Raw genomic sequence first — 57,671 nt, forward strand, 5'->3', positions numbered from 1 at the left:
CTGAGGGGGTCGGCCACGACCCCCTCATACCCCCTGGCAGTGTGCCTCATGAAACACCCTGCATTTCGTAGAGTTATTTCTGGGACGGGACACTAGTCTATCACTTCGTAGTCGGCCTCTACCTCTCCTTTCCCATCTTTCTTCTCACTCTTCTCCTCTTCCTGCCCCGCTTCGGGCTCCGGCTTCCCGCCGCTTGTGGCTTTCGAATACATCTTGGCAGCAGCATCGTGCCACACCTGAGTAAGCGCCTCGGATGCAGACTTAATCTCGTTCTCATCGTCTCCCTTGAGCGCTTCTTTCAGCCGTCCGACCGCCGCTTCGACCCTGGCCTTTGTGTCAGCGTCCATCTTGTCGCCCATCTCTTTCAGATTCTTCTCTGTTTCATAGGCAAGCTGATCTGCCCTGTTGCGCGCGTCGATCTTCTCTCTTCTCTTCTTGTCCTCGGCCGCATGGCTCTGTGCTTCCTTCACCATCTTCTGGATCTCGGCGTCGGAAAGCCCGGATGAGGCCTGGATCTTAATGCTCTGCTCCTTTCCAGTAGCCTTGTCCTTTGCGGAGACCTGGAGTATTCCGTTGGCATCAATGTCAAAGGTGACTTCGATCTGGGGAATGCCGCGCGGAGCGGGAGGAATTCCTGTAAGTTGGAAGCGGCCGATTGACTTATTGTCCATCGCCATTTCCCTCTCACCTTGAAGCACATGAATATCGACTGTCGTCTGACTGTCCGATGCAGTTGAGAAAACTTCAGATTTCCTGGTGGGTATTGTCGTGTTTCTTTCGATCAACCTTGTGCACACGGCCCCAAGTGTCTCTATGCCAAGAGAAAGAGGCGTCACATCAAGAAGAACCACGTCGCCAACCTCGCCGCCGAGCACGGCTCCCTGGATTGCAGCTCCGACTGCCACAACCTCATCAGGATTCACTCCCTTATGGGGTTCCTTGCCAAAGAGGTCTTTCACAAGCTCCTGAACCTTTGGCATTCTGGTCTGCCCGCCCACCAGAATGACTTCATCAATATCGCTTGCAGAAAATCCGGAATCCTTGAGTGCCTGTTTGCAGGGACCGACTGTGCGCTGAATGAGATCATCAACAAGCTGCTCAAGCTTCGCCCTGGAAAGAGTGATATTCATGTGCTTGGGGCCGCTTGCATCGGCAGTGATGAACGGGAGGTTGATCTCGGCCTCGACTGCAGTCGAAAGCTCGCATTTCGCCTTCTCGGCCGCTTCCCTCAGCCGCTGGAGGGCCATCGGATCTTTTCTGAGGTCAATCCCTTGCTGCTTCTGGAACTCATCAGCAAGCCAGTCGATGATCTTCTTGTCAAAATCATCGCCGCCCAGATGCGTATCGCCGTTTGTGGACTTGACCTCGAAGACGCCATCGCCTAACTCAAGGATGGAGATATCGAACGTTCCTCCGCCGAGGTCGAAGACTGCTATTTTTTCATCTTTCTTCTTCTCAAGGCCGTAGGCAAGGGAAGCGGCAGTTGGCTCGTTTATTATCCTTTTCACGTCGAGCCCTGCTATTCTTCCGGCGTCCTTTGTTGCCTGGCGCTGACTGTCGTTGAAGTAGGCAGGGACAGTGATCACTGCTTCTGTTACTTTCTCACCCAGGTAATCTTCAGCAGTCTGCTTCATCTTCTGAAGTATCATTGAGGATATTTCCGGCGGAGTGTAGGTCTTGTCTCCGGCCCTGACCACGACGCTCCCGTTTGAATCGCCTTCAACCGGAAACGGAACCTGCTTCGTCTCCTCGCCGACTTCGTTATATTTCCTCCCCATGAATCTCTTTATCGAGTAAATCGTAGCCTTCGGATTCGTCACGGCCTGCCTTCTCGCGACGACACCCACGAGCCTTTCTCCGCCTTTGGTGAAAGCCACAACGGACGGCGTTGTCCTTCCACCTTCAGAGTTCTGAATGACCACGGGCTTTCCACCCTCCATAACGGCCACACAGGAGTTGGTTGTTCCGAGATCAATTCCTATTATTTTTCCCATATCAGTCTACCTCTCTTTCTCAAGCGAGAACTTCTTCAACTTCACACACGGAATCAGCTCTATTCAAACTCCTCATGGCCCGTAGGCCTCTACGTCTTCGCCACTCGTACAGCGCAATCCCCGTGCCACCTGGTCTCATCCTGCATACAGCGTCTCTATCGTCTTGCAAATAGAGAAGTTACATCAACGAAGGAAGGACTATTCTGTCCTTCTTGGCATGTCGATAGGCAGGACATGCGTCATAATGGAACACTCTATCTGTTTCGTTTTGAAACAGATGTTCTCCCGCCTCGTTCCGTTCCCCTCAGTTTTCTCCACAGTGTCGAACGTGAAATTCCAAGGGCCTTCGCTGCCCTGGACATATTCCACTTGTGCTTCTCGAGAACCCTCATTATGTGAAGCCGCTCAACCTCCTCAAGCGAGAACCCGTCACTGTAGTAGCCGCTCTTCTCCTCTGCCGAAGTCAGCATCCTCCTTTGCCTGATCTCCGGCGGAAGGTCGCGCGGGTTTATGACGCCGGACTCGGCAAGGAGAACCGCACGTTGGACAATGTTCTCAAGCTCCCTGATATTCCCGGGATAATCGTAGGCCAGGAGAAACGAGGCAGCAGAGGGAGAGATTCTCGGAGTCTTCCCCTTCCTGCCGAGAGAGTGCTTTTCGACGAAGTATTGCGCAAGGATGAGAATATCATCTCTCCTTTCCCTCAGCGGCGGCACGTGAATGTGGAAGACGTTGAGCCTGTAATAAAGGTCTTCCCTCAATTCGCCCGTCCTCAATGCCTCTTTTATGTCCCTGTTTGTTGCGGCAATGACTCTGACATCAATGTGCGTATCCTCGTTTCCGCCGACTCTCCTGATCTCGTGAGATTGAAGAGCTCTCAGAAGCTTGACCTGTGCGCTCGACGGCATCTCGGCTACCTCGTCCAGGAAAAGCGTTCCGCCGTCTGCTTCCTCAAAAAGCCCTTTCTTCGACTGCACCGCCCCGGTGAAAGCTCCTTTGACGTGTCCAAAGAGCTCACTCTCGAACAGTCCCTCTGGAATGGCGGCACAGTTCACCGGAACGAACGCCTTCGTGTTTCGCTTGCTGAGATAGTGAATCTGCCTGGCAACCAGCTCCTTCCCGGTTCCGCTCTCCCCTGTTATGAGCACACCGCTTTCTGTGGGCGCAATCTTTGAAACCAGCTTGAGGATTCGCTGGACGGCCGTACTGGTCCCGACTATGTCATATTCGTAACTGGGCTGTCTTGATGCCCGGCCTCTGACTTCCAATTCAGCTCACCCTCCACAAGTGGGACAGCCTTTTCTCTTCCTGGCACTTAGCGTCTTGAAACTCATGTCCCTTGCATCAAGGATAAGAATCTTGCCGAGAAGAAGTTCGCCGGTTCCGAGAAGAAACTTGATTGCCTCCCCGGCCTGAATGCTCCCGACAACCCCGGCCACGGCGTTCAGAACTCCGCCTAGCTCGCAGCCTGGAACCAGTCTTGTGGGCGGAGTCTTTGGGAAAACGCATCTAAGGCACGGCCCCTTTCCCGGCACTATGCTCATCACCTGGCCTCCGAACCTGAAAATCCCGCCGTGAAAAAGAGCCTTCCCGAGTCTTATGCAAGATTCATTTACCACATAGCGGGTGGGGAAGTTGTCGCTTCCATCAACAACAGCATCAAAGTCTTTGAGTATCGAATCGACGTTCCGTGGCGACAATCTCTTGAAGTATGTCACAACATTCACCGACGGATTGAGAAGCTTGAGCTTCTTCTTTGCGGAATCTGTTTTGGGCTTTCCAATATCCTTGGTCGTATGAATGAACTGCCTCTGCAGGTTTGAGAGAGAGACGTCCTCACTGTCAACAATTCCGATCGTCCCGACACCTGCCGATGCAAGATAGAAAAGTGCCGGAGAACCCAGGCCTCCGGCTCCGACTACAAGGACTTTTCCCTGCCGGAGTTTTCTCTGGCCCGCTCTTCCTATCTCCGGGAGAATAATCTGCCTTGAGTATCTCTCAAGCTCCTCCTCACTCAAAATAGTGACAGTCACCTATTTCCCTCACTCAAAATAGTGACAGTCACCTATTTCACCTATTTCCCCTCGAAAATAGTGACAGTCACCTATTTCGTCACCTATTTCCGCCCATTTCCTACGACAGGTAGCGAAGAATACGTTCTGCCTCCGGAGAGTTGAAACCTTGCAGTTTTAGCTCTTCTATCGATCTTATTCCGAGGCCGAGCTCAATAGTCCGCTTTATCTGGGGCTGCTCCCATACTGATTTGTCTTGAATTCTCTTCTCGGTGCCAAGAAGCTTGAGAAGTCCCAGGCCGACAACATCGTTCGCGACTCTGTCTCGGGACGCAATAATGAGATCAACTTTCTTCTCATCGCCGGTGGCAGGTCCGCCGGATACGAAGACTTTTGTCGCATCCATCACGTAGAACTTGGGGGTGACGGCAAGCCCAAGTTCAGCAATCAAGGTTCCGAATCCCGGCTCTCCGTGGCTCTTGTGGAGGCGGGACGTCCTGTCATCCGGGTGAAGGAAACCGACAAAGTTCTTGATAGCCATTGTGAATGTTGCGAACTTGTGGGTCTTGCAGACCGGAATTGAAATGATCGAATCTACTCGAAGAGGAAGCTCTGGAAACCTGAAACCGTCTTTCCATGAGGTTGCACTTGCGGGCTTAACCTCTGTCCAGGGACCATCATCAAATGGTATGACCTCCGCCTTCCCCTGAATTGCAGCTTCGTACAACCCTGTTTTCTTCATGAACTCAATTGTCTTTCCCCAGAAGCCCGATCTGTCGGACACGATGACTCTCTTGGGATTCTTTCCCCAAACTGACTCAAGGACATGAAGAAGGACCTCGGGATTCGTCGTACCTGGGTGAGAGTCATCTGAATTCACGTTTGGCTTCACCAGGACAGTGCTTCCAGGCTTGATGAAGCCCAGACCACCTCCCAGCTCGACCGCCTTCTGGACGGATTCCCGGACAGATTTCCCTCTGGCAATTCCCACAGGAACTCGACTCACTTTTTTCTCCGGTTTATCCCCGGATGAGTTCTTTCCTTGGCGGGGCTCGTCATCGTTCTCAGTCAAACCATCAGAAGAATGCGCGGATGTCCTCAACTCCAAAGCGATCGGCACGCTCAAGAACCCGCCTGTTGCAAAACTGAACACTTTTCTCATGAATTCCCTTCTATTGTCCACGGAGATATGGTGCCACGGTTTGCCCACCCAGTCAATCCCGAGTTCGCTCTGCTAGTGGCACGGAGCACTTAGCTGCCGGCGTTCGCAGCGAATCGATTCATCAGACTTCCCTCTCACCTTGGCCCTCTCCCTTCTGGGGAGAGGTTGGTGAGGGGTTATCACGGTCGAGCAGATGCGGTCTCCGCATTGTAGGCTCCTGTGTCCGCAGAGCCATACCGCTTGACCAAGGGGATTTCCTGGTTTAGCCTGAAGAAGCTCTTCCTGGAGAAGGTTGCAGATATGCAGAAACATGCGTTTTCTTGAAGGAGTGCCGGATTCGACCGGCCGACTCAAGAAGACTCTGAGACTGGTGAGGAAATGAGTCAGAAACAGAACAAGACCAGACCTGGCAGCTCTGTCCGCATGGTGGACGTGTCCGCGAAGGAAAAAACCCTGCGGACCGCTGTGGCAACCGGAAAGATCTTCCTCAGCCCGAAGACGCTTGAGACAATCGAGAAAGGGCTGCTTCCAAAGGGAGATGTGCTCACAGTATCCAGAGTAGCTGGTATCATGGCTGCAAAGCGAACCAGTGAGTTGATCCCTATGTGCCATCCAATTGCACTATCGAATGTCAGTGTCGAGCTTCATTCTTCCAAGGAAAACTCGTGTATCGAGGCGAGAGCAATCGCCAAAGCAGTTGACAGAACAGGTGCAGAAATGGAGTCGCTGGTTGCAGTCACCGTGTCTCTTCTGACAATTTGCGATATGTGCAAGCAGGTTGATAAGGACATGGTTATCGGGGAGATAGCGCTTATCGAGAAGGCAGGCGGAAGAAGTGGCCACTACAAGAGGAAAAGCAAAACCATCGGGCAGTGAGGCTGCGAAGAGAAGAGCGCCGGATGGGAAGGTCGAGGCAGTCTCCATAAGTAGTGAAAAGGGTATGAAGAAAACGCCAGTCCCTTTTGCGGATTTCGAGTGTGAGCAGGGGATCAAGGGCGATGCCCATTTCGGAAAAGACATCCGCCAGGTCAGTCTTCTCGGGCTTGAAAGCATAGAGAAGATGAGACAAAAAGGTCTCAATGCCGTGCCTGGAGATTTTGGTGAAAACGTCACGCTGGCCGGGATAGAGATTCACACACTTCCCCTGGGAACGAAGATTAGACTCGGCTCAACCGTGCTTCTCGAACTTACTCAGATTGGAAAAGAGTGTGTGGAAAGGTGCGCAATATATGACCAGATCGGGGACTGTGTCATGCCAAGAGAAGGTGTTTTCGCAAGAGTCCTGACGGGCGGGAGAGTCCGGGCCGGCGATGATGCCTTTGTCATTCCCGGAGGATAGGCAGTTTTCCTCTGCAGGATGAAGTCCAAGGTTCCGTGGATAGCCCCGCCGTGAGATACAAATGGAGAAAACTTTGATGACAGTGGCAATCCTTACAATAAGTGATAAAGGTGCAAGGGGAGAAAGAAAGGACGAGAGCGGCAAGGTTGCGCTCGAGTTGATTACCAAGCTCGACGCAAAGCTTGCCAGATACGACATCATCCCGGACGAGGCAGAGCTCATCAGAGAGAAACTAGTCGACTATTCCGACAAGCTTCGTGTTGACCTCGTTCTCACGACGGGCGGCACGGGGTTTTCTCCCAGGGATAAAACCCCGGAGGCGACTCTGGCCGTGCTGGAAAGACAGGCACCTGGCATTTCAGAGCTGATGAGATTTCAATCTTACAAGAAGACCCCGAAGGCCGCGCTCTCGCGGGGAGTCTCAGGAATCAGGAAGAGCACAATGATTGTGAACCTGCCGGGCAGCCCGAAAGCCGTTAGAGAATGCCTCGAAGCCATCCTTCCAATCCTTCCCCACGCAATCTCCGTCCTGAAGGGCGAAGCCGGCGAATGCGGAGAATCCCGCGATGCGGAGTGACAGATGTATTCACAGCCGAGATGCAAGGCAAGCCTTTGAGAGATGCCCTTGAACCGGCTTTTTGAAGGTGTATCCTCTCCCTCACCTTGATCCTCTCCCCGGGGGGAGAGGGAAGGTCGCCGGCCCTACTCGTACCGCAGGGCCTCTGTTGGATTAAGAAGAGAAGCTTTTCTCGCGGGATAAAGTCCGAAGAAGATGCCGACTGCTGCGGCAAAAAGAAATGAGACGATAATCGAGCTCAGAGAAATGCTCGTGTTCCATCGCGCCATCGCGGAAAGAAGATATGAAGCAAGAACCCCCAGAAGAATCCCGACAGTGCCGCCAACCAGACTGAGCGTAACAGCTTCAACAAGAAACTGAAAGAGAATATCCCTTCTTCGTGCACCTATTGCCTTCCTTGTGCCTATCTCTCTTGTCCTCTCGCGGACAGAGACAAGCATTATGTTCATAATTCCTATTCCTCCCACAATAAGCGAAACTCCTGCAACTCCGGCAAGGAGAAATCCAAGCGTTTTTGATGTTTCTTCCATTGTGGTGAGGACATCTGTTTGGACCCGGATTGTGAAATCGTTGTCACCACCGGTCTTGATCCGGTGACTCTTCCGTAACGCTTTCTCAATCTCCAGAACCGTCTGATCGACGGATTTCGCATCCCTTGCCTGGACACTGATTCCGCTCAAGTAGTCTATGCCAAAAAGCCTCTTCTGCGCAGTGTTGAGAGGCACAACTACCTGATCATCCTGGTTAGAAAACCCCGTCTGCCCCTTTTCGGGAAGAAGTCCTATCACGGTAAAATTCACTCTGCCAATCCTAATCGTTTCCCCGACCGGATCTTCCATTTGGCCGAAGAGATTTTCTCTCACCGTTTCCCCGAGCAGACACACTCTTGCCATCCCGAGATCTTCCTGCCAGGTAAAAAACCTTCCCAACGTGGGCTTGAAATTCCTTACCGGTCCAAAATCCGGAGTCGTGCCGATAACCCTTGTGTTCCAGTTCTTGTTTCCGTATTTCACCTGTTCAGACCTCTGCAGCTCGGGGACTACAACGAGAGCTGCCGGGCAGTCTTTCTTGATTGCCTTGGCATCTTTGTCCGTGAGGTCAATCCTTGCCCCTTCTTGTGCAGCAACGTGACCCATGCGAAAAGAACCTGGTCTCACAAACACGAGATTGGAGCCGAGAGCCAGGATTCTTTCCTGCACAGCCCGTCTTGCTCCCTGGCCCAGGGAAACCATAGTGATCACGGCTCCCACGCCAATGACGACACCGAGCGTTGTGAGAAAAGATCTCATCTTGTGGACCCAGAGCGAGCTGAGTGCTATGAGAATATTTTCAAGTACTTGCATTGTCCTCCAAGTATCCAGGATACGAGAGATACAGGGGCGTCGGAGTGAGCAGCAAGTTCTCGGACGCCAGCCCCGAAACTCTTATCTCCTCAAGCCGCCCATCTCTCCCTGACTCATCCGTGCCTTGAACCTCTCCCTCTGTTCCATTGTCTGACTCATCGAGCCCGAAGGTCCGCCTGTCAGAATTTGGATCTCGTCTCCCTCCTTCAGGCCTTGTAGAATTTCCGTATTCTCGAAATTATTTATGCCTGCAAGTACGATTTCGGGGACGAACTTCCCTCCCCTTCCTACCATGACCTGTTTCGCCTTCGGACGGGGAGCAGCCGCGTCAAATTTCTCCCTGCCCCAGGAAGCCCCGGGGCCGCCGCCTTCTTCCTTCGCACCGCCCGAACCCGGAGACCGCTCTGTGAGAACGCCATACCCTCCGCGCGCCCCAACTGGTCTTCCACCCGTCACTCCGCCTTCCTTGGCTTCACCCGCTCCCTGTCTCTCCTGCCCGGCCATTCCTCCAGGAATCTCGCCTGCCACCCCGCCTCCTGCTCGCCGAGACCGATCGTCACCGCGAGCCGAAGCCCTGGGATCTGTGGACGCTGGAGCATTTTTCTCGCCCGTCTTCCCGGGACCAGGGGACACGGACACGCTACCCTTCTCACCGTTTCCCTCTCCTCTATTCAATCCGCGACCCGGCTCCCTCAGCGCCTCATTCGGCACCATGAGCACACCGAATCTCTCCCCTGCAGCTATGTCAACTGTCGCATTCATCCCGGCCTTCAGCTTTCCCTGGGGATTTGCCACTTTCGAGGTCACCTCAAAGGTAGTGACATTCTGCTCTACCTTTGCAAGAGGGGCAATCCTCACTATTTCTCCTTCGAATATATCATCGGGATAGGCGTCTGCGACCACCTTGGCCTTCTGGCCGGGTTCAATGACGGCGATGTCGGTTTCGTCCACATCAGCCTTCACATATACCTCTCGCATGTCTGCAACGACTGCAATCAGAGTTCCGCCGCTGACGGAAGAGATTCCCGAGGAGATTATTTGACCTTCTTCCACGTTCTTCTGGAGAATGATTCCAGAGAGAGGGGCTCTGACGACTGCTTCCTTGAGCCTTTCGTCTTTATTCGCCACATCCACCCTGGCGCGCACAAGCTGTGCTTTTGCCCGCACAACTTCTGTTTTCAATTTCTCCACTTCATCTTCGGAGGCAAGATTTCTTCCAAGAAGCTCTTGGCTCTTCTTTAGCTCCCGTTCCGCCTGAGCAAGCGTGGCTTTTGCAACGTCAAGGTCGGCCTTCGATTGTTCAACGTCATTAAGCAGGTCTGTCTCATCGAGGGTCGCAATGATCTGCCCCTTCTCTACATGGTCTCCTTCTTCCACGGGAAGCCGGTTAACCACGCCGCTCGCTTTGGACTTGACCTCAACCGTCACCACCGGTTCAATTGTGCCGGTCGATGAGACCGTAACAATCAAGTCTCCCCTCTGGACTTTTGCGGTAGTCATGGAAGACTCTCCGGGGCCCCGGGAGGGTTTCCTTCCAAGAACAAAATACGAGGCGGCGACCAACAGAACGAAGACGACCGGGAGTACAAATTTTTTCAACAGGATTCTCCTTTTTGGTCTGCGGACTTCGGGTTTCTTATTCGCCTTCCGGCATAAGAGCCGAAACTACGGTTGCCTCAACCTTTCTGTACACCTCCGCAGGCGTTTTTTCTTCTCCCTTGAATGTCAGAAGGTTTTTCTCAATCGAAATTCCAAACAGCGATTCGTTTCTTCTCAGGTAAGGAAGTATAACCTCCCAGTCCCTTGCTGTAAACTCCGCGAACCTGCCGCCGTTCAACTGGTCTTCGTCAACCACTCTTCCGGGATCTCTTATGTATATTGCACCTCCGGAGGCAAGAGAGAAAAGGTTACACCCCGGATAGGGCGTCTCAAGGTCAACAACGTTTCCGTCTGATGTGAACGTGATACCGTTTATGACTACAAACCCTCCGCCGTTCAAAGGGTCGCCGGCCATGAAAGCTTCGGCAAGATAGTCAAGGCATGTCCCGTTTATGACAACCCTTGGCCTTCCGACGGCATTTATGAGAGGCCTCCCCGCTGCATTACCGAGGACATACGCCTCGCCGCCCTTTGCGCCGTACATAAAGGTCTGACCGACATCGCCATACACGACCAGGGTTCCCCTTTTCAGAATCTGCCCCAGCTGATCCTGTCCGGACCCGTGCACATATACGTCGGCGCCATCAAGGCCGGAGCCCAGATAGTCACCTGAACTTCCCAGCACATCCACTCTGAACCCGTGAGAGGAGTGGCCGAGGCCGCACGCAACAAACCTTTGACCCCTCATCCCGAAAATCGTTAACTGTCTGAATCCCAGACTATGACAGTGAGCCACCGTCCCTGCCAGACTATCTTCTCCGTCAGCAGGGAATGAACGGGAATCAATGAAGAGCACAACATCGTCCCTTTGCGGCGGGACCAACTTTCCCCGCAGTTCCCAATTGAGAAGGCGATGTCTTGAGGGATGATCAGAGCCAACCAGCGGAACTGATCTCAGGAGTTTGTCAATCTCAGTGTCCACAAGGGATACGAACTTGCTTCTCTTCATCTGCTGCGGAAAGTAGAGGTCTCTGAGCCTTACGAGAGAAGAGAGCGCCTCCTCCCTGAGCTCATCCCCTGCGGTAGAACGGGCGATTTCCGGCTCTGCCAGCTCCGCAAGCCGCGATGGCCAGGATGGTCCTGATATCGAAAACGGGCTGCCTTCGCCGGTTCCATTTCGTGAAAGAAATGAGACTACGCCTTCGTCAATGCATTGAGCCAGCGTGCTGAAGTTCCTCCTCAGTTCTCCGCCGTCCCTCTGCCCGGAGCCGGAATGATTCGTTGTCGTTATAAGTTCACCAAACTTGTTGCGGCACTCCAGAATCTTCTTCCCGCTGTCACTCTCCCGGAGACTGAAAATAAATGCCCCGCCGTCAGTGTGGCTTCCTCCCCGAGCGTTCCAGTACTTGTCTGCCACGTCGCAGAATCTCTCGTCGGACTGTCTGAGGCTCGACAAAGCGCTGTCGATGGCCTGTTTCTCGGAAGCTATTAGTCCGACTTGCACCTCACCCTCGCTGAGCGCGAAGACCTGCGGCCTGAGCATTGCAGTGTCGGTTATGCCGAGAAGTTCGATGACTCTTCTCTTGGTCAGCGACCGCCCGACGATGAAAAACCAGGGGCCGTCGGGCGAGCCGTGAATATGAGAAGCCTGAATCGCTCTGTAGATCCGCTTCTTCTCTTCCGGAAGGACATGAAAATCACGTTCGGTTGTCGGGGCCAAGGCCTCAATCACGTACTCAAGCGGGTAGCCGTAAACCCTTGTCCAGAGGTCAAAGAGAAGCACCGAGACCTCCGTATCTGTCAGGAAGAGCGGAAAGATGTTGCGCTGCCTTAGGTATTCGCATACTGAGAAATAATTCGCGAAGTCTCCGTTATGAACAAGAATCTCATTGAGCCCGGTGAATGGATGAGCGCCGCCGGGATGCCACACCTTTCCTTTTGTCGGATACCGCTGATGTCCTACCCAGAGATTGGCTTTCAGATCATCCAGCAAATAGTAAGACAGCGCTTCCTCTGCATATCCCACGATCTTAAACACCAGGATGTCCTTTCCGTGGCAGAGGACAAATGCCCTTTGGGCGCCGTGAGACGCATAGTACTCCGAGTTGATCCTGAAGCTGTTCTGGAAGACAATCTCATCTTCAGCTATTCCCGGGCTGATATCAGGAAGGCCGTTTCCCTTCCGGAATTCTTCGAGAACAGAATGTTTCACCCTGGCAAGATATCTGAACACAGTCGGTGGCCTTAGCGTCAGCGTATCCAGTTCTCTGAAATCCGGGAGAGTGGGGACCCGCTTTCTCTCTCTGACGTCAAAAACCGGAAAAACATACCTCTCCTCAAGCTCCTTCTGGATCGTTTCATCGAGAAATGCAATTTGAATGAGGTAATTCTCGTTGAGCTCTGATTGAGACAGTCCCATCGAATTCGGCGACAGGCCTATCGCGGCAACCCCGCCGCCTTTCCCATTTCCTCTATTGTGCATCTGTTCGCAAGGCCTTCTTATGTGCTTCCCGTCAACCCGCTCTGAGGAAATGAGCCCCACTACTCCGCACCCACCTTCTTCCTCGCCCTTCCTCGGGGCAGGCGGCCCAGCGCCAGGAAGTCCGCACCTGGACAAAAGAATTCTTTCTGAAATCTCCCGTGCATTCATCGCTTTGCTGCCTCGCCGTCCTTGCCCAGCAAGTCTGTTCGTCCCCTGAGTTCCGAAATGCTTCGCAGCCCAAGTCCTGACAGGATCTCTCTAAGCTCTGTCATGTAAGCATGAAAGAGGTTTATTAACCTCTGTGCTCCCCATTCCGGGTCAACCAGGGTTTTTAGTTCCCTGTCGGTCGTCGCAATTCCCCTCGGACATCCCCTCCCGCTCTCACAGTTCCCGCACCTCACACATCCCAGGGCAACGAGCTCGGAGGTCCCGAGAACCACGCCGTCTGCTCCCAAAGCTATTGCTTTTGCAATATCAGACGCAGTCCGGATTCCACCGCTTGCTATGAGTACGACTTCGTCCCTGATCCCCTCTTTTTCGAGAAACCGATGGACTCGCGGAATTGCATATTCTATGGGCATCGCTATGTTTTTCTTTGCTATCTCCGGAGCCGCTCCGGTTCCTCCGTATCCTCCGTCGAGGTGGACGATGTTTGCACCGGCATAGTAGCTGCCGACAGCAACCATGTCGATGTCGGTTGGCGTTGAGACTTTCACTGAGATTAACACCTGTGGGTTGATGGCCTTCACCCAGTCAACGTGTTTCTTGTGGTCCTCAACCGAATAGACGCTGTGAAAAGGAAAAGGAGAAAAGAGACTGGTACCTGAGATCGCCTCTCTCATCCTTGCCACGTCTTCTGTGTTCTTGTCTGCAAGCAAGTGTCCGCCGAGGCCCGGCTTTGCTCCCTGGGCATACTTGAATTCGACCATTCGGGATATCTGTATCGTGCCCTCGCTCACACCAAAGAGACCGGTAGCTATCTGGGTAATCACGTGGTCCTTATACTCTCTCAGCTCCTCAGGGTAGCCCCCTTCTCCGGTTGAGACGAATGTCCCGAAGGCCATAGCCGCCCTGGCTCTGGCGAGCATCGTCTCAATGCTTATGGAGCCGTAGGACATGCCGCCACCGTAGAACGGAACCGGAATCGTGATTCTTTGGCCGCTTTTCCTCCTGTTCAATTCAATGGACAAGTCCACTTCTTCCGGCGACACTCCAGAGTCAACGTTTGGGAATTTGAAAAACAGGCTGTCGAACCCGCCGCCGGAATTCCCGGTTCTGAACTCAAGACCATTGCGCGGCGGCCGTCCATTTTCCGCCTCCTCCCAGTTCGAAAGAATGAGCTCATGCGTCCACCGCAGATCTCCGAGGGTCTCATCAAGCGTGCCCTTCTCAAGCGAGAGCGAATTCGTTGGGCACTTATCGATGCAGTAGAAATCATTGCCCTTGCAGTTAAAGCCGATGCATCTTGAGCTGAAGGGAGGCAGTGTCTGCTTGAAACCTCTGGGTCGTTTGTGGACGCCAAACGGGCAGAGGGATACGCAGTTGCCGCAGCTTATGCATGAAGAACTTCTCAAGACTTTGTGGACCGGCACGTCATTTCGATAATACGCGGGGAATGGAGAACGCATAACTTCGGGCAGGGGGAAATTTCTTGGGCCGAAGAACACTCGTCCGTCCGTGACGGGCCTAGAGCTTTCCCCAATAACGCCGAACGCCTCTTCCTCAAGCTCGCTGAAGAAGATCGCTCTCCCGACATCGCCCCTCAGGCGCCTGATCTCCCTCAACCCCATGGCTCCGAGGACTTCGAGCAATTGGTTTCGCCAGGCAGCGATAAGATTTACGATTCTCGAAGATCCCCAGTCACTCTCGACACTCTCAAGATTTGCCGGGCAGCTCCTTCCCTCCCGGCACTCACGGCATACGGAACATCCAAGACCTACAAGAAGGGCAATATCAATTCCAACAACGTCAGCGCCGCAGATGATGCTCTTCGCCGCGTGTTCCGGTGCAGCCATCCCTCCGCTCACTATGAGGGTAACCTGATCCCTGATTGCCTTCTCAACAAGGCCGAGGTGAACCTTCCGGAGCGGAACCGTGAGGTATTCGTTTTCATTGCCGTCGATCCTGGCATTGCAGTTGGCGTGCAGGTGAAATACTCGCGCCCCGGCCGAGAAGAAGTCGAGAACCGTGTTCAGAGTGTCCTTCGAGAAACGGACCTTGACCACTATGCGGCTGCCATTGAACTCCTTCAGCAGTTTCCGAAACTCGTCTGCTCCGACCTTGGAGTCAACCTCAATGAGCTTCGGCATGAACGGCCCTGACACGCATTTCTTTGCGGTCTCCCGCCAGCTCTCAAGTTCGTTGCCTCCGGTTCCGAAGTCCGGAACAAGGCATGGAAGGAAGCCGGCCATCTCATCTTCGATATGCCCGGTGTCTGTGAAGAAGACAGTCTCCAGTTTGGAGGCAGCCTCGACAAACGAGCAGAGAGTTCCTTTTCCCAGGACTCCGAACGGAGGCCTCAGAAAAACAAAAGGCACGGGGATCTCAAGCGGGACTTCGAGATCGCCAACCGCTGAATTCCCTGAGAACTCAAGGAAAGGGCTTGCGCCTCCGATATCCACAGACGTGCTGATATATTCTCTTCCATGAATTCCATCCCTGGTCGGCCGCACGATTTCAGACATGTCGGTCCACATGGAATCGAATCCTGGCCCGCTGAAGCTTCCTCTAAAGCCGGCGCCAAGAACCGGGATCCTGCCGGTTTCCGCCTGGTACCAATTGGATGCGATTATCTCAGGGGTCCAATGCTCGTCACCGAGCAAGGAGTATGCCGGATTGAGTCTGGTGACAAGGACTTCCTTGGGGCATTCTTGAATACAGCGGAAGCAATTCTTGCAAAGATGGTTGGTAGGATCGCTCATTCTTCTCGGGTCTTCTTCCCTTCTTGAATGAGCCCCGTATATGCAGGCTGAGGCACAAATCCCGCACGCCGTACAGCCATCAAGTCTTTCAATGAGAAACTTTGCGAGAGGGGTAGTCCTCCCTGGAGCAGCCGTGGTTTCGATTGAATACTTGCTGCTCTGCCCTTTCATCCCGTTGTTGTCACTTTTCACCTGTCACCACACACCTTTCACCTGACACCCAGCGCCTGACACTTTCCACATCTTACCTCGCGCCGTCGCCTTTCATTCATCCGAGGTTCGGCCTTTCCATTATCTTTGCCTCTTCAATTCTCTTTACAAAATCCTCAATTTCAGCGAAAGGCCTCCCCCGTTCCTTTTCAATGGAAAGCTCAAGTTCATTCCATGCGTCCTCGAGCCGAAGTGCGCTCTGGCAAACATCCGTACAGGCTTTGCAGTGCATGCACTGAAAGAGCTCTTCCTCCATTGAGAAAGAAGAGACCATGAGTTTTCCCTTTGCGGAGACCATTTCGTCACCTGTGAGAAGATATGCAGGACAAACCGGAACACAGGAACCACATCTCGAACACAGGAGAGTTGAATATTTCAGGTCACTCCGTTCCGAGCGGGGGAATCTTCTGGCCAACTCCAGAGTTTCGCCGGGGCTTGAGGCAATACCCTTTGCATGAATGAAACCGCGGCCGATCATCGAGAACAGTCCGGCCGATGTCGTGGAGAAAAGCATTCTCCAGAAGGGTTCAAGCTTCTCAACAGTAAGAAACTTCCCAGGATTCATGATTGCGTGAGGATCAAACGAAAGCTTCAGTTTCCTGAGCCTCTCCAATTCTGCATTCCCGATGGAGCTGGTGAGAAAAGGAGCATTCCAGAGTCCAATTCCATACGGCCTTGCCCCGAGTCTCAGCCCCAGGCCGGTGAGGTAGTAGGGAATTACTGACGAAAGAAGAAAACCTGGAGATGAAGGTTGGCCTACCGGCAGGAATCCCATCACGTGAGCTTCATCGTTCGGGCCGAAATACGCGTCGAACCCCATTCTCACTCCTTCTAGCTTGTCTCTGAAAAGGGCGAGAAGCTCACACAGATTTCTTCTTTCGACAACCAGACTCACCGCGACTATTCCGGGGCCAAGCCGTTTAGCTTTCAACGGAGAGAACATCTCATGCCAGAGGAACTGAGCCTTGTAGCCTTCAAGCTCACTGATATTCGAAGACCCGCCGATGATTCGTCTTGTCTCATCAAGGCCCTCACCGGTTCCCTGGACAAAGAGCACTGATGAATCTCCAAAAAGTCTATCGCCTGAGTAGAGATCAAGCTGCGCGAGCCTTATTCCATCAATTAGTCTTGCATCTGTGACCGTACTGACATTCTTAAGAAGCTCATCAATGAGTCCCATGGCATCGGGAGGTTCCGCGAACGACGCTGCGACCATCCAGGGCTTCTCTCTTTTCATTGCTGAAACCGAAATCGTCTTTACGATTCCAAGCTGACCTTCAGAGCCAAAGAGCAGAGGGAAACTCTCGTCTCCTCTTTCCACTTTCAATGTCTCTCCATTTGCAGTCAGAAATTCAACGAACCTCACCTGATTTGAGAAGTGCCCGTATTTGAGGCTTCCAACTCCCACACCGCCCGTGGAAAGCCAACCGCCTATTGTAGAAAACCAGCTTGTAGGGTGAGCCTTGAGCCCAAGTCCGAAATGAGCCAAAGCTGCGTCGGCTTCGAACCACTTTGCCCCTGCCTGCGCCGTGAAATACTGCTCTGCCTCGTTGACCTCTATGATGCCGGAAAGAAAAGACAGATCCACGACTGCGCCTCCGATTGGCGCGAGGCAGCCGCCAAGCCCCCAGGAGCCGGAACCTCGAGGCACCACTGGAATGCCTTCCTTTGATGCAAGTATCATGAATGTCTTGAGGGCGTTGGAAGTATGCGGTTGAAAGACGAAATCAGGCCGGGTTCTGAGGAAGAATCTCACCAAGCCGGGGAGATCACTCTGGTCAAAGGAATAGATGTGGAGAAGAGAGTTCTTCGTGAAGATTTTGGCTTCGCTCCCGGCCTCTCTCCTGAGCATGTGAAGAAATTTGTTACTCACCTGACCTCTTTCTCTCGTTTGCCTTCATCTTTGATCAGGCGCAGCCTAAAGAGAATTGAATTCCCGCCCAGAAATCGGACAGGCCGCCCTCTTGCGGCCTGATCGCCATCGAGCCATCCTAAGCTTCTCCTTCGCGTCCCGCCTCCTTTGGCCTGTCTATGTCCTTCTTTCCAGCCACTCCAGAGCGGGCACCCTCCCGGCCTGCGGTTCATTCACTCTGGATTCTCTCCCTGAATCTATTGGTTATGGGAAGCCTTCTATCCTTACCGAACGCACGGGGACTTATCTTGATTCCAAGGGGGCCCTGCCTTCTCTTATACTCGCTTCGGTCAACCATGTCTATGACGGCCTTGACTGTCGCCTCGTCGTACCCCATTGAAGTTATTTCGGCAAGACTCATGTCCTTCTCTATGTAAAACTCAAGAATCGGGTCAAGAACTGGATACGGAGGCAGCGTGTCTTCGTCCTTCTGGTTTGGCTTAAGTTCGGCTGAAGGCACCTTGGTAAGCACTCGTTCCGGGATGGGTGAACCGTTCTTGTTGCGCATGCCGGCAAGAGAGTATACAAGCTCCTTGGGCACATCTTTTATCACTGCGAATCCGCCGACCATGTCTCCATAGAGTGTGCAATAACCCGTTGACAGCTCGCTCTTATTGCCGGTTGAAAACACCAGGTGACCGAATTTGTTTGATATTGCCATGAGGAGTGTCCCTCTTATCCGGGCCTGAAGGTTCTCCTCGGTGATATTCTCCTCATGGCCTCTGAAAACCGGATCCAGGCTCTGCTTGCACTTTTCAAGGATGTCCGTTATGGGTATTGTGATGAGCTCGATGCCTAACCTGCTGCAAAGCTCGTGTGTATCTTCAGCACTTTCGCTCGAAGTGAACTGGGAAGGAAGGAAAACTCCGAGAACATTTGCTTTGCCGAGCGCATCCACCGAGATCACTGCAGTGAGCGAGGAATCAATTCCGCCGCTCAACCCCAGCACGACTTTCCTGAAACCGTTCTTACGGACATAGTCCCTTGTTCCAAGCACAAGCCCTTTGTAGATCTCCTCGACGAGCGGCAGACTTTCGTGGATTTGCGGCGGGGTTGCAGGTTTTGGGAACTGAATCTCCTGGTCGAGCTTCACAAATGCAAGCTTCTCCTCACCGGAAGAGACTCCTGGTTTCTTTTCCCTTACTCTGGGATCATGAAGCCTGGCCCTGAAGATGTCGTCCACATCGATATCGGAAATGAGAAGCTCTTCTTCGAAGGTGAGAGCCCTGGCCTTGATATTTCCTTTTTGATCGATGATCAAACTTCTCCCGTCAAAAAGGAGCTCATCCTGTCCGCCGACAAGATTTACATATCCAACGCATGCCGCATTGTCCATGGCTCTTGTGACAAGCATTCTCTCTCGCATCTCACCCTTACCTGCATGATACGGGGAGGATGAAATGTTGATCACGATTTCGGCACCTCCGGAAACGACCTCTGTCTTTGCGGGGCCATCTGGGTGCCAGATGTCTTCACAAATGTTCACTCCGACGTTTATTCCGTCTATCGAGAAAACCAGACACTCTGTGCCGGGTTCGAAATACCGCTTCTCATCAAAAACGCCGTAGTTTGGGAGATACATCTTTCTGTAGATCGCCTTCACGTCTCCATCATGAATGACTGCAAGCGCATTGTGTATGCCAACCTGCTTATCCACAAACCCGACTATTGAGACGATGCCTTTCGTCTTCGATGCGACTACATCAAGATACTTGAGATTCTCCTTCACAAAAGCAGGCTTGAGGAGAAGGTCTTCGGGAGGATAACCGGTAATTACGAGCTCCGGGAAGGCGACAACATCTGCCCCGGCTTTCCTTGCCATCTGCGTCCACTCGACAATCTTCTCAGAGTTTCCGGCCAGATCGCCAACCGTAACATTTATCTGGGCAAGAGCTAGTCTTAACCGTCTCACACCGATACCAGTCCTTTCAGCGGCCCCAACACATCACCCATCACCGACGAAAAATGCGCGTTTCCGCTCCTGTCGATTCCCTGTCACATCCTCCTTGTCTCTTCAACGTAGGGGATGGGGTCCCGGGCTCCCGCTTCCTTGAACGCCCTCAACCTGAGCGCGCAGCTTTCGCAGTTTCCACATGCCACATCGTTTCTCGAATAGCAGGACCAGGAGAGCTCAAATGGTGCGTCCAACTCCATGCCTTTTCTCACAATTTCACTCTTCTTCATTCCTATGAGCGGAGCGACAACCGTCATACTCGTCCCCGGCTTCGTGCCACACTCTATCACTTTGTTGAATGAATCAACAAACTCTTTTCTGCAGTCCGGGTACCCTGAACTATCCGCCTCAACAGCTCCAAAGAATATTTTCTCCGCTTCTATCACTTCACCCCAGGAAACTGCAATTGAAAGAATGTTCGCGTTCCTGAAGGGAACGTATGAAGAGGGAATTCCAGTTCTGCTGAGGTCTGCACCGGGAATGGGAATTCTCTCGTCCGTCAGGCTCGAGCCTCCAATTTTCTTCAGATATTCAACATTCACGACGAGCTCATGCCTTGCTCTGTAGAATTTCGCCTGCTCTCTGAATGCTTTGAGCTCCCTCACTTCAGTCCTCTGCCCATAGTTGAGATGGAGAAATGCGAGCTCATGGGTCTGAGAAGCAATTGCCGCGCAGACCAGACTGTCCATACCTCCGCTTGCGAGGACTATTGCAATTTCGCTTTTCAAGAGAACTGTCTCCTCTCGACCTTCATTTTCGAGTTCCGCGGCCCCAAATATACTTATGCAGCTGGAGATTGAGCCTTACATCGAGGCCGTCCTCTAAGATCCAGTCTGCCAGCTTGCAAGGGTGGAGACGTCCAAACGCACATGAAAACAGAACGTTACTCTTTTCTGTAAGCTTGTGTCTTCTTGTAACCTTCTTTGCCCACTCATAGTCAGCCCTGTCTTGGACTACGAACTTAACCTCATCCTTATTTCCAATAAGCTTGAGATTTCTCCAGTTGACCCGCGCCGACTCTCCACTCCCGGGGCATTTTATGTCCACTATCTTCACTGCCTTCTTGCTGAGTTTGGAAATGTCAACGGTCCCATTTGTCTCGACCAGAACTGTGAATTTCTTTTTCGTCAGAGCGCGGACGAGGTTCGGCGTTTCCTCTTGAAGAAGAGGCTCACCGCCCGTGATTTCAACAAGCTTAACGCCGCTTCTTCCGGCCTCGCGAAGGACTTCGTTGATAGTCATTTCCTGTCCACCCTCATAGGCATATCTCGAATCGCAGTAGGTGCACCGGAGATTGCATCCTGAAAGTCTTACGAATACGCATGGAAGCCCTTGAAAACTTGACTCGCCCTGAATGCTCGTGAAGATTTCTTTGACCAGCAGGCTCACTTCTCTTCCTTAGACAAGGTAGCTCCCCTCTCCCCTCAAGAGAAAGCGAGGGACGAACACCAGGCAAGGTAGTCTCCCTCTCCCCCTCAAAGAAAGTGACGGACGAACACCAGACAAGGTAGCTCCCCTCTCCCCTCAAGAGAGAGCGAGGGATGAATACCAGACAAAGTAGTCTCCCTCTCTCCCCTAAAAGAAAGCGAGGGGCGAACACCAGACAAGGTAGCCTCCCTCTCCCCCTAAAAGAAAGCGAGGGGCGAATACCAGACAAGGTAGTCTCCCTCTCCCCTTCGGGGAGAGGGTAGGGTGAGGGGGTCGGCCACGACCCCCTCATACCCCCTGGCAGTGTGCCTTATGAAACATCCTGCATTTCGTAAAGCTATTTCTGGGACGGCACACTAGGGGGAATATGTGACCGATTGCCCCTCGGATTCCCACACTGTGACTGACGTGAGTTTTGCCTTTCCAGAGAGCTTCTGTCGGTATTTCCGGAAAATGTGCGAGGCAATATGTTCGGAAGTCGGGTTTGTCTTGGAGAATTCTTCAAGCTCATTCAGGTATTTGTGGTCGAGCTGGTCTGTTACCTCTTTGAGAAGAGACTTCAGAGTCTCAAAATCAATGCTCATCCCGATTTGATTCAGCTCGTCCACCCGCACTGCAGCGGAAACTTTCCAGTTGTGTCCATGAAGCGCAGAACATTTTCCCTGGTATCCGACGAGGCGGTGTGCGCCCGAGAATCTTGAGTCAACTGAAATTGTGAACACAGAACCTCCCTCATGAGAGTTCTTTTCCGGTTAGATTATCAGGAGCTACTGGCGGTGTCAAACGAGCCTGATCGTGATTCATACTGGGTATCTCTTACAAACATCTCAATTCATCTTGACGGACGCTTTTTGCGTCTGCTAGCCTCCATCCGGCCTTTTTTGCCAAGAAAGGGGGTGAGTATATGAATAGGTCAAGAATTGGTCTCGTATGCTCGGGGCTTCTCCTTGCAGTCATTCTCCTGGCGATGCTTGTCTCCACCTCTTTTGCCGGAGATATACCGGAAAAACCTGCAGCCAAGAGTTTCCCTGTCAAGACAAAGACTGCAGAGCCCAAGATTGTGGCTTGCCTCGCCTACAAGGGTTCCTATGATGCCCACGAGCGGGTAATTGGCAAGCTGACAGACTGGGTCAAGCAGAATGGGCTGCTCGTCGCCGGTCCTGTCTGTGGCGTTTACTACAACAACCCCATGGACAGTAAGCCAGAGGAGCTGAAGTGGGAGATACAGATTCCTGTTGTCGAGGGGGTCACTGCTTCTGCGAAGGAAGGCGAGCCAACCACCAAGGAACGCGGCGCGGCTCTGGTAGCTTACACTTTTTACAAGGGACCTTACGAGCAGGTAGGCATGGCTTACGGGGCGCTTTTCGAGTGGGTTGGAAAGAACGGATATGTTCCTGCCGGACCATGCACAGAAATATTCTGGTCGGATCCCAGTACGCCCAAGGAGTCATGTGTAACGGAAATCCAGGTTCCGATCAATCCCGTCAAGAAGTAACGCTTCTGGCTATCAGGCTCCCCGCCTCCGGGTGTCGTCATTCTGGGAATGAGTTTCTTGGGAGAAGGCATCAGGATCCGGGGAGTCCCTCCCGCTATTCTGGAAGAGGCTCAGGGTCAGAGGCATTGTGCCGACAAGTTAAGAGGAATCTCTCATCAAGCGGTTCAACGAAGTGGAGACACAACTAGCACACCCCGCAGAGCTTGCATGTTGTGACGTCGCACTCCGGCGATGATTGACCTTCTTTGGCCCTGGCATATTCTTTCAAGAGAAAGCTCCTCTCGATTCCTGAATCAATGATTTCCCAGGGGAACTCGCTGTTTACAGGCCTCGGTTCATGGACATGATTCTCAATGTCAATTCCTACCCTTCTTAGCGCGAAGCGGAATTGAATTCCTTCTTTCTCCCTGTGAAAGAGGCCCATGCCCAACCTGTCATCCCCCCTGGCAATGGCGGCCTGAATGATTGCCTGACGGATGCTCTTCAGAATCAACTTCACGCCCCTCTTTCGTGAAAGGGACCGCTTGAATATATTCATCTTCTCTTCGAGCTCATCTTCTCTTTCCATTCCTGCCCACTGGAATGGTGTCCACGGCTTCGGCACAAACGGATTTACGCTTACCGTGAGCCGCCGCTGACGGCGTGAACCCCAGTCGCCTGCAAACGCATTCTGAGCACTTGAAACCAGGTCTCCGATGGCATCAATGTCTTCCCTTTGCTCAAGCGGAAGCCCAATCAGAAAGTAAAGCTTCACCTCTCCTATTCCGGCCTCTCCGGCCGCCTGGACCGTGTCAAGGAATGCTCTCACATTCAGCCTCTTGTTTACTACGTTTCCCATTCTCTCGGTCCCGATTTCCGGAGCAAGAGCGATTGATTTTGTGCCGCTTGAGGAAATTGTGCTGAGAAGCGATTTCATCGCCGAAGCTGTCTTCGTCACCGAATCTGCGCGCATTGACGAAATGCTCACTCTTTTTCCCAGGGCGTGAATCCTTTCGGAGACCGTGTCTATTGATGGATAATCGGAAACCGAAGCACTTACTAGTCCAACTGCGCGAACGTCGCCCGTGTTCCTTTTCACGGTCCCAAGAACAGAATCCAGTTTTCTGTTCCTCGGGGGCCTGTAGATGCAGCCCGCCGCGCAAAACCTGCATCCTCTGCCGCATCCCCGTCCAAGTTCGACAAGTAACATGGAGCCAAGGGGAGACTTTGCGCCTCCAACAACTGCAAATGTTTCAAACTCATCAAGACTCCTGATCCAGTTTCTGCGCGGCCTCGCGGATTGCCCCGCTGTCCAGTATTTCGGAATGAAGAAAAATTGTGAATCGCCCAGTTCTTCAAGAAGTGCCTCTTTTCCGGGAATCGCATTTCGTACCAGAGCTTCACCCAGCTTCGCAATCTCAGACTCCCCCTCGCCAAGAAAGAAGGCATCAACGAATGGAACAAGCGGAAGCGGATTGAGTGTCGGAGCCACTCCGCCACAAACTATTAGCGGATCTCCTTCGCCCCTTTCTTCACGAAGGGGGTTTATGCCTGAAAGAAAAAGTATTTTGAGCAGGTTGAGATAGTCATTTTCAAATGAAATGGAGAATGCCACTGTCCCGAATTTGGAGATGGGCAGGTTGCTTTCAATCGTCCTGGGCGTGGTTCTTTCCGGCTGAAGGAAAGCTCTCTCACAATTCAGGCCGGGGACGGACGAGAGCTCCCGGAAGACCGAGACGAATCCCATGTTTGACAGGCCAATGTGGGAGAGATTTGGATAGACGAGGACGACCGACGCTTTTGCTTTTGGCACTGGACGGGACTACGTGTCGCTCATTTGCGTCTTCGCTACGATGTTTCCGGGGTCAAGCGAGAGGGCTTCGAGGAACTGCGCTTCTGCTTCTCTGTTCTTTCTCATTTTTCTCAGGACGAGTCCAAGGGTTACTCTTGCTCTTACGAAATTCCTGTTTATATCCACAGCTCTTTCAAGATGTCTTTTCGCCTCATCGTCTCTGCCGAGTTTGAAGAGCAGCGAACCAAGCGCTTCGTGTATGTCGGCATAACCGCCATTTTCATCGCACGCTTTCTTGAGAGACGCAAGCGCCTGTTCAAGCTTTCCGGCTCTTTCCTGACAGATTCCGAGATAGAATCTGGAAAGTGAGTACCCGGGGTTTATCTCCAGAGACCTCAGGAAATTCTCCTCGGCTTTCTGCCATCTCCCCTTCCCGAGATGGGCAGTTCCAAGCTGGAAGTAGAGATCAGCATAGTTTGGATGAATCTCCAGTGCTTTCTCAAGCTCAGAGATCGCTGCTTCAAACTCGCCCTTTTCAATATGCAGAAATGAGAGCTCGGATGCAATCTCGGCAAGTTCTCCCCCAGTGCCCATGGAGGCCTTGAGCTCGCTGATTGCAGAAGTATCATCACCAAGAGCGTAGTAGCAGACCCCCATGAGTCTTCTCGCGACCCCGTAAGAGGGACTTATCCTCAGCGCACTCATGCACTCTTCAAGCGCGTCTCTCAGGTTTCCGCTCCTGAAATTCGAGACAGCCAGAAGCAGCCGTAAATCAGGGAAATTCGGTCTTAGAGAAACTGCCTTCGCCAGGTAACTTGATGCAGACTGGGGATCCCCGGCCTTGAGCAATGTCGCCCCGAGCGCTACGAGCGCCTCAAGATAATTCGGGTTGATCTCGAGGGCCTTGTTGAACTCAGAGAGTGCCTCGTTATTCCTCCCGATTTCCGATAAGAGAGTCCCGAGTCTGAATCTGTAATCGGCAAAGGCCGGCTCTGCGGAGACCGCCTTCTTCCACTCTTCGGCGGCATCCTCTTTCATTCCCCTCTGGTACAATTCCACCGCAGTCTCGACGTGAAGGAGCGCCTTTGATTTTCTGTCAATCTGGTCTTTCAGGCTTTCGAGCGAAACCATCGCCGCTCCGTTCTTGAGGGCGAGACTGGACGGGAGCGGGAATCCCAGCTCCTTCACCTTTTGAAGCTCGTCCCTCGCGTCCTTTGTGTTTCCCTTCTCGAAGTAACATATTGCAAGGTATGAGCGGGCCTCTGCGTACTCTGGGTTTATGGCAATGGCGTCTTTCAAATGAGCAATGGCCTCATCAAGCCTTCCTGATCGCTCGCATGTCACTCCCAATTGGAAATGAAGATCTGGATAGTTCGGGTTTTCTGCAAGCGCTTTCTTGAAAGACTCCTCTGCCTTCTCAGGTTCGCCCTTCTTGAGGTAGGAAAGTCCGAGGTTTGCCCTGGCTTCAGCGGAATAGAATCTTCCCAGGCTGTAGTAGGGATCGCTTCTGTCCTCAATTTCAACAAGGGCCTTTTCGAACTCTTCGATCGCCTGATCGTAGAGGCCGTTGTTGAAACACACGATCCCCTTCTGGTAGTGACTGTCCTTCTTGGAACCGAACAGCTTAGTTAAAAAGGACATAGTCTGGCCCGCCTTCCCGGTTAAAGCACTTATCTATCCTGAGCTGCTGCTAGTGCACCGTAACATAAATAAGTTGACGTTGACATTGCCCCAGAACGGTGCACTGCTCGGGCTTTTAGGGGGTCGAGCCCGACCCCCTAAGGGGTTACAGTTGCGAAAGTTGCCGGTGGCAAGTTTCGAAATGTCATAGGGGCGATAGCCCCTGTGAAAGTGCTGGGGCACCGCATAATAAGTTCGCGAATTTATGTGACACAGCACTAGTCGCGCCTCCTCATGAAAGTCGGGATCTCAAGCTCATCCTTTCCTGCAACCTTATTCCATTTCTTCTCCCTGAGTCCAAGGGAATTGAGGAGTTCTTCCTTCCTCCTGGAATCAGGCCTTCTCAGGCTCTCCTGACCCAAAGGTAGCTCAAGATGCTCCTTGGTTTCAACTAATTCTATCTTGGGTTCTCCATTCTTGCCGAACCCTGTGGCAATGACCGTGATCTTGAGCATATCCTTCATCGAGTCGTCAATGACGGCACCAAAGAGCACGTTTGCATCAGTACCCGCCGCCTCCGTTATCACGTTCGCGGCATCATTGACTTCGTGCAGCGTCAGGTCGGCGCCGCCCGTGATATTCACAAGCACTGCTTCAGCACCGGCCACGGAAACCTCTTCAAGAAGCGGACTTGAAATTGCCGCCTTTGCCGCATCAATTGCCCTGGTGGGACCCTTGCCTACTCCGGTCCCCATAAGAGCATTTCCCTTCTCCAGCATGACGGAGCGCACATCGGCAAAGTCCAGGTTCACCAGTCCGGGCGTCGTGATCAGCTCTGAGATTCCCCTTGCCGCCTGATGAAGTACTTCATCGGCCATCCTGAAGGCCTGCGTGAGCGTCGTCTCGCGCTCCACGACCGAAATGAGCCGTTGGTTCGGAATCACAATAAGAGTATCAACCTCTTTCCCAAGTTCGAGAAGTCCCTCATCGGCTTGTCTCATCCTGGTCTTCCCTTCGAATTCGAAAGGCTTAGTAACTATCGCAACAGTCAGTGCCCCCATTGACCTGGCCACTGCGGCGACTACGGGAGCGCCGCCGGTGCCTGTCCCCCCGCCCATACCGGCTGTCACAAAGACCATGTCTGCGCCCTGGACTGCCTCAACGATGAGATCCTCATCTTCCTCGGTTGCCCTTTTCCCAATCTCAGGATCGCCCCCGGAGCCAAGTCCCTTCGTGAGCTTCGTCCCTAACTGAATCTTTTTGCAGGCACTTGACCGTGCCAGGGCCTGGCAATCTGTGTTTGCGACCATGAAGTCAACGTTTGAGAGCCCTGCTTCAACCATTCTGTCTACAGCATTGCCTCCTGCCCCGCCGATTCCGATCACCCTGATTGTTGCGTTCTGTATGTTCTCCTCATCAAACTCGAAAATCATTTCATCCTCCTTTCAGATCAGATTGCCCCCTCACCCTACCCTCTCCCCATGGGGGAGAGGGAAACGGGGTCGACACTCTCTCCCCATGGGGGAGAGGGAAGCGGGGCCGGCCGACAAGCTTGGTTTTGAGATCTACGAAACAAGACTCTTCACCCATCTTCCTAATCCTCCGCCCAGTTTTCCGAGGACACCTTTCCCGTCTGCGCCCGAAGGAGCGCCGCTCTCGACAGCATGAATCACAAGTCCAACTGCTGTTGAGAATCTTGGGTCGCTGACGGCATCAATCAGTCCTCCAACTCCCTTCGGAATTCCTCTCCTAGCCGGCATCTCAAAGATACGTTCGGAGAGCTCGGGGACACCTTCCATCGAAGATGCTCCCCCGGTAACAACAACTCCTGCCCCAAGAAGGTCTGCGAAGTGCTGCTTCTTTACCTCCCTCAGGGCAAGGTTGAATATCTCCTCCATCCTTGGTTCTATCATCGAGCTCAAGACATGCCTTGATATTTCTCTGGGCGGCCTGCCCCCGACACTTGGCACGGTCACTGCCTCTCCGGCTCCGACTGCTGAACTCAGGGCGCAGCCGTGCTGAATCTTCAACTGCTCCGCCTTGTCAATCGGCGTTCTCAGGCCTATTGCGATATCGTTCGTTACATTCGAGCCTCCAAGGCCTATTACGACAGTGTGCCTTATGCTTCCATCATGGAAGATCGCAACGTCAGTCGTACCGCCGCCTATGTCAACGAGCACAACGCCGAGGTTTATCTCATCATCTTCGAGGACGGCTTTGCTTGACGCGATTGGCTGGAGGATCAGGTCCTCGACTTTCAGTCCCGCCCTCTGAATGCTTCTCACGACATTCTTTGCGGACGTCACCGCACCCGTGACAATGTGGACCTCAGCTTCAAGTCTCACACCCGACATGCCGACAGGGTCTTTGATCCCGTCCTGATCGTCCACAATGAACTCCTGAGGAATCACATGAATTATCTCTCTGTCCATGGGAATGGCTACGGCCTTGGCTGCTTCGATCACCCTCCTGACATCATTCTCGCCTATCTCATTGTCTTTTCTCGAGACGGCAATCACCCCTCTTGAGTTTATGCTTCTTATGTGATCGCCCGCGATGCCCGCATAGATCGATTTGATCTCGACGCCTGCCATTCGCTCAGCCTCTTCCACGGCACGCTCAATCGAATGAACAGTCTTCTCGAGGTTGACCACAACGCCCCTTCTCAGGCCGTCAGACGGTCCAGTCCCCACGCCCACGATGTTTATCTCGTTGTTGTCGTCAACCTCGGCAATGATCACGCCTATCTTTGTCGTGCCGATGTCAAGAGCTGAAATGGTCTTTGTCGTGCCCACAGTCTTTTCACCTGCCCTTTCTGATCAAGTCGGCGTTCCAAGGAATGGAGCCGGCTCAATCCGGTACTGTGTTGTCAAAATGGGGACTGGCTTCCCCCCTTTTTGTAACAACAAACTGATTGCTAAACCGAAGGTCTATGGATTCAGCGTCAATGCCTTTCTTCCTCAGGTCGCTCATCACAAGCCTCAGGCCTACGAGTTTCCCTCTCTCGACATCATCCTTTGAAAGCACGGCCTTCGCGCATCCTCCCGTCATGTACAGATATACTGCGCCCGATGATGAAAACCTCACTTCGGAAATAGTCTTTGACAAGCCGACTTCGGGGGTCATGAGCTCCGAGATAAGATGGATGGCAAACCTCAGTTGGTCGCTCTGGACCCTCTGGCCCGGCCGCATCTTCCCGACTTGTATCCCGGAGACGATGGGAAGGTCGGCTACCACCCCGGAGACAGCGGATGAGAGCACTACTCCGTCAGCATCGACTTCATTGAGTTTCCCACATTGTATTAGCGCAACCGGCCTTCGCTCTCTGACGGCGATTCTTATGGTGCCGGGCGGCACCCTTCTTACGTTCGCGTATCTTATTCTGGGATGAGAGAGGAGTCTGTTCTCTATGAGCTTCGGGTCTATTCTCAGCAAGTTTCTATCGCGCGGAATCCGGGCGGTCTCCAAAACGTCTTCCTTGAGAAGGTACTCATTTCCTTCAATCTGGATTGTCCTGATTCTGAAGAGAGATAGTCTCGGGATGAAGTCCGTCTCACGAACGAAGTACCAGACCTTCCCAAGCTTCCTCACGGGGACGGCATCAGGAGAAAAGGCGAAGTATGCGAGAGAGAAAAGAATGAGGATAAGCGGAGCGGCAAGATGCCGCCTTCTTCGCGTTTTTCCCGCAGTTGCTCCTCCCAGATAGGAAGTCTTCATTCAGACAATCTCCGGGACCATTTCGATCTCAAGTTCAAGTTCGATTCCAAACCTCTTCAGGACTTCATTCCTGGCAATATCCACGAGCCGCCGAACATCCGATGCCTTTGCGCTTCCGATGTTCACAATGAAGTTACCGTGAAGCTCCGAGATCTGAGCCCCTCCTTCGATCCTGCCCTTCAATCCACACTGCTCTATGAGTTTTCCTGCCGAGTTCCCTTGCGGATTCCTGAAAACAGAGCCTGCCGACGGAAGCTTGATCGGCTGAGTCTGCTTTCTTTTCGCTTCGAAACTCTCCATCTTGGCTTTTATTTCCGACCGGTCCCCTTCGTGGAGCTCCAGCGTTACACTCGTCAGAACAACCGGATATGGCAAAACTGCTTTTCTGTATCCAAAGTCAATCGATGCTCCGTCAAGAAGACAGACCCTTCCTGTCTTTGTGTAGCCTTTTACCCAGCGAATCAGCTTTCCGACTTCCCCGCCGTAAGCTCCAGCATTGGTGAAAACGGCGCCACCGATAGACCCGGGAATTCCCGTTACGAATTCGAGACCCTGGAGGGATTCATCCCTGGCAAACTTTGACACGGAAAGGAGCTTTGCCGAGGCCTGGGCTTCAATTATCCTGCCTGTTGATTGAATTCGCTCGAACCCTTTGGACAGCTTTATCACTATCCCCCTCATTCCCTCATCGCTGAAAAGCACGTTCGTGCCCAACCCGATAGTCTTCCAGGGCAGTTCCCTTGAACTTATTGCCTTGAGAAGCTCCTCGATGGCCTCCTCACTGCCGGGAATGCAGAGTACATCCGCCGGTCCGCCAATCCTGAAGTATGAGTGCCTGGAAAGAGGCTCCATCTTAAGGACCTTGACGCCCGGGATCTTCCACAGGACGCTGTATTTTTCCAGACTGTCTTCCATCTCTAGGCCAACCCTTTCAAGACTTCATCTCCTGTCTTCCAGATGTCTCCGGCGCCAAGCGTGACGAGGACATCTCCATCCTCAAGGAATTTCAAGAGACTCTTGGTCAACTCTTCCAAGCTTGCGACAAGCTCTATGCCCTTCTGCCCGGTCTTCTTTACCGAATTGACTATCAGCTCTGAAGAAACGCCCGGAATAGGTTCTTCACCGGCCGCGTATATCGGAGTCACGAAGACGAAATCAGCCTGCGAGAAGCACACTCCGAAAGACTCACGGAGAGCTTTCGTTCGTGTGTAGCGGTGAGGCTGAAACGCAACAACTATCCTCTTGTTCATCGTCCGGCGGATAGTGTCGAGCACGGCAGCGATCTCGGTGGGGTGATGACCATAGTCGTCAATGACAAGGATCCCCTTCTGCCTGCCTCTGACTTCAAGCCTCCTCGATACGCCCTGAAATTCGCCCAGCGCCTCCTTCACCCTCTCAAAGTCAACGCCGAGCTCCAGGCCTACTGAAACCGCTGCAAGCGAGTTCAGGATATTGTGCAGTCCCGGAAGCTTCAGGTCGACTTCGCCAAGCAGTTTGTCCGCCATCCACACCTGGAATCCGCACCTTTCTCCGTTCAGCCGGAGCTCTTTGGCGAGGAGGTCGGCCCCGGTCCTGATGCCGTAGGTCAGAACTCTTTTTTCTATCCTGGGAAGAATCGACTGAACATTGGCATCATCCAGGCAGGCAACTACGGCCCCATAGAACGGCACTCTGTTTACGAATTGAACAAACGTATCTTTTATCTCATCAATCCCGGAGTAGTGATCAAGATGCTCGGCATCTATGTTGGTCACGACTGCAATTGTCGGCGAGAGCTTAAGGAACGAGCCGTCGCTCTCGTCTGCTTCCGCCACAAGAAACTCACCGGTTCCGAGCCTTGCATTTGTGCCGATGGCCCGCAATCTCCCGCCCACGACTATTGTCGGGTCCAGCCCGCCCTTTGCGAGGACTTCGGCGACAAGAGAAGTTGTGGTTGTCTTGCCGTGCGCACCGGCAACTGCGACCCCATATTTCATCCGCATCAGCTCGGCGAGCATCTCGGCCCTTGGAATGGAAGGTATCTTGAGTTCCCTTGCGCCGAGAAGCTCCGGGTTGTCGCTTCCTATTGCGGAGGAAACGACGACCACGTGCGCCCCGGCTACGTTTTGCTTCGTGTGTCCAAGAAAGATATTTGCTCCGAGCAAGGAAAGCCTGTTCGTGACTTCGCTATCCCGCAGGTCTGAGCCGGAAACCGAGTAGCCCATGTTGATGAGAACCTCTGCAATGCCGCACATCCCTGTCCCACCGATGCCTATGAAATGGATTCGTTTTATTCTGGCGTACATACCAAATCAGTTCCCTGCGTCCGGCGGATGATGCCCTCCGGCAAGCCTCTCAATGCATCTCGCAATCTTCTCGGCGGCATCGTATCTTGCCATTCCTCTTGCGCACTTTGACATCTTCCTGAGCGTGACGGAGTCATCCAGAATTGAGACAATGACGCCCGCGAGTCTTTCGCCTGTCAGTTCGCTTTCCCTTATTACCCTTGCTGCCCCGGCCTCTTTGAACGCGGCCGCATTGACCTCCTGATGGCCGTGAGTCGCATAAGGATACGGAATCAGTATCGAAGGGAGCCCGGAGGCGGCAATCTCAGCGAGGGCTGTTGCCCCCGCCCTCGCAACCACGATGTCGGCTACCTTGTACGCAGCCTCAATCCGGTCGAGATAAGCTCTTATCCAGACTCTGTCTTTGAATTCCTTGAGAGATTCGCTTACCAGGGAAAAATCACGCTCTCCTGTTTGTATGATGTACTGGATGTCCTCTCTGTTCTTCAGGACGGTAACGGTCCGCACAATTGCCTCGTTTATTCTCTTGGCCCCTCTGCTTCCTCCAAAGACAAAAACTGTCTTTTTCCCCTTTGAGAATCCGAACTCCTCAAGCCCCTGTCCTGACTCTCCTTCAACCACCGATCTTCTGACCGGGTTTCCGCTCAGCCTGAGTCTCGTTTTGCGCCTGAAGAACTTCCTGGACTCCGCAAAGCTGATGTGAATCTCGTCAGCAAACAGCGAGAGAAGTCTGTTTGAGAGTCCCGGAACGGTGTTCTGCTCTTGAATGAGAGTTGACTTTCTCAGGAGCTTCGCAACCATGAGCGTGGGACAGCTGACATATCCTCCCGTTCCAACCACGCAGTCCGGCTTCCAGGAAATGATCATCTTCGCCGCTTGGAGCAGCCCCAAGAAGAAATCAATGAACGCCAACAGGAGCACGGGCGTGACCTTCCTCGGGAATCCCCTCGCATGCACGATTTTCAACTCGTAGCCCAGCTCCGGAATGATTTTCTTCTCAACACCCCTCTTGGTTCCGACGAAAAGCAATTCAACATCCGGGTTCGCACGTCTCAACTCTTCAGCTACTGCAACCCCGGGGTACACATGCCCTCCTGTACCGCCGCCAGCTATCATTATGCGCATCCCACCTCCCAGCCTCAGATGTTGCAAGACTCAGGCCGCCAACTGTCACCCTCCCGGGAGTTGATCTCAAATAGACTCGGCACACCGTTCCTGCCGGCTATCCGAACGATTTTCCCCGCACTCTCCCGGAGGAAACTCGCGAAACGCTCAAAATCATTCCTGTCGCCGCCAGGTTCATCGTGAGAGCCGATCCCCCATAGCTTATGAACGGGAGGGGAAGTCCTGTTGTGGGAGCAAGTCCGGTGGCAACAGCGATATTCAGTACAACATAAGCCATAACGCCAAAAGTCAGCGATGAGGCGAGCAAGAATCCGAATCTGTCGGGCGCCTTTGAAGCGATGGCGAATCCTCTTACCACCCACACGAGAAAGAGCAGGAGAACGATACTGGTGCCGACAAGGCCGACCTCTTCGCCAATGATTGAGAAGATGAAATCTGTGTGGAGTTCAGGCAAGAAGTGAAACTTCTGAATTCCTTGACCCAATCCTCGTCCAATGAGCCCGCCTGACCCAAGCGAGATTAGGGACTGTTTGAGCTGCCATCCTTTTTCAAGCAGATCACTTCCACCTTGGATGAAGCTGGTCAGCCGCGCCAGCTGATAGGGTTTGATGGTCAGGGCCGCGCCCCCGACCGAAGCCACTGCGACCAGGCCCAGGTGCCACGGCTTCGATCCGGCCACAAAGAGCACGGCACCCGCGGCCAGGGCAATCGCAGCCGCGCTTCCGAGGTCCGGCTGGCGAATGATAAGGCCGACGACCACTCCAACAAGAAGGATGCAGGGAAGAAATCCTTTTTTGAACGACTCTATCCTGGTTTCGCTCTTGCACAGGATCGTGGAAAGGACCATGAGAAGGGCAACTCTTGAAATCTCCGCAGGCTGCAGCTGGAAAAAGCCGAAATGCCTCCATCCTCTTGTTCCGTGTATCTTTTCTACTCCCGCACCCGGGATCAACAGCGATGCAAGAAGAATGATTGAGATCGCAAAAGCCGGCTTACTGAAAATCCGGAGCACCCTGTAGTCAATTGAAGCGAAAAAGGCCATGGCCATTATTCCAATCAATGCCCTCATGAGCTGTTTTTTCATGAAGAAGCTGGAGCTTCCGAATTTTTCATCCGCAATCACTGCGCTGGACGAGTAAACCATTATGAGTCCCACGCCGAGGAGAATCAGCGTAACGGCGAAAAGAGTAAGGTCGGGCCTTCCGAGGCCTTCCGTGTGTCTCAACGTTCCCTGGAGAAATCTCCTCATTCTTTTTTCTCCGCCATTATCTTCTCTTTCAGAGAAAGAAAGGCTTGCGCGAACTTCGCTCCCCTGTCTTCAAAATTCTTGAACATGTCGTAGCTGGCACAGCCGGGTGAAAGGATCACGACATCGCCCTTTTGTGCCAGTTCGAAGGCGACTTCGACGGCCTCGTTCATCGAGTTCGCCTGCGTCGACCGGACTCCGGGCCATGAGCTCCTGATTTTCTGTGAGGCCTCGCCCATGAGGACAACATGTCTCACATTCTTCTCAACGAGCCCGGATACCTCGGCAAAGTTCCCGTCCTTGTCTCTTCCTCCTGCGATCAGCACCAATGGAGTTTTGAATGAAAGAAGAGCTTGCTTCATTGCATCTATGTTCGTGGCCTTTGAGTCGTTGACAAAGCTGACGCCTTCCAGTGAACCGACGTTCTGAAGCCTGTGCGGGAGCCCCTCAAATCCCGCGAGCGCAGATTCTATCGAATCCAGACTCACTCCCATTGCAGCTGCAGCGCAAACTGCGGCCATTGCATTGGAAAGATTGTGCGGTCCTCTTATCGCAATCTTATCGACCGGAATCACAGTCTTGGTCTCTCCGTCAAAGTTCACCTTGAGATTTCCGGCTTCAACAAATGCTCCCTCTTCTCCGGCTTTATTCATTCCAAAATATAGGACCCTGGATCTCAGCGAGCGCGAGGGGGTCCGTTGGGTTTCATCGTCCCTGTTTATTACAGCAAAATCCTCCTGCGTCTGGTTCTCAAAAAGTCTCATCTTCAATCTTAGGTATTCTTCAAAGCTCTTGTGTCGGTCAAGGTGGTCGGGCGTGACATTAAGAAGCACTCCAACACGGGGCTTCATGAATTTCATTGTCTCGAGCTGAAAGCTGGACACCTCGATGACCGCGATGCCGTCCGGCTCCAGTGAATCTGCGATGCCGGAAAAAGCCAGACCGACATTTCCTGCGACAACCGTCTTTCTCTTCGCACGCGAAAATATCTCACCGACCAGACTCACGCATGTGCTTTTGCCGTTCGTGCCGGTGACGCATACTGCCGGACATCTCAGAACTGAGAACGCTATCTCCAGTTCGCCCAGAATCTCCTTGCCCGCCTTCTCTGCCTCCATGAGAATCGGTGAATATAGCGGCACCCCGGGGCTGGCCACGATAAACTCGATGTCTCGCGGAATGTGGAAGTCCGGCCGGCCGCATATGATCGCGGCGCCTGATCTCTCAAGCGAGGAAAGCTCCGGATCAAGCTCATCTCTCTTCTTGAGGTCGGTTCCGATTACTGAGCATCCGTACCTAAGAAGCAGTTTGGACACGCCAATCCCGCTTCTTTGGAGCCCGACGACCAAGACGTTTTTCCCGGCAAAGAAAGGTTTGTTCATTGGAGTTTCAGGGTACTCAGCGTGACCAGGGCCAGAAGCGCTGCGACTATCCAGAATCTCACTACCACGCGTGATTCCGGCCATCCCATGAGCTCGAAATGGTGATGAAGGGGCGCCATCTTGAAAACCCGTTTCCCCCTTGTCTTGAACGCAATCACCTGGATTATCACCGAAAGCACTTCAGCCACGAAGATTCCTCCTACTATTGCAAGCAGCAGCTCTTTCTTGATGAGAACCGCCATGACACCAATGGAACCTCCGAGGGCGAGTGATCCGGTATCCCCCATGAACACGTCCGCAGGATGGCAGTTGAACCAGAGAAATCCGAGCGCTGCACCAACAACTGCTGCGCCGAAAACAGTCAACTCTCCGCACCCATTGAGATAAAGGATATTGAGATATCCCGAAAACTTCACATGGCCGCTCAGGTACGCAATCCCTCCAAGGGCGACTCCTACAAATGCAACGAGCCCTGAGGCGAGGCCATCCAGGCCGTCTGCGAAGTTCACCGCATTTGAGGAGGCCGTGATAACAAGAGCGACGAATGGAATATAGAAGATGCCGAAGTCAATAATCACATCCTTCAGGAAAGGAACCGACGTTATCGATGGCTCTACGGACTGGGCCGGCCGGAAGTAGAGAATGCTGCCTATCAAGAGTCCAAGTATCACCTGTCCCAGGAACTTATATCTCGCGGTCAAACCTTTTCTGTATTTCTTCACTACCAGAAGATAGTCGTCGAGAAACCCAAGAGCTCCGAGCCAGACAGTCGCAAGAAGAGCAAGAAGGACATACTGATTTGAAAGGTTGCCCCAGAGAAGTGTCGGCACGACAATCGAAGTGACTATCAGTATACCTCCCATCGTCGGCGTGCCTTCTTTCAGAAGGTGCGTCGATGGGCCGTCTTTTCTTATGCTCTGTCTTATCTGGAATTGCCTGAGTCTCTTGACAACGAACGGTCCAAGAAGAAAACTCAGGAGGAGAGCTGTGATGGCGGCGTATGCAGAACGAACCGTAATGTATCTGAAAACATTGAGGACAGATATATATTCATGCAGCGGATAGATTAGATGGTAGAACATCCTATTTCGCGACCTTCGCTTTGTTCACCATACGGTTTGCCTTCAGCCCTTTAAAGACCTCCTCGAGTTTCATTCCCCGCGAACCCTTGATAAGAAGCAGATCTCCGGACGCGAGAGCCGGCTTGAGCAAATTCAATGCCTCTTCCCTTGTCTCCACAGTCTTGATTCTTGAAGAGGGCATGCCCTTCGCCTCGGCTCCCTCCCTGATATGGAGCGAAAACTCCCCGATAGCGTAGAGCTCGTCGAGAAAAGCCGCTCTTTCTCCGATTTCTTTGTGCAAACTGCCGGATGCCTCTCCAAGCTCAAGCATGTCGCCGAGAAGAGCAACTTTCTTGCCCCTAACTTCAATCTCCCTGATTGTCTCAAGGGCGAGCGAAACCGAAACTGGATTTGCGTTGTAGGAGTCGTTGATTATCCGGATCCCGCCAACCTCCTCAAGTTCCATTCTTCCGGGCATTGGCTTCATCGACGCAATCGCCCTCGCGAATTCAGCGTCGGAGATTCCCATGAGTTTCGATACTGCGAGCGCGGCAAGCGAATTCGAGATGTTTCCCTTGCCCAAAAGAGGGACATAGTAAGCGGCGCCGTCCTCCACCTCAATCTCGTAGCCGGCCCCCTTCTGTGTGAATCTCTTCAGCCGGAATTGCGAAGGTCTGTCCAGCGAGAAAGTGATTTTCCGCAAGTTCCATTTCTCGTTCTCTTTCACGAGCTGGGGAAAGTCTGCATTCAGCACCAGTGTGCCGCCGCTTTCCACATATTCACCGAGCTCGCTCTTTCCCTTCACAATTTCATCAACCGAACCTGCGTCTCTCAGATGCGCTGCCCCGACGTTTGTTATGACGCCGACCGAGGGCCTGGCAATTTCTGCCAGCCTCCTGATTTCCCCTCTCCTGCTCATTCCAAGCTCGAGCACCGCTGTCGAGTGCTCTAAGCTGAGCCCGAGAAGAGTCAGTGGAACCCCAATATGGTTATTGAGGTTGCCCTCGGTCTTCAGCACTTTTCCCTTTTGTCCAAGGCATGCGGCTATCATCTCTTTTGTGGTTGTCTTTCCGTTCGTGCCTGTGACTGCCACAAGCGGCAGCTTGAATTTTCTTCTGTGGAAGGATGAGAGCTCCTGAAGACTCGCCAGCGTGTCCCCGGACGGGATGAGCAGCCGGTCTGCCAGAGAGTCTCCTTCTTTTCTGAACCATTCCAGAGAGCAGACAGCCGCCGCTGCGCCCTTCTGAAATGCCTCCGGTATGAAGTCGTTACCGTCGAAGCTTGGGCCTTTGAGTGCAAAGAAGATTTCCCCTCTTTTCAATGTCCTCGTGTCGATTGAGAAGCCCGTAAAGACAGTCTGCCTGCCTCTCCCGGAATCCGTCACCTTCCCGCGCAGATATGCCTCAAGCCGGGTGCCGTCCAGAACGTCTTTCAAAGTCAATTTCTTTTCCCTGATCCCTTCTTCTCGAATCCGAGTTCCTTCAGAATTTCTGCAGCGGCCTCCCTATCATCGAAGCGGCGCCGCTCGGTGCCGACAATCTGGTAGTCCTCATGTCCTTTCCCTGCTATCAGAACCACGTCGCCTTTCCGGGCCATCTTGATCGCCCTCTCAATCGCGGCTTTTCTGTCCTCTATCTTCTCGAACTTCGCTTTTGAGCCGGCAAATCCCTTTTCGATTTCACTCATTATCGCAGACGGATCCTCTGTCCTGGGATTGTCGGACGTTATGACGGAGTAGTCTGCGTGCGCGGATGCCAGTCGCCCCATGATCTCCCTCTTTCCCCTGTCCCTGTCACCACCGCAGCCGAAAACGCAGATGATCTTTCCCTTCCAGATCTCTCTTGACGTCTTCAGGAGTCCTTCAAGGGCATCAGGCGTATGGGCATAATCAATGACCACGGCGAACTCCTGCCCCTTCTCGACTCTATCCATCCTTCCTTTCACGCCTTCCGCCTTCTCGATGCCATTCTTTATGCTTCCGGGTGAGAATCCAAGCAGAAGCCCGGTCCCAAATGCAGCCAGGCAGTTGTACACATTGAACATTCCAACAAGAGGAGAGCAAACGGTTTCAATTCCCTGTTGAAACTCGGCCTTGAATCTGATTCCTTTCTCGCCAAGCTCGATGTTCTTTGCCTTTACCCATGAGCCGTCTTTTGTCCCGAACGTGAAGACGGGAATCGAGCTCTGTTCGAGGAAGAACGTGCCGTACGGATCATCCTTGTTGACAAGCCCCTTGGCACCCTCCTTGAATTTCGTGAATTCCCTCTTGAACAATCTCAGTTTTGCATCCGCATATTCTTCAAAGGACCCGTGGAAATCAAGATGATCGCGGGTAAGATTTGTGAAAACACAGACATCAAACTCGGTCTCAAGTGTTCTTCCCAGGTAAAGACCGTGCGATGAGATCTCGGCGACGGCAGCTCTCCCGCCTGAGTCAAGGATTTCCCTCAGTGTCCTCTGAAACTCGACGGACTCTGGAGTGGTATGGAGAGCGGTTTTCTCATTCCCGGCATACTTGTATCCCACAGTTCCTATGATTCCTGTTCTGAAGCCGTTCTCCTCAAAGATTGATGCCACAATGTGAGAGGTCGTGGTTTTCCCGTTTGTTCCGGTGATTCCCACGACTGAAAGCTCCTTCGATGGTTCGCCAAAGAAGGTGGAAGAAAGAAGAGGAAGGGCGAGCCTCGTGTCGGGCACAATGACAAGCGTCCCGGCCAGTCCCTGCATTTCCTCCTCGCATACAATCGCCAGGGCGCCCTTCTTGTCCGCATCGGCGGCGAAAAGATGACCGTCCGCATGGGCGCCTCTCATGCAAACGAAGACATCGCCCGGCTGCACTGCCCTGGAGTCTATGGAGATTCCAGTGATGGTTTTCCCCAGCGCACCGATGTGTTTTTTCTGGGGAAGAACCCTGATCAGGCTTTCGAGCGATATCTGCCTTGTCATTCTTCACATCCCAGGCAGCAGACCGTGCCTGCCAAAGCTTCCGTCCCGGGCATGGGATCTTGTCTTACCACTATCCCGCTTCCATGTATCTCGGAAGCCAGGAGCGAATCGCTGAGGACTCTTGTTGCCTCTCTCAATGAAAGGCCTCTGACGTCGGGAATCCGGAAAAGCCTCTTTCCTTCATCAAGCAGCGTCAGTGTTATCTCCGCCTTTGGCTCCAGGACCTCGCCAGGATGAGGCGACTGAGTCCAGACTCTCCTTCCTGCGCCGGCCATTTTCACCTTCAGCCCAAGGTCCTCAAGAATCGCTTTTCCTTCCTGCCATTCCATGAACCTCACGTCAGGGACCACGGCTCTTCCCTTCTTCTCGTCGCTGGAATCGAGAACGAGCCGCGCATATCCGGGTTTGACCGGGGTGAGTGGAAAGCGTCCTATGACTTCAACGATGCCCTTGAAAATGGGCGCTGCAACACTGCCCCCGTAGTGAATGTCTTGCGGCTCGTCAATGATGACAAGACAAAGAAGCTCCGGCGAGTCTGCAGGAATGAATCCTATGAACGAGCTCACGTACTGGCCGCTCCCATACCCCCCGTTTGCCGGATCATATTTCTGGGCAGTCCCGGTCTTTCCTCCACAGCTGATCCAGGAAAGGCCTGCGCCGGTGCCCGTTCCGTACTCAACGGCTGACTTCAGGCAATCTCTGAGCGTCGCCGCAACTTCTTCCGAAATGACTCTTCTTACTCTCTGAGGCCTCCACTTTTTTACTGTGTTTCCTTTTTCATCAACGATGGCTTTCATCAGAGTCGGTTTGAGCAGCACCCCGCCGTTTGCAATGGCGCCATAAGCCATGGCAAGCTGAACTGCCGTCACCGAGATTTCCTGGCCTATCGACAGAGTACAGAGTGACCTGGCCGACCAATCCGCAAGCGGCCTCACCTTTCCGAAGGCCTCGCCCGGGAGCTGGAGTCCCGTGGGTGAGCCGAAACCAAAAGCCCTCGTGTAGCGGTAAAGTCCCTCCTTGCCGACCTTGAGCCCTATTTTGGCAAGGCAGATGTTGCTGGAGAGCGCCACGGCATCCCTGAAACTCAGCCACCCATGAGGTTTCGAATCGTGGATCGTGTATCCGCCGAAATCCTTCTCACCGCCCTCCCCATCAAATCTGGAAAACGTGTCGCACACGCCAAGCGACAATGCTGCCGAAGCTGCTACCACCTTGAATGTCGAGCCTGGTTCAAACTGGTCTGAGACCGGAATATTCCGGGAAGGCACACGGGAGCTTCCCGGGTTTGCGTCTCCATTCGGACCAGGCTCGCTTGCCATCGCAAGTATCTCTCCGGTCTTTGGAGCCAGGAGGATGACCGTGCCGCCCCTGGCGTTGTGCTTAAGAATGCCCTCGGTGAGCTTCGCCTCAACCATTGCCTGGTAGTTCGCGTCAATTGTAAGAATTACGTCGTATCCCTTGGCAGGAGGGCGCTCATAGCTCCGCGGAAGCGGGAACTTCTTTCCCGTCACGTCGGTGAACAGGGTCACCCAGCCGGGGGTTCCCTTCAGGAACCTGTCCATCTCACACTCAATACCTTCGATACCTTTCCCGTCAGTGTCGGTGGACCCAACCAGCATCACTGCAAGGTTGCCGGTCGGATAGACTCTCTTCATCTCATCCATGCAATAGACTTGTTCCAGATTCTTGGCAGCGACCTTCCTTTCCACGCTGGGCGGAAACTGCCTTGCCAGCCATGCAAATTTTCCCCCGTTCGAGAGTTTCTCAAGGAGCTCTCCTTCCGGAATCTGGAGGATCTCAGAGAGACACTTCGCCGTTCTTCGCTTGTCTTTTATCTTTGATGGATTGGCCGAGACAGATATGGTTCTCAGGTTCTCGGCGAGCGGACGGTCATTTCTGTCGAAGATTCTTCCGCGGGGAGCAGGAATTTCTACCCTTTTGATCTGCTGAATTTCGGCGAGCCTCGAAAGATATTCATGCTGAATAATCTGAATGAAGAAAAGCCTGGCAAGGAGTACTGCCCAGAGAACCAGAGTTGCGACAAGCCCTATTAAGATTCTTCTTTGACCTTTCTCCAAGGCACAACTTCCTTCTGTGTCGAAATTGCATGAAAGAATTCTTACTTCTGTCTTGCTCTTGCGCCAGCCGGGACAAAGAGAAACTCTGTTATCTTCCTTTGGGCAGCTGCCAGTAGGCCGGTTGCCGGATGTTCAGTGGGCCTTTCTCTATCAATGATGTCACCCGGCAGGTCAACTATCTGAGTAAGCTCAGGCTCGCTGAGACCAAACATGGAAAAGGCAAGAGGCTCAACAGAAACCCTGGATAGTTTTTCGCCAAGAGAAATCTCGAGAAGGTTTGCCGCAGATTGAAGTTTCTCAACTTCGTTCCGGGACTTATACACCTCCCTTGTGAGTTCGCTCACATGAAGGTTCTCCCAGACATACGAGAAAACAAAGGAAAATACCAAGAGGCCGATGACAACCCACCCCCTGGTAGTCTCAGGCGGGAAGCGAAACCGTCTTTTCCCGATGCCGGGGATTGGCCTCATGAAACGTTCCAAGACTATTTCCTCCTTGCCGCCCTGAGTCTCGCGCTCCTGGCCCTCGGGTTCGCCGCGACCTCCCGAGCATCAGGTTTCACTGCCCTTGGAGTAAGCACTGTGAAGGTGGCATCTACGGGAACCGTACCAAGAAGAAGAGCTCGCCTTTCTGGAAGGATGCCTCTCACGAATTCCTTTACCATCCTGTCCTCAAGTGAATGATAAGAGATGACGACCAGCATTCCTCCGCTTCGGAGAAGTTTCCCGGCCGCCTCCAGCCCGGCCTTGAGTGAGATCAATTCCTGGTTCACTTCAATCCTCAGTGCCTGAAAGACTCTTCCAAGAAACGATCTTGTGGCCCCCGGTCCGAATCTTCTCTTGAGAATCTGAACCAGTTCCAGAGTCGTATCAATCCCGGCTCGCTTCCTTGCCTCCTCGATTGTTTTTGCGATGATCCGCGATTCCTTAAGTTCCCCGTAATTCCTCAGAGTCGCGGCCAGTTCGTCCACACTGTACTCATTCACTATTTGGGAGGCAGTCACGCTTCGCTTCCGCGAGAAGCGCATGTCAAGCGGACCGTCTTTCTCATAACTGAAACCCCTTTCGCCGGTGTCAACGTGATATGAAGACAGGCCGAGATCGAACAGAATTCCGGCCACATTTTCAGCGCCAACAAGCGGAGCGAGGTCAAGAAGGTCACCAAAGTTCTTCTCAAGAAGCTTTACCCTGTCCCCAAATCGCAGCAGTCTCAGTGATGCCCTCTCTATGGCCTCGGAATCAGCATCAAGTCCGTAGAGACTGCCCTCAGGCCCAAGTTCCTCAAGCAGTCTCTCCGCATGTCCACCGTCTCCCACCGTACAATCAACATAAATTCCACTTGGGTCGGTGAGCAAGAAGCCGAGAGCCTCACCGACCATCACTGGCCTGTGAAAGCCAGAACCGGGCGGGCTACCCTGATCTGTCGTTTTCAAACCTGGCGAGACCTCAAACGAAAAGGCCTTTCCAGAGTTCTTCTGCCGTGATCGTCCAAGCTAACTGGCCTGCTTGCGAACCGGGCTCCACGACTCTTGATTCCGGCTCTTGCCTCCGGATTCAACAACCGCGTGGCCGCCATTCGGATCGATCAGGCTCAGCAGATCCTTTGAGTACTGGTTGAGGCCGGAGAAGCGAAAGAATGTATCCCCATTCGAGAGCCCTTTGAGCCCCCGTACAAGATGCGAAAGCCCCTTGTAGTCGGGAGAGACGACCTTCTCAAGGTCAACGACGAACGACTTTTTTCCACCAAGTGAGAGATTCCTGATTGCGAGAAGAATCGCTTCAGCTTCTTCCGTATCAACGGACCCCGAAGGCCCAATCACGTATGTCCCGTTCCTCTGTTTCAGCCGAATCACTCCCACTTTCTACCTCGCATTCGCTCAATAGTTAACGAAGGCGCGCAGGAAAATCACGTCTTCATTTCTCAGAAAAGCAAATCCTCCGCAGTCTCCTCGTAGCTCTGCCCGGATCGTGCGAAGTATTGCTCAAACAGTTTTGGATTCCAGAGCTCAATCCTGTCGAGAATGCCAAAGACCACAACGTCCTTCGAAATCTTCGCCTGCTTGACGAGCGCCGGCGGAAGAGCTATCCTTCCCTGCGAATCCAGTGTGGCATCGGCAGAGTCAAGGTGCATGATTCTCTGGAATTTCCTCGAATTCTCCTTTGAGACTGGAAGAGATCTGAGCTTGGCTTCAATCTTCACCCACTCATCGAGCGGATAGAGTGAGATGCATCCGTCCAGACCTCTTATGATCACGAATGTATTCTGGGCATCAGGCGAGAGTGCCCTTCGAAACTTACTGGGAATGTTGAGTCTTCCCTTGTGGTCAAGAACGTTGAGATATCTTCCGCGAAACGTCGCCATAGGTTATCGGCCTCACGTATTCCACCACCTTGACCCACTACGCACCACATCGGTATACTATTAATCACCTGTATCCCTGTCAAGAGAAAAGTTCGTGTGTGGATAAAAAATCTGAGCTGCTACGGAGTTTGACTACAGGTTGTGGTTAATGGCAGGAAATCGGCTTCATAAGGGGGAGCAAGAAGGAGAGCTTAATCGCCTGCTGGAAGTTCTGCCACGGCAACCGATTCTTCTCTCTCACGGAATGCCTGTTCCATGAGCACCGACACTTCGGAAAGGCGGAATGGCTTCGGCAGCACAAAATCAATGCCTCTGCCTTTGAGGCCGGCATTCTCGATCTCAACACCCCACCCGGTCATTAAACAGACTACAACGTTCCTGGAGATCTCTTTTGCCTTCTTTGCGACATCCCAACCGTTCATGGGAGACATCCCCAGGTCGGTGAATACCATGTCGAACTGTTGGCTGGCGAGAAGCGAGATCGCTTCTTCCCCGGAAGATACTTCAGCCACCGTGCATCCCGCCTCCACAAGCATCTCCCCCAGGACCTTCTGAACGTTCTCTTCATCGTCAACCACAAGCACTTTCAAGTTTGACGGAATTGCCGTGTCGCTGCAGGAGGCCTTCGGCGTCGCGATTTCCTCACTGGCAACCGGAATTCTGACCGTCACCGTGGTGCCGACCCCCAGTTCGCTGGCGACCAGAATCTCTCCTCCGTGCCTTCCGACTATTCCGTAGGCCACGCTCATCCCCAGACCTGTTCCCCTGACGCCTTTTGTCGTGAAGAATGGATCGAAGATTCTTCGTTTTTCCTCGGGGCTCATTCCCAATCCTGTGTCTCTGAGGAAAACGTGCACCCAGTTTGCCTTGGGCTCAGTGCCAATTTCAATTTCTCCACCCTCCGGCATCGCATCAAGGGAATTGACCAGCATATTGGTGAGAACTTCCCTCAGCTCGGATGCGTCACCCATGACGGGACTCACTCTGCCAAACGATCTGGTTATTCTGTATGTCACGCCCTTCAATTCGGCTTCGTTTTGCCACCTCGGCCTTGTGAATGAGAGCACGTCCTCGGCGATCTCATTCATGTCGATCCTCTCGAAATTTCTGTCGGTCCTGGTTCGTGTGAAGTCCTGGAGTCTTCTCACCACGGCTGCGCCGTCTGTGGCGGCTTTCTCTATCACATCCAGGTTTTTGAGCGTCTTCTCATCCTTCGCATTCCTCTTCATTAGCTGTGCTCTTCCCAGAATGGCCGTAAGAATGTTGTTGAAGTCATGGGCAACTCCGGAAGCCATCTCACCCAGTGCCCTCAGTTTCTCCATGTTCACGAGCTTCTCCTGGGTCTCCTGAAGATTGCTGTACGAGCTCTTGAGTTCCTGCTCCCTATTTCCCAGCGTTTCCGCCATCTGTCTGAAACTCCGGGAGAGGACACCTATTTCATCGGTCTGTGACTCAAGGGGCTCGTGCTGTGACTCTCCATTCTCAAGTGCCTTGACAGCGCGAACAAGCCTGCCTACTGGCTTCGTTACAGTCGAAGACAGAACAAGAAAACAGACCAGACTTGTGATGAAGGCGACTATCAGCATTTGAACAGAAAACCTGATGGCATCGAGTCCGGCTTCCCGGTGAATGGCGCTGGTTGAAAGTGACAGTAGGAGTTTTGCTTTGGAACCCTTGGAGCTGCTCTTTCCAATGTCTATTGTTGATCCAACCCAGTAGCGTGAGAATCCGACAGAGACTCCCTGCTTCATTTGAGCATGCCCGGTTACGACCTCTTGAGCCCTTACAATTCCGTCATTCTCCCATCCCCTGGCAACGATTTCCGGAATTGTCCTCCCGATGTACTTCGTCCTTCCGGCAAGAAGAACTTCTCCTGCATCGTTGACCACTACTATTCCCCTTACCATCCTGACTGCACAGAGATTGCCCACTATCCTCTGTGCGACTGCCCGATCTCCCTTTGACAGAAGTCTTTCCAGGCTGGCTGAAAGACTTTCGACTATTGAAGCTCCCTGTATGTGCAGACTCTCCATTGCCTGCCGGTGGTGGTTCTTGTACTCCATGTATGAAGTCACGATCGCCCCGGCAAAAACAATGGAAAAGACTGCGACGGCAATCTTCAGAGGGAGAGGTCTTCTTATTTTGTCAGGCTCTCTACCCAAAGAACTCCCTTCGTAAGAAGATCCAGAAGCGGTTTTCTGTCAAGAATCATGTTTGAACTGACTCGCTTGTCGGTCATCCCGATTGAATAGAGAGTCTGTGACACGTGATCGGCAGTCTCGTAGAGCGGGCCGGGCATGTTTTCCATTCCGAACGCCGCAAGATTCAATCTCAAATCAAGAACATTCACTCCGTTCAATCCGACCGAAAATTCCTCCGGTTTCACATTCATGCACTCTGCCATTATCAGAGACGCTTCTGCAGGATGTTTCCTCCAATATGAGAGCGCCCTCAGCCATGCTTTGAGAATGGCAGGCACAACGTTCGGATTCTTTTCAGTCACATCTTGTCTAAAGCAGATGACGTCAACGATTTCCCAGGGAATTTCCCGTGATGTGAACAGGAGAGTTCCTCGTCCTTTGGCCATCCTCGAAAGAAATGGCTCCCACGTTACCGCAGCATCGAGAGTGCCGTCGTTGAACATTTTCTCAGCTTCCGGAGGAGAAATATCAACGAGTTCAAGCTCGCTCGCCTGCACCCCGCTCTTCTCAAGCGCTCTGGTCAGTGTAAAGTGCCCGAGAGAAGCGTTCTCCAGTCCCACTCTCTTTCCCCTGAGGTCTTTCAAGGAAGTGATGCCGCTCCGGGCCACAATTCCGGCCCCCCCGTAAGAATAGTCAATGACAAACGGAATACTCACTCTCGTTCCGCGGGAGGCAAGTATTTCTGCATCGACCATGGTGGTGAGGGAAACATCTACGTTCCCTTTTTCAAGCGCAACACGCGAATCGTGGGGCGACAAGAACTCTATGATCTCAACATCTATTCCCTCATCCTTGAAGAACCCCTTTTCTTCTACCAGAAAGAGGAGGGAATACGCGGGCCTGATATCCAGCCCTATCCTGATAGGCTCTCTCAGGGCAGGCTGACATGAAAAAGCAGATAACAACAGAGAAAGGATAACCAGTGTTTTGCGCACAGAAATCCCTTTCTAAGGCATTATAGCCTTCTGGGATATTAGTATCGGCGATTCCGGGGGATTCTTGACCCTTCTATTCGTCCTTGAGCGTTTTCCAGTCTATCGAATAGAGGGTGTAGAAAACAGGAGTTGGCCTCGTTATTCCAAGTCCGGAAATTGAGCCTGTCATAACGGGCCGGAGGGACGCGCGCAGTCTTTCATCATTCATCAGGCGTTCCTTTATCTGTGATCTGTCAACAAGATAGTCGGTTCTCTCGTATCTTCCGAAGCTCAGGTCCGACGCAACTTTTTCGACATCGAACTCTCTCTCTCTCAGAAGGTCCATCAGATGAGGTGAAACCAATGCTCCCAAATCAAGCACTCTTCTGTCGGAATAGTAGCCAATTGCGCCAACGTCAGTCACGGCAACGGTGGCAAGAGGAGGCGAATTCGATTTGAGCCACTTCCCAATCGGGATCAGGGATTCATTCATCCCTTTGGAGAAGTTCTTTGTATGGGGATAGGCCTCGAATCTCAGGATATAAAGGTTCACGGAGATTGCGAAAACCGCAAGGAGCGTTGCCCACAAGGCGGCTTTGCCGGCTTTTCCCCGAAACGAGTCATAGATGGATTCAAGTGAGAGAAATCCCAGAAGGGTCACCGCCGGCAGAACCGGGGCAAGATATCTGGAGAGCACTTCGACCCCCCGCAGAATGTAAAACGAAGGTAGAAGCGCAAGCCACAGTATGAGGATGAATCTCTCGTTGAGAAGCCGGGGCAACTTCTTCAGTCCTCCGGACGAGACGACCATGATGATGAACAAGACGATTGCCAGGATCTCCGGCCCCTGAGTCGCAAGGATTATCTTGCCTGATCTCAGCGCGGCACCAAGTACCTCCGCACCGCTATGTGCGAATCTTCCTGCTTTGACAAGGGCCGTTGTCGGGATCACAGTGCCGAATGTTCTTTCCGCATAGATCAGCCAGGGCGAGAGAACAACAACATTCAAGACCAACGAAAACACAAAGCTCCTGAGCCTTCTTCCCTTCCAAGTGAGCCTGCCGGCCAGCATGAGAACAGCGAGGAGAGCCCCTTCCGGCCGGGAAAGAGCAGAGAGTGCGGAGAAGATAGGAGAGACTCCGAAACTTGTTCCTCTCAGCTTTTCCCTCTCGTGCAAGAAAATGGAAAGAAGGACAGTAAACACGACAAGCGAGGTTTCCATTCCCGAGAGGGACCACCTCACGACCCACGCGTCGAACGTGAAAGCGAATACTGCGCCGATGACGAATTCTTTTCTCTTCAATGACAGCGATGCAAGGCGGAAGAAGACAAAAATCGAGCCAAGGGAGAAGATGAAACCGAGAATCTTGCTCACCGCGGGAAGGTCCTGGGTCGCGCTGCCAAACAAGGCAACCAGAAAGACCCAGAGGGGGCTGGTGGCGCCAAGAACGGCCTCGCCCGTGTTGAAGCACAATCCGTAGCCGTTCTTCAGATTCTTCGCATACTGAAGGTGTATGAACGTGTCGTCTGTGATATAGCCGAGGAACGGAATCTCCACCAGAACGAAAAGGAGCAAGATTGACAGCCACAGCGTTCTATTCTTCATTGTCGCTTACCTCTGTTGAGCCGCCGCTCTTCGAGATGTCCTTTCCCTCCTGCCGAGAATGTCGATCCTTCTCGGACTCGCTCACTCGAATTTGTGAACTCGGCCTACGGCCTCAGACAGCACAAATTCGCCCCTTCGGGTCACTCCCTCGTCCAAGAAGGGACTCCAGAGATTCTCGGAAAGTCGGTTCAAGGACATCTTTCCAACGTCGCGACCGGACCAGAGTCTGGCTGCTATCGTTTCCACTTCAGGCCCCCTGCGTAGCAGTAGAACACCAGGAAGTCTATTAGCTTGAACGTGACCGGGCTTGCAGGCGTGCGTTCGGCAATGAAGCGCCCAGTCCGGAAGAAGGGCTTTCTCAGGAAGACTGAGAGCAGCAGCTTCCTCGCAATGTCGCCCCAACTATCCTCTCCTACTGCCGGGCACTCAAGAAGATTCAGTCTCAGCACCTTCCTGAGCTCGGGATGTTTGTCAATGAGGATTCTCAGGGACGATTTTCCGCACAGCACTTTTTTCTCAAGGAACTCATCAAGTGAGTGCCTGTGGATGTGGAAGGACTTGGCATTCTCCGCATAGACAAACTCTCCTCCCACCTTTCCCATCCGGTGCCCCAGGTCGACGTCCTCAAAGCCATAGGTGACAAACTCCGGGTCAAAGAGTCCGACCGAAATGAGGAATTCCCTCTTCACAGACGAGTTGTTTGTCAGGAAATACCGTGGCGGGATGTTCTTCTTGTCCTTCACCTTCTTGACACCTCTGGTATCCAGGTATCTCGAAACCGAAGAGCCATTTGCCTCCGGCGCGGTTGACACATTTCCTATTACGACCCTTTTCCGCGCGTCGCCCTGGGCAGTGACGTGAGCCTGAATGAAATCGGGTCCGACGATCATGTCATCGTCAAGAAATACGACTATCTCTCCAGTTGCACGGAGAATCCCGGTATTCCTCGATGGTGCCCTTCCTCTTGTCTCGGCATGTCTCTCAAATACCAGCGGAACCGGATGCGGACTCGCAAGAATTTCGGAAGTGCCGTCCCGTGAACCGTCATCAACGACAACGATCTCAAACCGGGAGCCATCGAACCTCTGAGAGAAGAGTGCACCGAGTGTCCTGGAAAGAAGGTGCTTCTTATTGCACGTTGGAATGACGACGCTCACCTTTTTCAAAGAGATTCACCTTCCCGCTGCAAATCGTTTGTAGATCTGGTCCATCTTCTCCATGTTCTTCCTGTGATCTGCACGGCTGGACACAATCTCACGGGATACTTTGCCAAACTCTTTTCTCTTATCCGGATTCTTGAGGAGATAGAGAAGCGCGCCGACCAACTCCTCCCTGCTCCCGGGTTCCACGACCATCCCGTTTTTCCCGTTTTCTATCCACTCAAGACTTGATTTCAGGCTGCTCACAACGATTGCGGCACCACAGGCCATCGCCTCAAGAAGCGAGACTGCAGTTGCATCCACCGAAGGGACAGTGACGAAGACATCCGAGGCCCTGACGAGGCCTGGAAGTTTCTCATGAGCCACCCTTCCCAGAAAAATCGTGGAAGAGGAAATACCAAGTTTTCTCGCTTTGTCAACAAATCGTGAATCATCGCCTTCATAGCCGGTGAAAATATACTTTGCATTCGGAAAGCTCTTCAAGATATCCGGGATGGAATCAACGATGACATCAATGTTGTAGTAGTCTTTCGTGAAGCTCCTCGTACTGAGAATGACCGGCTCATCCTCTTTGATCCCGAGTTCCCGTCGCGTATCTGTCGCAACAGTCGGATCGAACCTGCTCAGGTCAACACCCCACTGGATAACTGTCGCGTTATCTCGTTTCGCACCCATGCGGATGGCTTCCTCAACTATGTCTGCCGAGTCGCCAGTCACGAAATCTGCCTTCCCGAGAGCATATCTGGCCAGAAACCCTTTCAGAGCAGACTCCCTCGGAGTCAGGTAAACGTCATCGCCCCAGACCGTCAGAATGAACGGATGGAAGTTCGAAAACGCCCCCCAGTATCCGTAGCCGGTAAGGAAATGAGTATGCAATATGTCGGGGTTAAGCTTCGAGAGAATCTTCTTGATTCTTATGAGGCCGAAAGCGTATTTGATGGGTTTCGGGAGTGAGGAAAAACCTATCTGATGGACAGGAATTCCGTCCATCTTGCAGGGTTGTGAAGTTATCAGATGAACTTCATACCCTTTGTCCCGGAAAAAACAAAGCCATCGTTCGGTGTGTATATGATTCCCAATTGAGAGGTAAGCTATTTTCACGCTGTCTCCGCTCTGCCCCTTCCCTTATCTTCTCAGAACTCTCTTCGGCCAGTCGAGCAAAAACCTGATTGTTCCAACCAGTTTCCTGTTCGTCAGAAGCTCCTCAATCCTTCCTCTTTCCGCCTCGTCGAATATCCCGCCGAAGGCAACTCCCAGATTGAAGATTATGAGAACCGGAAGCGTCACAGCAAACAAAACGAGAATGTTTGAAGGATGAAAGATTTCCGCAAGAACGGCTGAGCAAAGGAAAGCCGGCGCTGCAGACAGAACCAGCCGTCCAGGGCAAATATCGGCAAAACTGAACTCCAGGTAGACTCTCGCAAAACGGATATTGAGAAACAGGATACAGATGGATGCGAAAGCCTGCGAAATCATCATGCCCCACAATCCCAGTCTTCCGATCAGGAGAACTCCCGAGAAAAGGTATATCACGTACCAGGCAAGATCCGATCCTACGGAAAGGCCGATCCTGCCGGTGGCCCTCAGGGTGGTAGTCACCGAGGAATAGAGACAGGCAAGAGGCACGAGGAATGCCATGAACAGTAGAAGGGGCTCACTTCCCTGAAACTCTTTGCTGGTCACAAGGAGAACAAGAGCCCTGTTGCCCAGGACGACAAAGCAGAGGACCAGAAATCCCAGGAGAAACTCAATCTTCATCAGAAGCGTGAGGTCGGCCCTTATCTCACGGTTTCCCTTCTCCCATTTCCTTGTGATCTCTGGTGAGACCGCAAGGAGCGGAAGGAACAGAAGCTTCTTGAAGAAATACATTATCCTCGATGCCACGTGAAGAAGTGACACTGCCTGAAAGCTCATGAAGCCGCCGACCACCAGCCGGTCCGAGTTCTCCAAGCCGAGTCCGATGAAAGTCATGAGGCACGCACCTTTCCAGAAGCTGGAAACCTCTGACGCGGCGCCCAACATTGTTAGCTTTCTCTCGCCTTTCCGCCGGAAGAACAGGAGCCAGAGAGTTGCAAGTGAAACTATGACTACAATCGCCCCTATGGTGATGAAGACTTTGAAGAGAGCCATGACATCGAGCCGATTTCTGATCACAAAGATCCACAGGGTGACAAGTCCTTGAAAAAGTATTTCGAAGACAAAAGGAAAGGTCATTCTCGATAGACCGTTGAATGCACCGTAGATGATGGCCCTCAAGACTCCGAAAGCCACGTACGTTGAGGCGAGGAGTATTATCTTCAGACCGAGCGGGGACTCGTGGAAGAGCGAAGATAATCTTCCTCCGAAGGCAATCAATGGAATGATCAGAACGACTGCCATGAAACTGGAGAGAATCAGGGAGAATCTGACAAGGTCTCTGGATTTCTCTCTCTCGCCTCTCGCCTCAAACAGAGGAATGAATCTGAGTAGAACGAAAGGCAGCCCCAGCTCCATCAGGGCGCCGAAAATTGCGCCCGCCGCGACGCTGGAGGCATAGATGCCGAAACCTATCGGTCCGAGCCAGACGGCAATTATTTTCGCTTGAATGAGTGTGAAAAAGAGGGTTGAAAAGTGGGATGCAAAAAGGGCGAGAGTGTTTCCCGCAACTCTTTTCATCTCTTGCCCAGCGGAGGAACCAGCTCCTTGAGCTTGTCCAGAACTCTCTGATCATCAAGGGTGGCGCAGAGTCTCTCTATCTCCGTTATCTCCTTGTCCAGGTCAAACGGAAGCTCTCCTTTCTTCGTCACAACCAGTATCTTCTGATGCTCGGTTCTCCGGATAGTCTCCGTCTTTTCCCAAAGTGCTTCAGTCAATTTTTCTCCCGGTCTCAGCCCGGAAAAAGTTATCTGGATCTCGACCTCGGGAACGAAGCCTGAGAAGGTGATGAGTTCCCTTGCAAGGTCGAGAATCCTGACCGGTTCACCCATATCGAGCACGAACACTTCGCCGCCTGTCCCGATCGCTCCGGCCTGAAGAACCAGCAGAACCGCTTCTTTCACGGTCATGAAGTATCTCGTTGCACTTGCATCCGAGACGGTCACAGGCCCACCTTGGGATATTTGTTTCTTGAAGACCGGGACAACACTGCCGCGCGTCCCAAGCACATTTCCGAATCTTACGGCCATGAGTTTGGTGGAGTGAGTACCCTTAGCCCGTTCTCCAAGAAAGAACTCTGCCAGCTTCTTGGTTGCGCCCATGACACATGCGGGAGAGACCGCCTTGTCGGTTGAGAGCATCACAAACCTCTCGGTCCCGGTTCCGATGCAGCTGTCTATCAGGAACTTCGTGCCGAGAAGATTGTTCTTCACCGCCTCAACAGGATGAAGCTCCATCAGGTGCACATGTTTGTGTGCGGCAGCATGAAATACAACATCCGGTTTGTGGCGTGAGACCGTCTTTTCGACGACCCGCCTTTCCTTCAGATCGGCAATCACCGGCAGAAGGCGGGTTTTCCCGGAGGCCAAGCGGACATCGGCCTCAGCTTCAAAGATGCTGTTTTCTCCTCGTCCGAAGAGAACGACTTCCTCCGGCTCGAAAGAAAGGACGCGCTTCAGTATTTCTGACCCTATCGAACCTCCGGCGCCCGTGATAAGAATCTTCTTGCCCAGAAGGTAGTTCCTGAGACTCGATTGATCCACTTCTACAGTCTCTCTGCCGAGGAGGTCATCGCTTTCGACGGTTCTTATCTGATTGATGGTGAAGTCGCCGCGGATGATCTCCCTGATTCCCGGGACGATCTTGAATCTGACCTTCGCTTTCTCGCAGTACCTGGCGAGCGTCCTTATGTCCTTCCCGGTCGCCGACGGGATGGCAATGAGAATCTCATCGATTGAGAGTTTGCCGGCAAGCCCTGCGATCTCTTCCCTGCCGCCCAGCACGGGAATCCCCTTCACCTTCTTTCCCTGTTTCTGTGGATCGTCGTCCACGAAGGCGATAGGGACCAGCAGAAGCTCCGGGTGCGAGAACATCTCGGAGACTGCCATTTCTCCAGCCTCGCCTGCTCCGATTATCAGAACCCTTGTTTCCTTATTCACGAGATCTCCACAATGCCTGCAGACTGGACAACGTGATCATTCGTTCAAATATGACGTATCTCAATGGAAGTCGCCTGAAGTCCAAGTTTCAACCACTGCCTTGTCTAACGCAGAACAGCTACCTTGCGCAGCACAGTCTCACCGCCGGCATGGAGTCTGACCACATAGACACCGCTTGCGACCGGTCTTCCTTCAGTGTTCTTGCCGTCCCAGATTGGCTCTCCCTCACCCTTGTCGCCGAAAGTCCAGACCACTTCCCCTGCGATGGTCAGAATTTTGCCGCTGATCAGTCCTTGGAAACCCCGGGCCCTCAGGCTCTTCGTCCCGGATGCCAGATCCAACGGATTTGGATAAACGTATGCCCCCCCGACGCCGGGGCGCGGCTCCCAGGCCTGATAGCGGCTTATCCCGTCTTCGGTTCCAAACCACACTTCGCCGGTCTCGTCGTTGACAGCAACACATTTCACGTTTGAGTTCACAATCCACTGAGACGTGAAGCTTCTGGCAACAGTCCCGTCCGCCATTATTTTTGCAGGACCACGATCAGTGGCCACCCATTTGTTTCCGAACTTGTCGACTGCGATGTCCGTTACATTAGAGGACGGAAGGCCATCGGTCTCCTTGGTGTAAACTCTGAACTTGGTAAGGTCCCTGATCACCGTTATTCCGGAGGCCGTGCCTACCCAGACTTCGTCACCATAGCTGACGATGCTCGTCACAGAGTTTTCCGAAAGTCCTCCGTTTTCATATGTGAGGCGCGTCCATGATCCTACCGCGAAAGGATTTGCAAGATCGCTAATACTCCAAACATCAACCCCGTTTGCATAATGACCAATCCATCTCTCTTTTCCCCCATCCCTGAAGGCAATCGCCTTTATTTTGTTTGAGGAGATTGGATAGATTCCAATCATGAGATGACTCCAGGCTCCATCCGAGGAGCGTATGACGATGGGTTCCGTGAGCGGCTCATCTCTTGAATCTTCACCAAACCAGACGTTCCCCGAAGGATCCTCCTCGATGGACATGATATTCTCGTTGGTCACCGTCTGCGAGGCGGGCGTATAGTGATCGATAGTTCCATCAGCGAGAATTCTATCCAGTCCGATACCGTATGCGCCAAGCCATTTGTTCTTTCTTGAATCCACAAACACGCTGAAGAAATAATTATCATTGGAAAGGCCTTCGTTTTTGCCGAAATGCCTCCAGGTCTTTCCATCAAACGAATCGACACCGCCCAGGAAAGCAGCAGTCCAGATTGTCCCGTCTTCGAGTGCAAGCCCGTTAATGTTAGTGCCAACCGGCCCCTCCGAGATAAACTTGGTCCACGCACTTCCATCGTAGAATGAAAGCCCCTTGGCAGTACCTGCCCAGACCGTCAGTCCATCAGAGGTATATAGCGAAAGCACCTCGGTAGACGGCAGACCTGAGCTGATATCGGTAAATGTGCCGGCATAAAGCCTATAGACTCCCTTGTCTCTCGATCCGATCAGAAGCGAAGAGGTGCCCCGCACAAGGCTCGTAACATTTCCCCAGAATCCGATGGCCTGCCATCCGGAGCCGGACAGTTTGTAAACCCCGCCGCTGACAAATCCAACGGTGCCGCAGCCGACCCACACAGTCTCAGGGCTTGCGGCAAAGGAGGTAGCATTCTTGTTTCCGAGCCCTGTGTTCATCAAGTTCCAGGAGCTTCCGTCGAAGAAAGAAACTCCGGCGGATGTTCCGCAATAGATGCCGTTTCTCGCCTTGAAAAGAGTGTTTATTTGATTCGAGGGGATCTTGCCGGAAGTGTTGACGAAATCATGGATAGCTGGATTCTGAAAACCTATGAGAAGAACAACGCCTTTGTCCGCGGTGCCCACCCAAAGGCTGTCGTGAGAAGTGAGAAGGCAAGTAATCTTGTTCGAAGGAAGTCCATCAACATCTTCTATGAGACGCCAGGTGCCATTCTGGCTGTACATTGAGATTCCGGATGCTTCGGTCCCGAAATACTTGTTCCCGTCATCGTCGATAGCAACTGCAGTGAGTTTCTCGCTTGCAAGACCATCAACGACATTGATCTTCGCAAAGGTTGAATCCAGAATCGAGAACCTGGATACGCCGCCTGTCGTCGCACACCATAGATACAGTCCCTCACTGGCAACCGATTTTATGCAGTTGGAATTAACGTAGGAACTCCATGGCACGGCCTCGCTCTTCTGTGAAAACAAGAAAAGAAGGGGAATAATTGACAGCGGAACGATCCTTCTTCTCGCGACAGCCCTGACCAGCGTTTTCAAATCCTCGAAGAAACTCCACCTTCGGACATAAGACATGTCAAGCTCGAGCCGTTCTCCTTTGAGAAAACTCCTGCCGATGCTTCCCCGCCACGCTGGGAATGCCCCAGGCCTGACGCGTGAGAGTATCTCTCTTGCTTCAGATCCAAGCTCGTCCCACTCTTCCCTTGAAAGCGCCGAAGGACCTATAAGGCTGAGCTCTCCCCTTACGACGTTCACGAGATAGAATGGGAGTCTCAAGCTTCCACCGGCTGGATCATAGTGCGTGAACAGGACACCTCCCTTGCCGACCTTCTGTACCCCGTTGAATCCCTTCTTGCCGGTGATGAAAGCCGAGAGAAGCCTGAAAAGAAAAAGCGGTGAGAACAGGATCAATCCGATGGTTCCGACGATAAAGTCAAAAATTCTCTTGGAGGCGCTCTTTCCGTTCCAGAATGTTGCTCCGTCTATGGTCAAAAGAGGTATGCCCGCAAGCGGTTCAACCCTGGTTCTGGACGTCAAGATGTGGAAAGGTTCGCTCAGAATCCTCACCTTGACTCCCCGACGGGCAAGCGCCGAATAGAAATCGGTCGGGTCATCTGTCCACTCCTGAGGGAATACAACTTCCTGAATTCTCTCATCGAGTACGAGTGAGATGAGGTCGTTAGGGCTTCCGTCAGGGCCCACGTAAAACTCCTTCGCCTTCGGCGGCCTCAAGAACTCGTAACCCTCAGCCTTTGCAGCTTCTCTCCTTTCCCACATCTCATCAATAGACTTTGTTTTCCCGATAAGGAGAATTCGCTTCCCGGCGAAGTACGGGCCGAATCCCCTTTGCCCTGCCTTTCTTAGAGCGGCCCTTCCGAGAGTCAGAAGAATAGTCATGAGGGGCCAGAGGAGGGCCACAACGAATCTTGAATATGACTTCGTGTAGAGGAGATATGTGCTTGCCATAAGCACAAGGCAGGCTGCGAGCGCAGACTTCCCCATCCCGAAGAGCTCATCAACCCAGTCGCCTCTCTCGGCTTTACCGTATAGTCCGGATATCCGGAGGGATGCAAGCGTTACAACATTGGTGACAACCAGGAATGTTCCGTACATATAAAGCGGAAAATGTGGCTTCGCAAACGCAAAACCCAGCGCCGCTCTGAGCAAGTAGGCGACAAAAAACGAAGCGTTGATCGCCAGGATATCCACGAGAAAAAGCATTCCCTTTCCCATGGCTTCCCTGTTCTTCTTAAGGAGATAGAGAAACAAACTCCACTTCTCGTAGAACAGGAGGAGACTCCTCACGTGGTAGGCAATGCCTTTTCCGAACAGCTTTGCGCTTTCTCTCCTGTGATGGTGAACCATCACGGAATCGGAAACATACGTTATCTTCCAGCCCCGCTTGTTCATTCTGTAACACCAGTCAACATCCTCAAAATAGAGAAAGAACCTCTCATCGA

The 57,671-nt window shown here is 52.8% G+C and carries 43 protein-coding genes (1 of these 43 running past the window's edge); 4 read left to right on the top strand and 39 right to left on the bottom strand.

What is annotated here, in order from left to right:
* Window positions 1-92 precede the first annotated feature (92 nt).
* The 4 genes from dnaK to QME66_00020 all read right to left on the bottom strand — a co-directional run bounded on the left by dnaK (window position 93) and on the right by QME66_00020 (window position 5,168).
* On the bottom strand, window positions 93-1,994 hold the full coding sequence (gene dnaK / locus QME66_00005; GenBank protein ID MDI6807352.1) for a molecular chaperone DnaK: 1,902 nt from the start codon (window positions 1,992-1,994) through the stop codon (window positions 93-95).
* A gap of 254 nt (window positions 1,995-2,248) precedes the next feature.
* Window positions 2,249-3,262 carry a sigma-54 dependent transcriptional regulator gene (locus QME66_00010; GenBank protein ID MDI6807353.1) on the bottom strand — a complete coding sequence of 338 codons (1,014 nt, stop codon included), beginning with the start codon at window positions 3,260-3,262 and terminating at the stop codon, window positions 2,249-2,251.
* A gap of 6 nt (window positions 3,263-3,268) precedes the next feature.
* On the bottom strand, window positions 3,269-4,027 hold the full coding sequence (locus tag QME66_00015; GenBank protein ID MDI6807354.1) for a HesA/MoeB/ThiF family protein: 759 nt from the start codon (window positions 4,025-4,027) through the stop codon (window positions 3,269-3,271).
* Between the two features lie 100 nt (window positions 4,028-4,127).
* The gene (locus QME66_00020; GenBank protein MDI6807355.1) at window positions 4,128-5,168 is read right to left on the bottom strand and encodes a DUF362 domain-containing protein; all 1,041 of its coding nucleotides are present in this window, start codon (window positions 5,166-5,168) and stop codon (window positions 4,128-4,130) included.
* 378 nt (window positions 5,169-5,546) lie between these two features.
* On the opposite strand from QME66_00020, the gene moaC reads away from it, so the two are divergent.
* The 3 genes from moaC (at window position 5,547) to QME66_00035 (ending at window position 7,084) form a co-directional block, all read left to right on the top strand.
* On the top strand, window positions 5,547-6,044 hold the full coding sequence (gene moaC, locus QME66_00025; protein ID MDI6807356.1) for a cyclic pyranopterin monophosphate synthase MoaC: 498 nt from the start codon (window positions 5,547-5,549) through the stop codon (window positions 6,042-6,044).
* A 64-nt stretch (window positions 6,045-6,108) separates the two neighbouring features.
* Window positions 6,109-6,507, top strand: a complete 399-nt coding sequence (locus QME66_00030; protein MDI6807357.1) for an MOSC domain-containing protein — start codon at window positions 6,109-6,111, stop codon at window positions 6,505-6,507.
* Between the two features lie 76 nt (window positions 6,508-6,583).
* Window positions 6,584-7,084 carry a MogA/MoaB family molybdenum cofactor biosynthesis protein gene (locus QME66_00035; GenBank protein MDI6807358.1) on the top strand — a complete coding sequence of 167 codons (501 nt, stop codon included), beginning with the start codon at window positions 6,584-6,586 and terminating at the stop codon, window positions 7,082-7,084.
* Window positions 7,085-7,209: 125 nt separating this feature from the next.
* On the opposite strand, the gene QME66_00040 is transcribed toward QME66_00035, so the two are convergent.
* The 9 genes from QME66_00040 to queD all read right to left on the bottom strand — a co-directional run bounded on the left by QME66_00040 (window position 7,210) and on the right by queD (window position 21,655).
* The gene (locus QME66_00040; GenBank protein ID MDI6807359.1) at window positions 7,210-8,427 is read right to left on the bottom strand and encodes an ABC transporter permease; all 1,218 of its coding nucleotides are present in this window, start codon (window positions 8,425-8,427) and stop codon (window positions 7,210-7,212) included.
* An 81-nt stretch (window positions 8,428-8,508) separates the two neighbouring features.
* On the bottom strand, window positions 8,509-10,026 hold the full coding sequence (locus QME66_00045) for an efflux RND transporter periplasmic adaptor subunit (GenBank protein MDI6807360.1): 1,518 nt from the start codon (window positions 10,024-10,026) through the stop codon (window positions 8,509-8,511).
* Window positions 10,027-10,063: 37 nt separating this feature from the next.
* A complete protein-coding gene (locus QME66_00050; protein ID MDI6807361.1) occupies window positions 10,064-12,676 on the bottom strand; it encodes a glutamate synthase in 2,613 nt (870 codons plus the stop codon).
* Window positions 12,673-15,621, bottom strand: a complete 2,949-nt coding sequence (locus tag QME66_00055) for a glutamate synthase-related protein (protein MDI6807362.1) — start codon at window positions 15,619-15,621, stop codon at window positions 12,673-12,675. Before QME66_00055 ends, QME66_00050 begins: the two co-directional genes overlap by 4 nt.
* Before the next feature lie 76 nt (window positions 15,622-15,697).
* Complete coding sequence (locus QME66_00060; protein ID MDI6807363.1) at window positions 15,698-17,512, bottom strand: FAD-binding protein; 1,815 nt, start codon at window positions 17,510-17,512, stop codon at window positions 15,698-15,700.
* A 208-nt stretch (window positions 17,513-17,720) separates the two neighbouring features.
* Window positions 17,721-19,463 carry an NAD+ synthase gene (locus QME66_00065; GenBank protein MDI6807364.1) on the bottom strand — a complete coding sequence of 581 codons (1,743 nt, stop codon included), beginning with the start codon at window positions 19,461-19,463 and terminating at the stop codon, window positions 17,721-17,723.
* 83 nt (window positions 19,464-19,546) lie between these two features.
* Entirely contained in the window at window positions 19,547-20,233 is a 687-nt protein-coding gene (gene queC / locus QME66_00070) for a 7-cyano-7-deazaguanine synthase QueC (GenBank protein ID MDI6807365.1), read from the bottom strand.
* Window positions 20,234-20,255: 22 nt separating this feature from the next.
* A complete protein-coding gene (locus tag QME66_00075; GenBank protein ID MDI6807366.1) occupies window positions 20,256-20,894 on the bottom strand; it encodes a radical SAM protein in 639 nt (212 codons plus the stop codon).
* A gap of 395 nt (window positions 20,895-21,289) precedes the next feature.
* Window positions 21,290-21,655 carry a 6-carboxytetrahydropterin synthase QueD gene (gene queD / locus QME66_00080; GenBank protein MDI6807367.1) on the bottom strand — a complete coding sequence of 122 codons (366 nt, stop codon included), beginning with the start codon at window positions 21,653-21,655 and terminating at the stop codon, window positions 21,290-21,292.
* 182 nt (window positions 21,656-21,837) lie between these two features.
* On the opposite strand from queD, the gene QME66_00085 reads away from it, so the two are divergent.
* A complete protein-coding gene (locus tag QME66_00085) occupies window positions 21,838-22,428 on the top strand; it encodes a GyrI-like domain-containing protein (GenBank protein MDI6807368.1) in 591 nt (196 codons plus the stop codon).
* 184 nt (window positions 22,429-22,612) lie between these two features.
* Here the strand turns inward: QME66_00085 and QME66_00090 are convergent, their stop codons facing one another.
* The 26 genes from QME66_00090 to QME66_00215 form a co-directional block, all read right to left on the bottom strand.
* The gene (locus QME66_00090; GenBank protein MDI6807369.1) at window positions 22,613-24,220 is read right to left on the bottom strand and encodes a radical SAM protein; all 1,608 of its coding nucleotides are present in this window, start codon (window positions 24,218-24,220) and stop codon (window positions 22,613-22,615) included.
* Window positions 24,221-24,229: 9 nt separating this feature from the next.
* The gene (locus tag QME66_00095; protein MDI6807370.1) at window positions 24,230-25,840 is read right to left on the bottom strand and encodes a tetratricopeptide repeat protein; all 1,611 of its coding nucleotides are present in this window, start codon (window positions 25,838-25,840) and stop codon (window positions 24,230-24,232) included.
* 257 nt (window positions 25,841-26,097) lie between these two features.
* Window positions 26,098-27,249: a cell division protein FtsZ gene (gene ftsZ, locus QME66_00100; protein MDI6807371.1), complete on the bottom strand. Its 1,152-nt coding sequence runs from the start codon at window positions 27,247-27,249 to the stop codon at window positions 26,098-26,100.
* 135 nt (window positions 27,250-27,384) lie between these two features.
* Window positions 27,385-28,614, bottom strand: coding sequence for a cell division protein FtsA (gene ftsA / locus QME66_00105; GenBank protein ID MDI6807372.1), 1,230 nt, complete (start codon window positions 28,612-28,614; stop codon window positions 27,385-27,387).
* Between the two features lie 55 nt (window positions 28,615-28,669).
* Window positions 28,670-29,536, bottom strand: coding sequence for an FtsQ-type POTRA domain-containing protein (locus tag QME66_00110; GenBank protein ID MDI6807373.1), 867 nt, complete (start codon window positions 29,534-29,536; stop codon window positions 28,670-28,672).
* On the bottom strand, window positions 29,537-30,451 hold the full coding sequence (gene murB / locus QME66_00115) for a UDP-N-acetylmuramate dehydrogenase (protein ID MDI6807374.1): 915 nt from the start codon (window positions 30,449-30,451) through the stop codon (window positions 29,537-29,539).
* A 2-nt stretch (window positions 30,452-30,453) separates the two neighbouring features.
* Window positions 30,454-31,821, bottom strand: a complete 1,368-nt coding sequence (gene murC / locus QME66_00120) for a UDP-N-acetylmuramate--L-alanine ligase (GenBank protein ID MDI6807375.1) — start codon at window positions 31,819-31,821, stop codon at window positions 30,454-30,456.
* 6 nt (window positions 31,822-31,827) lie between these two features.
* Window positions 31,828-32,946, bottom strand: a complete 1,119-nt coding sequence (gene murG, locus QME66_00125; GenBank protein MDI6807376.1) for an undecaprenyldiphospho-muramoylpentapeptide beta-N-acetylglucosaminyltransferase — start codon at window positions 32,944-32,946, stop codon at window positions 31,828-31,830.
* Window positions 32,947-33,043: 97 nt separating this feature from the next.
* Window positions 33,044-34,195 carry a putative lipid II flippase FtsW gene (gene ftsW / locus QME66_00130; protein ID MDI6807377.1) on the bottom strand — a complete coding sequence of 384 codons (1,152 nt, stop codon included), beginning with the start codon at window positions 34,193-34,195 and terminating at the stop codon, window positions 33,044-33,046.
* Window positions 34,192-35,574 (bottom strand): UDP-N-acetylmuramoyl-L-alanine--D-glutamate ligase, encoded by a 1,383-nt coding sequence (gene murD / locus QME66_00135; GenBank protein MDI6807378.1) that lies wholly within the window; start codon window positions 35,572-35,574, stop codon window positions 34,192-34,194. The genes ftsW and murD overlap by 4 nt, the downstream gene beginning before the upstream one ends.
* Window positions 35,571-36,656: a phospho-N-acetylmuramoyl-pentapeptide-transferase gene (mraY, locus tag QME66_00140; GenBank protein ID MDI6807379.1), complete on the bottom strand. Its 1,086-nt coding sequence runs from the start codon at window positions 36,654-36,656 to the stop codon at window positions 35,571-35,573. Before mraY ends, murD begins: the two co-directional genes overlap by 4 nt.
* A gap of 1 nt (window position 36,657) precedes the next feature.
* Window positions 36,658-38,070 (bottom strand): UDP-N-acetylmuramoyl-tripeptide--D-alanyl-D-alanine ligase, encoded by a 1,413-nt coding sequence (gene murF, locus QME66_00145; GenBank protein ID MDI6807380.1) that lies wholly within the window; start codon window positions 38,068-38,070, stop codon window positions 36,658-36,660.
* A gap of 2 nt (window positions 38,071-38,072) precedes the next feature.
* On the bottom strand, window positions 38,073-39,581 hold the full coding sequence (locus QME66_00150) for a UDP-N-acetylmuramoyl-L-alanyl-D-glutamate--2,6-diaminopimelate ligase (GenBank protein ID MDI6807381.1): 1,509 nt from the start codon (window positions 39,579-39,581) through the stop codon (window positions 38,073-38,075).
* Window positions 39,578-41,659: a penicillin-binding transpeptidase domain-containing protein gene (locus QME66_00155; protein MDI6807382.1), complete on the bottom strand. Its 2,082-nt coding sequence runs from the start codon at window positions 41,657-41,659 to the stop codon at window positions 39,578-39,580. Before QME66_00155 ends, QME66_00150 begins: the two co-directional genes overlap by 4 nt.
* Window positions 41,660-41,700: 41 nt before the next feature.
* A complete protein-coding gene (locus QME66_00160) occupies window positions 41,701-42,141 on the bottom strand; it encodes a hypothetical protein (protein ID MDI6807383.1) in 441 nt (146 codons plus the stop codon).
* Between the two features lie 2 nt (window positions 42,142-42,143).
* Complete coding sequence (rsmH, locus tag QME66_00165; GenBank protein ID MDI6807384.1) at window positions 42,144-43,091, bottom strand: 16S rRNA (cytosine(1402)-N(4))-methyltransferase RsmH; 948 nt, start codon at window positions 43,089-43,091, stop codon at window positions 42,144-42,146.
* A gap of 60 nt (window positions 43,092-43,151) precedes the next feature.
* Window positions 43,152-43,511 (bottom strand): hypothetical protein, encoded by a 360-nt coding sequence (locus tag QME66_00170; protein MDI6807385.1) that lies wholly within the window; start codon window positions 43,509-43,511, stop codon window positions 43,152-43,154.
* Window positions 43,512-43,579: 68 nt separating this feature from the next.
* Window positions 43,580-44,020 carry a division/cell wall cluster transcriptional repressor MraZ gene (gene mraZ / locus QME66_00175; protein ID MDI6807386.1) on the bottom strand — a complete coding sequence of 147 codons (441 nt, stop codon included), beginning with the start codon at window positions 44,018-44,020 and terminating at the stop codon, window positions 43,580-43,582.
* Window positions 44,021-44,211: 191 nt separating this feature from the next.
* A complete protein-coding gene (locus tag QME66_00180) occupies window positions 44,212-46,182 on the bottom strand; it encodes a hybrid sensor histidine kinase/response regulator (protein ID MDI6807387.1) in 1,971 nt (656 codons plus the stop codon).
* Window positions 46,158-47,156, bottom strand: coding sequence for an ABC transporter substrate-binding protein (locus QME66_00185; protein ID MDI6807388.1), 999 nt, complete (start codon window positions 47,154-47,156; stop codon window positions 46,158-46,160). The genes QME66_00180 and QME66_00185 overlap by 25 nt, the downstream gene beginning before the upstream one ends.
* Window positions 47,157-47,229: 73 nt before the next feature.
* A complete protein-coding gene (locus QME66_00190; protein MDI6807389.1) occupies window positions 47,230-48,741 on the bottom strand; it encodes a hypothetical protein in 1,512 nt (503 codons plus the stop codon).
* Window positions 48,742-48,974: 233 nt separating this feature from the next.
* Window positions 48,975-49,898, bottom strand: coding sequence for a glycosyltransferase (locus QME66_00195; GenBank protein ID MDI6807390.1), 924 nt, complete (start codon window positions 49,896-49,898; stop codon window positions 48,975-48,977).
* A gap of 15 nt (window positions 49,899-49,913) precedes the next feature.
* Window positions 49,914-51,002, bottom strand: coding sequence for a glycosyltransferase family 4 protein (locus tag QME66_00200; GenBank protein MDI6807391.1), 1,089 nt, complete (start codon window positions 51,000-51,002; stop codon window positions 49,914-49,916).
* Window positions 51,003-51,026: 24 nt separating this feature from the next.
* Window positions 51,027-52,556: an oligosaccharide flippase family protein gene (locus QME66_00205; GenBank protein ID MDI6807392.1), complete on the bottom strand. Its 1,530-nt coding sequence runs from the start codon at window positions 52,554-52,556 to the stop codon at window positions 51,027-51,029.
* Complete coding sequence (locus QME66_00210; protein MDI6807393.1) at window positions 52,553-53,974, bottom strand: nucleoside-diphosphate sugar epimerase/dehydratase; 1,422 nt, start codon at window positions 53,972-53,974, stop codon at window positions 52,553-52,555. The genes QME66_00205 and QME66_00210 overlap by 4 nt, the downstream gene beginning before the upstream one ends.
* 104 nt (window positions 53,975-54,078) lie before the next feature.
* Window positions 54,079-57,671: the 3' portion of a glycosyltransferase gene (locus QME66_00215; GenBank protein MDI6807394.1), read on the bottom strand. The gene runs 571 nt beyond the window's last position; the window shows 3,593 of its 4,164 coding nt (coding positions 572-4,164); the start codon falls outside the window, past its right edge; it ends in the stop codon at window positions 54,079-54,081.

It is taken from the genome of Candidatus Eisenbacteria bacterium, assembly GCA_030017955.1.
Lineage (GTDB): Bacteria > Eisenbacteria > RBG-16-71-46 > JASEGR01 > JASEGR01 > JASEGR01.

Bases quoted from the DNA above. Each gene is read 5' to 3' on its own strand.
- dnaK (MDI6807352.1), bottom strand. From the start codon at position 1,994: ATGGGAAAAATAATAGGAATTGATCTCGGAACAACCAACTCCTGTGTG.
- QME66_00020 (MDI6807355.1), bottom strand. From the start codon at position 5,168: ATGAGAAAAGTGTTCAGTTTTGCAACAGGCGGGTTCTTGAGCGTGCCG.
- moaC (MDI6807356.1), top strand. From the start codon at position 5,547: ATGAGTCAGAAACAGAACAAGACCAGACCTGGCAGCTCTGTCCGCATG.
- QME66_00030 (MDI6807357.1), top strand. From the start codon at position 6,109: ATGAAGAAAACGCCAGTCCCTTTTGCGGATTTCGAGTGTGAGCAGGGG.
- QME66_00035 (MDI6807358.1), top strand. From the start codon at position 6,584: ATGACAGTGGCAATCCTTACAATAAGTGATAAAGGTGCAAGGGGAGAA.
- QME66_00040 (MDI6807359.1), bottom strand. From the start codon at position 8,427: ATGCAAGTACTTGAAAATATTCTCATAGCACTCAGCTCGCTCTGGGTC.
- QME66_00050 (MDI6807361.1), bottom strand. From the start codon at position 12,676: ATGAATGCACGGGAGATTTCAGAAAGAATTCTTTTGTCCAGGTGCGGA.
- QME66_00085 (MDI6807368.1), top strand. From the start codon at position 21,838: ATGAATAGGTCAAGAATTGGTCTCGTATGCTCGGGGCTTCTCCTTGCA.
- QME66_00095 (MDI6807370.1), bottom strand. From the start codon at position 25,840: ATGTCCTTTTTAACTAAGCTGTTCGGTTCCAAGAAGGACAGTCACTAC.
- QME66_00110 (MDI6807373.1), bottom strand. From the start codon at position 29,536: ATGAAGACTTCCTATCTGGGAGGAGCAACTGCGGGAAAAACGCGAAGA.
- murB (MDI6807374.1), bottom strand. From the start codon at position 30,451: ATGGAAGACAGTCTGGAAAAATACAGCGTCCTGTGGAAGATCCCGGGC.
- murC (MDI6807375.1), bottom strand. From the start codon at position 31,821: ATGTACGCCAGAATAAAACGAATCCATTTCATAGGCATCGGTGGGACA.
- murG (MDI6807376.1), bottom strand. From the start codon at position 32,946: ATGCGCATAATGATAGCTGGCGGCGGTACAGGAGGGCATGTGTACCCC.
- ftsW (MDI6807377.1), bottom strand. From the start codon at position 34,195: ATGAGGAGATTTCTCCAGGGAACGTTGAGACACACGGAAGGCCTCGGA.
- murD (MDI6807378.1), bottom strand. From the start codon at position 35,574: ATGAACAAACCTTTCTTTGCCGGGAAAAACGTCTTGGTCGTCGGGCTC.
- mraY (MDI6807379.1), bottom strand. From the start codon at position 36,656: ATGTTCTACCATCTAATCTATCCGCTGCATGAATATATATCTGTCCTC.
- QME66_00150 (MDI6807381.1), bottom strand. From the start codon at position 39,581: ATGACAAGGCAGATATCGCTCGAAAGCCTGATCAGGGTTCTTCCCCAG.
- mraZ (MDI6807386.1), bottom strand. From the start codon at position 44,020: ATGGCGACGTTTCGCGGAAGATATCTCAACGTTCTTGACCACAAGGGA.
- QME66_00190 (MDI6807389.1), bottom strand. From the start codon at position 48,741: ATGAAGAATAGAACGCTGTGGCTGTCAATCTTGCTCCTTTTCGTTCTG.
- QME66_00205 (MDI6807392.1), bottom strand. From the start codon at position 52,556: ATGAAAAGAGTTGCGGGAAACACTCTCGCCCTTTTTGCATCCCACTTT.